The sequence below is a fragment of the Candidatus Zixiibacteriota bacterium genome, from assembly GCA_034003725.1.
In the GTDB taxonomy this organism is placed as follows: Bacteria; Zixibacteria; MSB-5A5; order GN15; family FEB-12; genus WJMS01.
This window is the reverse complement of record JAVEYB010000013.1, coordinates 57,672-107,179: the sequence shown is the minus strand read 5'-3', so window position 1 is coordinate 107,179 and position 49,508 is coordinate 57,672. Positions and strand designations below refer to the sequence as shown.

The window sequence follows — 49,508 nt, the reverse complement described above, 5'->3', positions numbered from 1 at the left end:
TACGAGAGATCGATCTCACAACGGGAGCATCGGTGACACTCCTCCAACCGGTGCAGAAACAGAAACTGTAACCAATGTCCTGACACAATATGTAACACATGTCTTGACACCGTACATCGAAGACGGAGCTGCCCTACAGCGCGGACATCGGATGCGGGTGGATCCCACCCCGGAGGGGTGGGCTACTCGGTTGGCGTTGGTGACGGACATATAGTATTGCGAGATTCGTCGGCGCACGAGGACGTACGCTACAAAAAGGGGTTGAAGAGGCGTCACATGTCGATCGCCGACGGCGATATAGCATGTGACGCAACAAGTGGCGGATGAGGGGCGCCGCGGCCCGCGGCTTACGGGATCTCGGAGGTGTCGCCGAAGCGGCTTTCGTCGAGGAGGCGGCAGCCTTCCATGAGGATGGACTCGTTCGACAATGTGTTGTTTCGTTCGGGCAGGCTTTCGGGTGACACGGGTTCGATCTGCCAGGTGCCGTTGGTCCATGCGATACCCTCGTACACCGCTTCGGCGCCCGCTTTGCCGTTGCAATCGGCGTGGATGATCTGTCCGTGCTCGAGGTACATGACAAGATCGGTACCGTCGGCCGAGGAAATCACGAGCTTGGCGGTCTTTCTCGACGGCCCCATGGCCTGCAGCAGGTCGATGAGGTTCATGTCCTTGAGCGTGCCGTGGGAGCCGCCGTTGCCGTTTTGACGGTTGCGGTTGGCGTCCTGCTCCAGCCGATCGCGAATCTTTTTCATCTTCACGACCAGCAGGTCCAGGCTCTCATCGAGCACGATCAAATCCTCGATCCCGCGCTCGAACAGCGAGGTGAGTGACGGCGCGATAGTGGCTTTGGCGAGAATGAAGGTCGGCAACTCGTCGACTTCGACTCCCATGTTGGTGAGATCGTCGATCATGGAAATGACCTGCGACGGTCCCTTGGAGGCCATAAGGATCATCATATTCGGACGGCTGCGGCCGAACATCTCGACAAACTCGCGGTATTTGGTCTGGCTGACCGTGCGGAAGCCTTCGACCTGCAGCTGCCGCTCGACGCGGCCGATATCGGTTTTGTCCTCGCCGAAAATCATCACCTGTCCGAACTTGACCTCTTTCTGCGTCTTGAGCACCTCACGCTGGATCATGTCGACGAACGCGTTGACGACTTCGGCGAGGAACAGCTTGCCGGTGAGTTCGTCGAACTTGCGGCGGATGGCCTCGAATTTGTCCAGCGAGAGTTTCTCGTTCACCTTCACGTTGTCGCAGAAGATATCGACGATGGTCACGATGTTGCCGCCGAGCACTTCGATCGGCAGTCGCTTGGTGTATTTCGAACGGAGGTTGATGTACATCGAGCGAAGAATCTCGATCACCACCGGGGAGTAACCGAGCGAGTCGAGCAGCTTGACGGTCAGTTCGATCTGCTGGCGCGGGTCCGACGGGACGTCGGCAGGATTGTAGTAATACTTGGCGAGATCGTGGATGTAGCCGGCGGTCGTGATCAGCAGCCGTTCTTTGTTCGGCAGACCGAGCTGGCGGCACAGCCGTTCGACATGCTTGCCGACGACGTGGCTGTGGTTGCTGTCTTCCTTCTGGCGCGAGGCGAACAGCGAGGTATACAGTTCGAGATTTTTGACGAGCAGGTCGGACTCGGTCCCGGAGGCGTCGCGGTCGATCAGCAGTTTGGCGGCGGACTCGAAGTAGCGGACATTGGTTTTCGGCGACAGTTTGCGAAGGCGGTCGATGAGGTCGATGTAGTCGCCGGGGACGGTGTCCTTGATAAAGACGGTGCTGTATTCCTCGGCGCCGATCAAATCGATGGCGTCATCGGCCGAGTCGGTACGGGCCACGCGGTAGGCCTGCTGTTCGAGCAGCGCCTGTATCCGTTCGCCTTCGTTCTGGTCGTCGGTGACCAGCAGCACCTGACCTCGCGCGGGGCGGCGCTGGTCGCCGAGGGTGGTCGAGGACGGTTCGGCGAGGATGGTATCGGCGATCGGCAGCGAGCCGGATTCGGTGAGCTGGTTTTTGTTTTCGCGGGGCTGGGCCATGTAGTGGCGGGCGATGGCCGCCTTCAGCGAGAGTTCGGCGCCCACGAACAGCTTGATGATTTTTCCCTGGGCGACAAACTTGAGCTCGTTCATGAGCCGTTCGTCCTTGGGATCTTCGCAGGCGACTTTCAGGAGGTTGTGCTCGGGATTGTAGTCGAAGGGCAGGACGCGCCGGGCCAGGGCGACATCGGCGGGGATCATGCGCAGCACGTCGGTCGGCACGACCATCTCGGCCAGCACGACGCCATCGCAGTCAAACTTGGTGGAAAGCGCCTTGACCAGGCCGGATTCGGTGATGTGGCCCGCCCGCATGAGATGAGAGCCGATTTTGCCTCCGTGCTCGCGCTGGTAGGCCAGCGCCTCGCGGACCTGCTCTTCGCTCACCAGGCCCTCGAATACGAGTATTTCGTCGAGACGGAGGTTTGTCTGCTGATCGCTCATCGAATCCGCTCCCATCGGCTCCCGGAACCGCCGGTCACGGCCGTCCGGATGCAGGTCACCGGGCTCCGATCAATGAATCGGACAAGCCGGCTCCTGTTGAGAAAGTAAGCCATCGGTCAATCGCGCTATCCCTGCTCGTTGTCGTCCACGATGCCGGCCGGACCGGCATGCTCCGGCCCGGGCCGTATGTAGGTATATATCGGACAATCCGCCTGCCGCTTGATTGGCAGTTTGCGGATGCGAGCGGTGTTCAGGATTTGAACAGGGCCGGGCAGGGCAGCAAAGGTGTTGATCGGGTAGATTCGATCGATTACATTGAGGTGGGGACGGATCATCGATGCAATTCTCCTTCTTTACCGGGAAATGTAGAGAGGCGTTTTATGAATGCAGACGAGCAGTGGTTCGACAGTGACGAATTCTGGGAAGCGCTGGCGCCGGCCCTGTTTACGCCGGTACGCTGGGAGGCGGTCCCGAATGATATCAACGGCATCGAGTCGCTCACCGGGCTTACGCGTGGCGCCGTGGTGCTTGATCTTTGTTGCGGACCGGGGCGTCACACGCTGGAGCTGGCGCGTCGCGGGTACAGGGTAACCGGAGTCGACCGGACCAAATCGTACCTGCAGAAGGTCAGCGAGAAGGCTCGGTCTGAGAGTCTCGATATCGAGCTCGTGCAGAGCGACATGCGGTCATTTCGCCGCGATAACTCCTTTGACCTGGTCCTGAGTTTCTATACGTCGTTCGGGTATTTCGAAGATCCCGAGGATGACAGCGTGGTGCTGCGCAATATGCACGCATCGCTCAAGGACGGCGGATGCATGGTAATCGAGACTCTGGGCAAGGAGCGGTTGGCGAAGGTGTTCATGGAGCGGAACTGGCAGCGGCTTGACGACGGGAGCCTGCTGCTCGAAGAGCGGACGGTGACCCGCGACTGGAGCTGGATCGAAAACACGTGGATCCTCATCAAGGGCGGCAGGATGCGCGAATTTAAAGTGAATCACCGGTTGTTTTCGGCGGCGGAGTTGAAGCGGCTGATGCAGGATTGCGGGTTTTCGCGGACGGCGTGTTATGGGTCGCCCGATGGCGCGGCGTACAATCAGAACTCTATCCGGATGGTGGTGATCGGCTGGAAATGAGCTCGCCCCTTCCCGATTGCCAAGTGCGCCCGCGTGCCGTACATTAGCGGCATGCTCGACAAGCGAAGAGACATCACGGTCAAACTCACCGCCGAAGTTGCCTGTGCGGGTTGAGCGTCAAAACTGGCGCCAAAGTTTTTGGCGGACGCACTGAAGAGCCTGTCGCAGTCAACCCACCCCGATTTGCTGGTCGGTTTTAATACGGCCGATGACGCAGGGGTATTTCGAATCAGCGAGACGCAGGCGCTGGTCCAGACGGTCGACTTCTTCCCCCCGATTGTCGACGACCCGTATGCGTTTGGTCAGATTGCGGCGGCGAACGCCCTGTCGGACGTGTATGCGATGGGCGGCAGGCCGATTACCGCCCTGAATATCGTGGGCTTTCCGAAAGGGAAGCTCGAGCCGTGGGTGCTGACGGAGATTCTTCGCGGCGGCGCGGACAAGGTGGCCGAATCGGGGGCGGTGGTGGTGGGCGGTCATTCGATCAACGACCAGGAGTTAAAATACGGGGTATCGGTGACCGGGCTGATCGATCCGAACAGGGTCTTCACCAACGCCGGGGCGCGTGCGGGGGACGTTCTGTTTTTGACCAAGCGTCTCGGAACGGGGCTTATCACCACCGGGATCAAGCGGAATCTGGTGGGTGAGGACCTGGCGCAGGCGGCGATCAACGAAATGGCAAAGTTGAACCGGGTCGGCTCGGAACTGATGGTGTCGCACGGGGCTCACGCGGCGACAGATGTCACAGGGTACGGACTGATGGGTCATTCGCTGGAAATGGCTGAAGCGTCCGGGGTGACCCTGCGGTTGTTTGGCGCGAGCCTGCCACAGTTACCCTCGGTGCTGGAGCTGGCGGCGGCGGGGATGATCCCGGGCGGGGCCAACGCCAATCGGGAATTCCTGAACGGGAAGTACCGGGTGGAAGGCGAGATCGATCCAAATGTGATTCATCTCGTGTTTGATCCGCAGACATCGGGGGGGTTACTGATCGCCGTTCCGGAGGCGGTTGCGGGGAAATTCAGTGCAGCTCTTCGCGACTCTGACCTCCCGGCCGAGGCTATCGGCCGAGTGGAGAGCCGTTCCGAGGTCTCGATAGTCCTGACGTAGCGCGAAGGGACAAAATACTAAAAGCCGCAGGGCCGACCGGGGAATCCCCGGCCGGCCCTATGTGAATGGTCCGAATCCGTTTTGGCTCAGAAGTTTGTCGCGACGAATTCCCAGTTGATCAGATTCCAGTAGGCCTCGAGGTATTTCGGCCGGTCGTTGCGGTAATCGATATAGTAGGCGTGTTCCCAGACGTCGCAGGTCAGCAGCGGCTTTTTGCCTTCGGTCATGGGATTACCGGCGTTGGACGTGCTGACGATTTCGAGGGCGCCGATCTCGTTACGGACGAGCCAGGCCCAGCCGGAGCCGAAGGTCCCGACGGCCCGTGCGGTGAATTTCTCTTTGAAATCGCCGACGCTGCGAAACTCGGCGTCGATCGCGGAGGCCAGTTTGCCGGAGGGTTCGCCGCCTTTTCCGTTGATGCAGTGCCAGTAAAACGTGTGGTTCCAGACCTGCGCGGCGTTGTTGAAAACTCCGCCGGTCGACTTTTTGATGATATCCTCCAGCGGAGCATCTTCGAACTCCGTCCCGCGGATCAATTCGTTGAGCTTGGTGACGTAAGCCTGGTGATGCTTGCCGTAGTGAAAATCGATGGTTTCCTGCGAAATGTGCGGCGCCAGTGAATCGGGCGCGAACGGCAGGTCCGGTAATTGGTGTACCATGATCACGTCCTTTCGACTCTATTCGATCTGAAACGCTTCAACCGTTGGAGTTGATATATAGACGGTACGTCCGGCGCACGATTGTGTCAACGCTATTCGGACACAATGAAGGTTTTTTTGTCCAATATGGAGTGCGATGGGCCGGAGTCTACGCAGCGCACCGTGCGGGCAACGTTTTGTGCGAGTCGCACTTGTTGCGCCGGCGCACATTGTGCATCGTGGAAGGTAAACCTCCACAATCGACGCACAAATCCGGATTTCGGACACAGGATTGGCACCTTCGCAGCGTTTCGTTCGTTATAAGAGATACACGGCGACGGTGCGGTTGTTGTTGACTTCGGCGACGGAAGAGCGGAAGTTGGCGGCAGGACACGTGCTGGGAGAGAGATTCAAATGGAAATTGGATTTATTTACTCCAGGGAAGACCCGCAACAGCGAGAGGCGCGCGAGTTTGTCGACAAGTATTGTCGCGAACGCGGTATTCTGGCCCGTGTGATCGACAGGGTGAAGCCAGTCAAGTCACCGACGTTGATCATCAACGGCCATACACTGACGGACCAGCGGAGCAAGCCGCGCGAGCGCAATCCGCGTATGTTCCCGTCGATTGAAGACATCGCTCACGCGCTGGAACGGCACACCTGGTCACTGTAGGATGCATGTGAAATCCGGGGCGTAGCAGAGAATGAAAACGGCCGAGGGGGTGGTGTGCCCTCCCGGCCGGCTCAATCCAATCAGCGGCTGGTCAGCCGCTTATTTTTTTCTCAAGGAAATCGATCACCTCGGCGGTTTTCATCCGCACCTGATCCATCGAATCACGATCCCTGAGTGTCATGGTATCGTCATCGAGCGTCTGGCCGTCAACGGTGACGCAGAACGGGCAGCCGGCCTCGTCCATGCGGGCGTACCGTCGACCGACCGCCCCGGATTCATCGTAGAAGACCTTGAACGTGCGTTTTAGTTCCTGATAGACCTTCTGCGCGTACTCCGGCATTCCTTCTTTTTTGACGAGCGGAAAGACGGCGACTTTGATGGGTGCGATGCGCGGTGAGATGCGCAAAAAGACGCGGGTCTCCCCTTTGACCTCGACTTCGTCGTACGCGTCGCACAGCACCATCAGCAGCTGGCGGTCGACGCCGGCGGCGGTTTCGATGACGTACGGCACGAATTTTTCGGTGTAGCGCTCATCGAAATAGCGCAGGTCTTTTTTGGAGGCCTCCATGTGGCGGCTGAGGTCGAAGTCGGTGCGGTTGTGGATGCCCTCGAGTTCCTGCCAGCCGAAGGGGAATTCGTACTCGATATCGAAGGCTTTTTTGGCATAGTGGGCCAGTTCGCCGGGTCCGTGTTCATGCCAGCGCAGCTTGCTTTCGGTGATGCCGAGGTCCCGGTAGTATTTCCAGCGTTCCGCACGCCAGGTTTCGAACCACGTTTCGTCGTCGTCGGGATGGACGAAAAACTGCATTTCCATCTGTTCAAACTCACGGGTGCGGAAGATGAAATTGCCGGGCGTAATCTCGTTGCGGAAGGCTTTGCCGATTTGTGCGATTCCGAACGGTATTTTCTGGCGTGACGAGTTTTTGACATTGAGGAAGTTGACGTAGACGCCCTGGGCGGTTTCCGGGCGGAGGTAGATGATGGACGAACTGTCTTCGACCGGACCCATGTGGGTGCGAAACATGAGGTTAAACTGGCGGGGTTCGGTCAGCTCGCCGCCGCATTCGAGCGGCGATTTCGAGGGTTTCATGGGACAGCGGCTCTCGGCCAGCTTGTCGGCGCGGAACCGGGCCTTGCAGGTTTTGCAGTCGACCATTGGGTCGTTGAAGCCGGAGACATGTCCGGAGGTTTCCCAGACTTTGGGGTGCATGAGGATCGAGGCGTCGAGGCCCTCGATATCGTCACGGCGGTTGGTCATCGTATCCCACCAGAAGTTTTTGATATTGCGCTTGAGTTCAGCGCCGAGCGGGCCGTAGTCCCAGCATGACGTGAGGCCGCCGTAGATTTCGGAGGAGGGGAAGATGAAGCCGCGCCGCTTGCACAGCGAGACCAGCTTGTCCATCAATTCGTCGTTTTTCTGATTCGCCATCGGTGTCATTTGTCCGTTACATGGGTCTTTTTCAACTTGTCCAGGAATTCCAGCGACTTGAGGTTTGCCGGCAGGTCAGCCTGGTACCGCACGAATTTTGCCAGCGCCTCCAGTATAACCGCCGCCTCGGCGAACGTCACGCGGTGCGCGGCGGCTTCGGCCAGCGACGCCGTCTGCAGAGCCTTCAGGTGGTGGAAGCCGGCATAAGAGAGCCTAATATAATACTCGCCGGGCCGTTGGCAAGGAGGGGATACAATCCCTCCCCGCTCGGCCGAAAAGGCCACGTCGGCGCCCTCCGGCACGAATTCCTCTGCCGGCGCCCCCGAGGCGACACAATACGCGAGCGAGGGGTGGTACCCGAGCTGGGAAAGCAGGCGCAGAAAAAAGCAGATAAACAGCGACGGCAGGGAGTGCTTGTCCACCGTATCGGTCAGCCGGAGGTAGGAAACGACATACCGGTAGAGTCCGGGCTGGTCCTCGCGTTCGGGCACAAGCAGGTACAGCAGTTCGCACGCGGCGGAGGCGTAGGCCAGCCGCCCGAGCGTGCCGTCGCGTTCAAGGGAAAACAGTTCAACCATCTCGGAATCCGAGATATAGCCGCCGGATTGTTTCTCCGAGAGGTAGAAGGTGAGATCGAGGCGGGCGAACGGGGTGAGGCGTCCGCGTTTTGATTTCATGGAGCGGCCGCCGCGGTCGGTCAGTTTGAGTTTACCGAACTGCTCGGAGAAGAAGACAACCATCCGCGACGATTCGGACCAGTTGAACGACTTGAGGATAATCGCCTCGGATTTCTCCAGCGGCATGGCGGACTACCGGCTTCGGAAGCGGTAAATCGTTTCTCCCGGAAAGACCATGTGGTACCGGGTGCGCGCGATCGATTCGATATAGCGGGGATCATCGCGGAGCAGGTTGCGGACCCGCTCGGCGTCGATCAAGTTGACCAACTCCTTACGGTTGGCTTCAATCAGGGAGCGTTTTTCCAGTTCGAGCCGGACAATCCGCGGGAAGGAATAGGTACCGACCATCCCGGAATAGACAAAGAGCAGGGCGGCGAAATAGAGCCCCCACCGGACGTATTTCTTTCGGGTGCGGGCATCGGTCCCGGAGATTTTTTTGATGAAGGCGCCGGCGGGCGCGAGCAGGGTGGGTTTGGTTTTTTTGCGACGGGTCATGGGGTGTAGGTACGAAATGGCGGGGTGGTGAATCAACAAAAATCGGGGGGGAGTGTCTGGAGGGCGGTAAGCGGCGTGGACTTTCGGCCAAGGTGGATTCCGCTGCCGCGGCAGGCCCTGCGGACTCGGGACCTGCCCTACGTTGAAGATAGATACGCCGCCGCGGCGGGGTATGACAGAACTTCGTTCTGTCTCCCCCATTCCACGCTATCCGCACCCTCCCTCCCCTCTCATCTAAATCCGGTTGACGGCGTATAAGGTCTCGTATATATTGACCGGACCTGAATGGAGGGGCTAACATATTGCCTGCCAAGCCGATAATACTAGTGTGTCGTTAGTGTTGTCGCTTAGCTTACAGGAACGTTATCATGCGTGCATTGATCACCGGAATTACGGGCCAGGACGGCTCCTACCTCGCCGAGTTGTTGCTTGAAAAAGGCTACGACGTCGTCGGCATGGTTCGCCGGGCCTCGACCGAGTCGTTTGAACGAATCAATCATATCAAAGACCGCCTGACGCTCGTGCAGGCCGATCTGCTCGACCAGCTTTCGATCGTCAACCTGATCGAAGAGCATCGGCCGGACGAGGTCTACAATCTCGCCGCGCAGTCGTTTGTCCCGACCAGCTGGCTGCAGCCGGTACTGACGGGTGAATTCGATGCCCTCGGGGTGACGAAGATGCTCGAGGCGGTTCGGCTGGTCGACAAGAAGGTTCGGTTTTACCAGGCCAGTTCATCGGAGATGTTCGGGAAAGTTCGCGAGGTGCCGCAGTCGGAACGGACGCCGTTTTATCCGCGCTCGCCGTACGGGGTGGCCAAGGTCTACGGTCACTGGATCACGGTGAACTACCGCGAGAGCTACAACATGCACGCGTCATCGGGGATTCTTTTCAACCACGAATCGCCTCGGCGGGGTCTGGAATTCGTCACGCGCAAGATCAGCTACTATGTCGCCATGATCAAGCACGGCTACACGGACAAGCTGCCGCTGGGCAATCTCGATGCGAAACGCGACTGGGGATTCGCGGGCGACTATGTCCGCGCCATGTGGCTGATGCTTCAGCAGGACACACCGGACGATTACGTGATATCGACGGGACAGACGCATTCAGTGGAGGAATTCTGCCGCCTCGCGTTTGAACGGGTGGGTCTCGACTACAAAAAGCATGTGATTATCGACCGGCGCTTCGTACGCCCAGCCGAGGTGGATTTGCTGCTCGGAGACAGCTCACACGCGAAAAAGAAGCTCGGCTGGGAGCCATCGGTGTCGTTCGAGCAGCTGGTACACATGATGGTGGACTCCGATGTTGCGCTGCTGAAGGACAATCCGCCGCGGCTATGAAGGGACGCTCGGCCTTTATCACCGGAATCGCCGGTTTTGCCGGGTCGTATCTGGCCGAAGAACTGCTCGGTAACGGCTGGAGGGTCGCCGGCGCTGTCTACAAAAACGAACCGCTTACCAATCTTTCGGCTATCCGAAAGCAGGTCACACTTTACCGGCTTGACATCCTCAATGCCGACCGCTGCCGAGAAGTGATAGGCAAGGTTGAACCGGAGTATGTGTTCCACCTTGCGGCGCTTGCGTCGGTGGGACAGTCGTTTTCGAAGGAGCGGGCGACCTACCGGATCAATTTTGAGGGTACGCTGAACCTCCTGCAGGCGGCGCGGGAACACGGAGGCGTCAAGCGGTTGTTATTTGTCAGTTCGTCGGACTGCTACGGTCCGGTTCGGCCGCGCAACAAGACGCTGACCGAAAAGCAGCCCTTTAACCCGGTATCGCCGTATGGTATTTCGAAAGTGGGCGCCGAGCACCTGGTGCAGTACTATCATCGCCAGTACGGATTGCCGGTGATAATCGCCCGGGCGTTCAACCACAGCGGTCCGCGACAGGCGGAAAGCTTTGTGATTCCCGCATTTGCCCGCCAGATTGCGCTTATCGAAGCCGCGCGGCAGGAGCCGGTGATCAAGGTTGGCGATCTATCGGCGCGGCGCGACATTGCCGACGTGCGGGACATAGTCCGGGGATACCGGTTGCTGGCCGAAAAGGGGCGGCCGGGCGAGGCTTACCACCTGTGCTCGGGGCGGGCGGTTTCGGTGAAGAGGATTTTGGAGCTTCTGCTGAAGAAGGCGACTAAAAGTATCTCTGTCGAGGTCGACCCGGCCCGACTTCGCAAGACCGAAATACCGGTCATGCGGGGCAGTTACGACAAAGCCCGTAAACAGGTTGGCTTCGAACCCCGATACAGACTAGAACAAACACTACAAGATACCCTTGAATTCTGGAGAGCCAGCGTGTAAACTGTCAGCCGACACGATACACTGGAGAAAGGTTATATGGCCACCAAAAAAGGGACACCGTCCTCGCCCGCCGAGGCGCTCATTGCACGAATCAAAAAGCGCGAGACGGTCGCGGGCGTAATCGGTCTGGGATATGTCGGTTTACCTCTCTCGATTTCGCTCGCCGAAGCCGGGTTTACCGTGATCGGTTTCGATATCAGCGAAGACAAGGTCAAGCTGCTGAATACGGGCAAGTCTGATATCGACGACATAAGCGACGGCGAAGTTGCGGCGGTCGTCAAAGCCGGGAAGTTTTCGGCAACATCGGATCCCAGGAAGCTGGCGAAGTGTCAGACGATATCGATTTGCGTTCCCACGCCGCTGTCGAAGACGAAGGATCCCGATGTCAGTTACATTCTGGCGGCCATGGACTGGGTGAAGGATAACGTGTCGCCCGGCACGCTGGTGGTGCTTGAATCGACAACGTACCCCGGCACGACCGAGGACCTTATTTTGCCGCTGTTGAATCACAGCGGGCGCAAACCGGGCAAGGATTTCTTTCTGGCGTTTTCACCGGAACGAGTCGATCCGGGCAATCCGAAGTTCAACACGAAAAATACGCCGAGGGTGGTCGGCGGCGTGACTCCCGCCTGCACCAAGGTGGCCAAAACGTTTTACGAGCAGACGCTCAACAACGTGTACGCAGTGTCATCGACGAAGGCCGCCGAGATGGTGAAGCTTCTGGAGAACACGTTCCGCTCGGTGAATATCGGTCTGGTAAACGAAGTGGCGCTGATGTGCGACCGGCTCGGGATCGACGTGTGGGAGATTATCGATGCGGCGGCGACCAAGCCGTTCGGGTTTATGCCGTTTTATCCCGGTCCCGGGCTGGGCGGTCACTGTATCCCGATCGACCCGCATTACCTGTCGTGGAAGCTCAAGTCGCTGAACTATTATGCGCGGTTTATCGAGCTGGCGGGCGAGGTCAACTCGCACATGCCGGAATATGTGGTCGAGCGGATCACCAACCTGATGAACCAGAAGTTCGCGAAGTCGATCAACAAGTCGACTATCCTGGTGCTCGGGATCGCCTACAAACGCGATATCAAGGACATTCGCGAGTCGCCGGCGCTCGATGTCATCAAGCTGCTCGAGGACAAAGGCGCGAAGGTTCTTTGGAATGATCCTCACGTGCCGCAGTTCCGGTGGCGCGACGGTACGGTCAAGTCAAGCAAGCTGACGCCCGAGTTGCTCAAGAAGGCCGACCTGACCGTAATTCTGACTGATCACTCGCGGTACGATTACCAGATGATTGTCGACAATGCCAAAGCGGTGTTCGACAGCCGTAACGCCACGAAGAAGGTGACGAAGAACCGGCAGAAGATCGAGGTTTTGTAAGTCAGCGGCGACAGCTCTTGACGCTGCAAGCGAAAACCGGCCCAAATTGGGCCGGTTTTTTTGTGCATTAATTGTGGAGCCCTCCCCCCGCGGTGCCGATATCCACAATAATTCGGGGTATTTGAGCCATGACGTCAGTTTCATCACAACCGGCGACGGTGGTCGACCAGCTTCGCCAGAACCTTCGCGACCTGCTCAAGGTCATGAAGGTGGTCTGGATGTATCCGCCCGACAACCCTCTTCCCTATTCGATGAAGCAGTCATACGCAGAGAAGCTGACCGATCTGGCGTCCGAGCTGGGGCCGATTTCTATCGATATCGAACGCGATCGGCTTCGCTGGAAGGGCGATGTTGTGTTCGCCGACCGGGGCAAGGAGGAATCGCTCGCGGGGATGTTTTTCGACGCCGGGCTGACCAGGCTGACGTTCGATCGCGAGCTGCCATGGGACAGCGTCAAAGGCTTTCTTGAGGTGATTCGACGGTATCAGAATCGCGAAGCGGGCGCCACCGACCTTGCCGGCCTTCTGTGGGAAGGGAATCTCGCCGGACTGACGTTCGAGACGGTGGACGACGTATCGCTTCAGCAATACGACGGCAGTTTCAAGATCCAGGAATTCGATGAGGACGTCGATAGCGATCAGCTTGATGATACCGGTCGTCACAACCTGTACGAGTTGCTGTTCGTGGGCGTGGACTACGAAATGGGGACGGAGGACGGCCCCGAGCCGTCCGGGATCACGCGGAGTTCGCTGGCGGACACGTCGGGAATCGAAATAGTCGAAGGCGCGAAGAACCTGTTTTTCCCGGATGACTCGGAAAACGACCGGGCGGGGACCGCGACCGCCGCGAAGGCAATGGGCTACGACGATTTGTCGGTTACCCCGATGCCACGGGTGGACGCCCGAAGCCTGCTGCAGCAGGAGTCCCGACTCACCGAGGAGGAAAACGAAGAGATACGGCAGATGCTCGAGGAGGACGCGGCGTTTGACATTTACGAGTCGACGCACGAGCTGCTGAAAGAGCTGCTCCACCAGGAGGCCGACTTTGCTTCATTCGGTGAGACGGTGACGATTTGCGAGAAGCTGCTCAAGACGTTCGTGGTGGACGGCCGGTTTGCGCAGGCGACCGATATGCTGGGGTATTTCCGGGCGTTGGAGGCGCAGCTTCGGGCCGGCAAACCCCAGTGGAGCGACCGCCTCAAGGAGGCGATCATCACGGCCGGCAGCCGTGAACGGCTGGGGGCTCTCGCCGATGCGCTCAACGCACACGGTCACATCACGGCCGAGGTGCTGATCACGTACCTCAGCAATTTCGGCTGGGAGGCGCTGGGGCCGATCGCCGAGCTGCTTCCGAAGCTGGAGCATCGCGCGCATCGGCGCGCCCTGATCGAATACTTGAGCGCGCGCGGGAAAGAGAATATAGGATTTGTCACGCGGGGGCTGACCGACAAGCGCTGGAATGTAGTCCGCAATTCCGTGACCATCCTTACGCGGATCGGCACCGCGGAAGCATTGAAGCATCTTGCCAGAGTAGTGACGCATGAAGATTCACGGGTTCGCCTTGAGCTGGTATCGGCGCTCGCGGACAGCCCGGCGGAGGAAGCCCTGGCGCTGTTGAAGCAGGCGGCGTTTGACGAGGACGAGCAGATACGGCGTCAGGTGATCAGTTCGATTGTGGCGCGCCGAGGCGCGGCGGCATTTAACGCGGTGGCGGATATCATAAGCGACGATCGGTTCGCCAAACTCGAGCGTGACGATCAGCAGGCGCTGCTCAATGCCTATTCCCTGCTGGGCGGCGACCATGCTCTCGACTACCTGTCCGGCCACGTCACGCGGGCCAATCCGCTTCGCGATTCGACGCTGACCTTCTTCCGAGAGGCGGCGTTTGAGGCCCTGACCTACAACCGCAGCGACCGCGCCGACAAGCTCCTGCAGAAGCTGGCGGCGAGCTGGCGTCCGGATCTGAAAAAGCGGGCGCAGGAAGCGTTGAAGACTCGGCGCGACCGCCTGAGGGGGGAACACCATGGTTGAGCCGCGCGTGGAGATCGCCGGGGCCCGCCTCGGCGGCGCAACCGAGCTTCGCCTGGTAACGGCGTTTTTCGTGCTGATCAAGACCGCCCGCCTGGTGGATTCCGACAACGCGACGTTTCGGGCCAAGCTCGATGACTTTTGCCGATGCCTCGGAGAGGTGCTCTCGGAATCGGGCGAGGCGGCGTTCAAGGTCCACAACGACCGCTATTTCGTTAATGACGCGGTGGTAAGGCTCTCCGACGACAACCGGGCGGGGGCGGATGCGCTGACGGCCGATTGGGCGAAGGTGGGTATCGGCGGCGTTCGTTTCAGCGGCGACATCGCGCCCGAGCAGATCAGTCGCTTCGTCGTGCACGTCGCGGGAATGCGCCCCGACCAGCACAATCTCGAGCAGATGGCCGAGCAGCTCAGAAACCTCGGCATCGAAAATATCGAGCTGCTCGGGTTGCGCGAGGAGGTTGCCGGCGATGACGAGGCGGATACGCCGGAGGTCGTGCGGCAGCGTGTGCGCAAGTCGGCGCGGGCGGCGTTTTTCCGGTCCATATCGACCGTCCAGGAGATCATGCACCAGGCGGCCGAGGCCGAGGACATCAATGTCGCCAAGACCAAGCGTGTCATTCACTCTCTGATCGACCAGATCATCCTCGATGAATCATCGATGATCGAGTTGACGGCGCTGAAAAACTACGACGACTACACCTACGCGCACTCCAACAACGTGTGCGTGTATTCGCTGACGCTGGGCGTACGTATCGGCATGGACCGGTCGCGGCTGTCGCAGCTCGGTTTTGCCGCGCTGTTTCATGATGTCGGCAAGGTCCGCCTGCCGAAAGATCTGATCCGGAAGCCCGATGCGTACGACGACAACGACTGGATCCAGATGCAGCTTCACCCGCAGCTGGGCGCCAAGACGCTGCTCCGAAACCTCGAGTTTTCGATGTTTACGGCGCGGGCCGCCCGGGGCGCGTTCGAGCACCATATCAATTCGGACTTCACCGGCTACCCGCAGCTTCGCTACAGCCGGCGACCGACAACGCTCTTTTCCAGGATCATCGCGATCACGGATACGTTCGACGCCCTGACGTCGGGTCGCGTGTACATGAAACGCAAGATCTCACCCGACGAAGTCATCAAGAAGATGCGTTTCCAGATGGCGGTGAAATTCGACAGAGTGTTGCTCAAGGTGTTCACGGATATCGTGGGGATTTACCCTGCGGGTTCGCTGGTTCTGCTTTCCACGGACGAGATTGCGTTGATCCTGACGCACAACGACACCGATCGTACCCGTCCATTCGTAAAGATTGTGGGGGATCGCTCCGGCCTGTTGCCCGAGCCGGTCTGGGCCGACCTCTCCGCCGATGAACACCGCGAACGGCGCATTGTCCGCATGATCGATCCCGAAAAGCACGGTCTCGACCTCCAGCAGTTCATTTTGCAGGATTAATCAGAAACTCAGCGAGACGGTCGCCTGCGCCCCGTCGGTGCCGCTCGGGACCACGTCAAAACTGACGCGGTCGTCGCTGCGGTGTTCCGGCGATCCGGACAAATGGGCGTCGACGTAGGCGTCAAACATCGAAAAGAAACTGCAGATGACGGCGAACCAGGTGAATTTGTTACGCTGGCCTCGTTTGTCTTCGTAGATGTCGTACAGCCGGTTTCGTTCCGCCGTATCGGTCGCGGCCGACCAGCGATCGCGCGCATCGGACGCCTGCGAACCGTAGTCGAAAGCGGAATACACGAACCAGGTCTGGAAGCCGGCGAATATCGCGGCCTTGATATATCGGCGGTTCCCCAGTTGTCCCCAGCCGGGGGCGACCATTGATTTGAAGAGTGCGACGGTCGGCTGCTGGATCAGCCGTTTTTCGTAGTTGGTGGAATCGGTGACCCGGCCCTGTCTGTGGGAGTCAGCCTCGGGCACGAAGAGAATCGTATCCGGGGGCCGAGGCGGAGGGCTGGTGTCACGGACGAGTGTGCTGTCCGGGGCGAGGAGGCTGTCCGCTGTCGGAGGAGGACTGTCGAATCCCGCGCGGGCGGTTGCCGCCAGCAGGATCAGGCACACACCGGCTTTCCATTTCATGGCAGTATCAGCAGAAGACTTTCAGGGCCTTCTCCCTGACCTCGATCGGGAGTTCCGAGTCCGCCGGCTCAATCAAGTCGCCGTCGATGTACAGCCGCCGGCCCTTGAGGGGGGCGAGTTTGATGATCCTGCCCCGGTACAGCTGCACCTTTTCACCGTACAGGTACTTGTGCTTCGCCACCAGCCTGGTAAACGTGGAAAACTCGCCCATCGCGCCGCCCTGGTCGAAAATCACTTCCGCCAGACCGTCATCGGCGACCGAGGTCGGAGACAGCGGGATGCCCCCGGAGTAGGTCAGGAGGTTCACGTTGAGGATGAGCGGGGTTACTTCGAAAAGGAAGCGGTCGATTTTGATATTCATGCGGACCGGTTTGACGCTGGCGGCAGCGGTTCCGCCGAGTTTGGACCATCCCAGGCCGAACCGAGGCGGGCGGCGTCCTTCGAGATGTTCGGCGAGGCTGGCGACGAAACCGATGCCGAGCGAGCCGAAAAAGCTGTAGTCGCCCGCTTTCCCGATGTCGATTTTGCGGTAGTTGCCGCCGATGATGATTTTTGAGGGGGTCTGGTCCGGGCCAAGCAGACTCCGCGCGATATTGTTGATGTGACCCATCGGCAGGACGCCGACCGGCATGTCGGCCTCGACGGCCAGCCGTGCGGCGAGGTTAAAGGTGCCGTCGCCGCCGCACGCGATGATCGAGGTCACCGGGCCCCGGCGGGAGATGGCTGGAGGAACGGAGCGCCGCCCCTGGGCCACCCCGAGGGTGGCACGGGCGTGCGCCGCGGCCTGTTGCACCGACTCCGACCTGATCACCGTATACTGGCCTTCGGCCGCCCGAATCGCCGTGATAAGCTGGTCCACGGACTCCTGCCGAAACTGCCCGGCAGCCGGATTGAGCAGCAGGCAATAGTGGGCTTTTTGTGTTCGCTGGTGCCTTCGTCGCCGTATCATCATGTCGTCTTCGTGGGGATCGTACCCCGTCGATTAGTTGTACAAACAGCGTAATATCTCGGTCGCCGCCGGTTCAAACAAGTCTAAAGGCGATTGCGTTACGTCGGGCCCGATTCCCCCGATTCGAGCTTGCCGAGGCCGCCAACCATACAGGCATCGACCGGACCGCCCGATAATCAATATACTATTTGTACTCAATTCATCGCAAACGTACCTTATAGCCATGACCACCGAGACATTGGACGCCCGACCGGTCCGTTCCGCCGGATTTCTTGCCATCCCGTTTGCGCTGCTGGTCATCATTTACCTGCCGACGCTGGCCGATCTGATCGGCGACTGGTGGCATGACAGCAATTATTCGCACGGCTTTTTGATCCCCGTGGTCTCCGCTTATCTGCTTTGGAAAAAGCGCGACGAACTCAATGCTATCGCTGCATCGGTCGACTATCTCGGGCTCGCAATCGTCGCATTCGGGATGCTGCTGTTTGTTTTCGCGAACGGCGGGGCGGAGTATTTCACGCTGCGCGTTTCGTTTGTCGTATCACTTTTCGGGCTTGTCTATTTCTTGTTCGGACGGCGCGTAATCGGCAAGACGTGGTTCGAACTGGTATTTTTGATATTCATGGTGCCCATACCGTACGTGGTTTATTTCGCGGCGACGTTTCCGATGCAACTGCTGGCGTCGAAGATCACCGCCGGCGTGCTGAATTTTATCGGCATGGGCGCCGTGCGGCAGGGCAATATCATTCATATTCAGGGGTACTCGCTCGAGGTGGCCGAGGCCTGTTCGGGGATGCGGTCGGTCATGGCTTTGTTGGCGCTGGGTGCACTGTACGCGTATACGACTCAGCGCCGGTTCGCCGGCAAGCTGATCCTGTTTCTTTCCACGATTCCGATCGCGGTCGTGGCGAATGTTTTCCGTGTGTTTGTGACCTCGCTTCTGGCCTACACCGTCACCGAAAACGTGACCCACGAACCGTTGCACTCCATCATGGGTCTGTCCGTATTCGTCGTGGCGTTCATTCTCATGTTTATCGTGGGACAGATTCTTCGGAAGGTGTTTCCATGAGAAAGCCCGTGCTGCTCGCGGCCGTTCTTCTGCTGATTGGCGGGGCATTCGGCAATTTTCTTCGTTACGCGGAGAATCCGCCGCATCGCTCGGCAGAGTTCGGCTCAATTCCGTACGAGGAGAACGGTTATCGGGGCGAGGAGTATCGCTTTTCTGAATACAACTATGAGATACTTCAGGCGGACACCACGACGCTTCGGCTCTATCAGGGTCCCGATCAGGAGCCGTACTGGCTGTTTATCGCGTATTTCGAGTCGCAGAAGTACGGCAGCCAGATTCATTCGCCCAAGCATTGTCTTCCGGGCGGCGGCTGGCAGATTCTCCACCACGACCCGTACGCGCTGTTGTTGCCCGACGGGTCACGCAAGGAGATCAATCGGCTGGTGATTGCGGATCGCGGCCGCCGGCAGTTGATGCTCTACTGGTTCGAGACGCGGGGAGGCGCGATCCGAAGTGAATTCGGTTTGAAATGGGACCTGGTCATGAACTCCCTGTTTTTCCGGCCGACCGACGCCGCCATCGTGCGGCTGACCATGCCGATTGACGAGGAGGGCGGCGGCCTGGACGGCGCTCTCTCGCGTGCGGAGTCCTATTTCCGCGCCTTCTACCCCGCCATCGAGCGAGCGCTGCCGTTCTCCAGTTAATACTTGAGCCGCTCATCGCGAACGGCTATCATGGATTATGTTCCCGCAGGTGATCAAACTGATCCGCCCGTGGCAATGGACCAAAAACGGGTTGTTGTTTGCCGCGCTCGTGTTTGCGGGGGAGATTCGGAACGTCGCCAAATTCGAAATCTCCGTCGTTGCCGCACTGTTGTTCTGCCTGCTGTCATCGGCGTTGTACGCGATCAACGACGTAATCGATCGCGAGACGGACGGGAGACACCCGGTGAAGCGAAACCGCCCGGTTGCGTCCGGGGCGGTGTCCGTGCGACTGGCGCTTTTGCTGGCGGTCGGGCTGCTGGCGGTCGGGCTGGGCGGGGCATGGATGGTCAACCGCGCGTTTTTCGTGAGCGCCCTCGCTTTCGTGGGTCTCAACCTGCTGTATACGCTCGCGCTCAAGCGGATTGTGATTATCGACGTCATCACAGTGGCGATCAGTTTTGTGATCCGCGCGGCGGCCGGGGCGGCAGCGATCGACGTTCCCGCGTCTGACTGGATGCTGATGAACACGCTGCTTTTGGCGCTGTTTCTGACGTTCGGCAAACGCCGACACGAACTGGTTCTGCTGGAGCAGGGAGCCCAGCAGCATCGCAAGAGTCTCGCGGGGTACTCCGCCTACCTGCTGGACCAGATGATCGCCGTCACGACACCCTCGGTGCTGGTGGTGTACATGCTCTACACGTTTTCATCGGAAGTGTCCGAGAAGCTCGGAACGGACAAGCTTTACCTGACGATTCCGTTCGTGGTGTACGGGATATTCCGCTACCTCTTCCTGATTCATGAAAAAGACAAGGGCGGCTCCCCGGTGCGGGTGCTGTTGACGGATGTACCGATTCTGGTTACGGTGGTGCTATGGCTGGTTACTACGATTCTGATCCTGTACTGAGTACGATACGCACGCTTCGGCTTGTTCCGCTGTTGCTTGCGCTGCCGGTGGCGTTGTGGATAGCAGGGTGTTCATCCGAAGACAAAGAACAGCCACGCGGTCTGGCCGCGGGGCAATTCGACGCCGACTCGCATCTTCCGGGCAGTCTGCCGGGAATTTCGCTGGCCAAGATGAGCGTCTGCAAGACCGAAGCCGATCTCGAGCAGTACATGGGGGCGCGGTCGAACGACTATTACACGTACCGGCTGGTGGGACTGGCGGCGGCTCTGTACGATGCGGATTCGGCGCGGCTCTCGGTGGAAGTCGCCCAATTTGCGAGCCCGCTCGACGCCTATGGGTTTTATGCGCTCACCCGTCCCGACAGCGCGTACCTGACGAAGCTCGGGGCCGAAGGATACATGGAAGGCAACAGCTTCTATTTCGTGAACGGTCACTACGTCGTCACAGTGTCCGCGATTGCCGACAACGGCGGCGGATCGGACCTGGTGCAGCGACTGGGCGTGAGTATCGGCGCGGAGATCGGTCTCGACGACCGGTTGCCGACAGAATTCGCGGTGTTTCCGGAGGAAGGCCGGACGCTCGCCACGTATCGTTATGTGCCGTTCGACTACATGGGCGTGAGTGAGCTCGACTCGGTACTCACCTGTCGTTACCGGGTGGACACCGCTGATTGTACCGTCTTCTGCACCGGCGATCGAAGCGGCAGGAAGTTTCTGGCATTATCGGCGTACGCGGATTCGCTTGGCGGAAGTTTGACGCCGGTACCGGCAGTCGGGTTCGACGAGAATTACGGCGGCGTGTTCGTTGATCCGGTTGCGGGACCGGTGACCGCCGGTTTAGTTGCCGGGCGACTGGTTGGGGCGGTCGGCGGCGACCCGGCTTCGCACGCAGCGCTTCTCGCGACGTGGGTGGAGACGCTGCGCGCGCAATAACGGGGGATGCAAGACGAAAAGACCACGAAGCGATAGTGAGCGTGGCTGTCGGTTCTGCAGGGTTCTAGTTTCCTGAGAAAGCTTTGTTGATTGATTCGGCGACGAAGCCGGGTTTGACCCGATCAGCAGAGTTGCCGCCGATGAAGATCTGCGTCAGTATCTTGCCGGTGACGTCGTACACGGTGATATCGACCTTCTTGACGACGTCATCTCTTCCCCAGTCGAACCCTTCCTCGCGGACGGCCGATTCGACATGGCCGCTTTCCGGCCAGTCGCCGGAGAGTTCATCCAGTACTCGTTCGGCATCGGTTCGGGCGCTTTCGGCCCTGGAAAGGCGGGTGCCGTACAGGGTCACGACAATCCGGCCGGTCGGGGGCATGTTCTCATAGAAGGGAAAGGCATAGTCGCGCGCGAGCACGTGCTTGATTTCGTCGACATAATCCCGGCAGTACTCGGGCAAGCCGTATTTCGTACGGACGTCGTCGAGACCGGTAATATCCGCCGCTGCGGGTTGCTGGTTTTGGCCGCTCCATTCGATCGACCAGTTGTTGACTGCCCGCACGGCGCCGTCGACCGATCCGACTTTGACGGCCGGTTTGGAGCACGCGAGCGTCAAAAGCAGTATCGCGCCGAGTGCTATCGCACAGGTATGTGAGCGTAAGGAATAATGCAGCATGGCAGGGTCGTTTCCGATCGTATGACTGGTCTCATTCCTTGAACAAATCATCAAAGCGACGCTTACGGTCCAGCTTCTCTTCGGCCGGCGTTGTGGTTACGCCGCCGGGGCGTTTGACGACATTGCGCATCTGGAAGAAGTCACAGAAATTCGATTTTTCCTTGTCGACGATGTTGCGGTCGACGTTTTCGCGGCACTGGTAGCGGCGAGTGGGGTCGAAATGCCGGCATCCCCGGCAGCAGCGCAGATCGGCAAGGCAATTATCGCACTGATCGTTGCGTGCGACTTTATTGAGGATGCCGGTCGGTTTGCCGCAGTTCCAGCAGAGAAGTCCATCGGTGGCCATACTCACGCTCCGTAACAGAGTTGCTCTCTCTCAAGGTACGAGAATTTCGGCGATCGACAAGCGATTTTGGCGCCTGCGGCGCGAGACTCAGGCGAGGGCGTACCGTACCGGCTGTATTCAGCTCAGTTCGAGCGCGTCTTTATCTCTTTGATAATCTCGTCGGCAAACTCGGTGGTCGTGCATGCCCCTCCGAGATCGGTTGTCAGGTGCTGTCCGATCGCCAGCGAGAGGACCATCGAACGCCAGATGCGGTCGGCCGCGGCGTGTTCACCGAGATGGCGAAGCATGAGCAGTGACGAGAAAATCAATGCGGTGGGGTTGGCGATATTTTTGCCTGCGATATCGGGCGCGGATCCATGCACGGCCTCGAACACGGCGTACTCGGCCCCGATATTGGCGCCGGGGACCACACCCAGTCCGCCGACCAGCCCGGCGGCGAGATCGGAGACGATATCGCCGAACAGATTGCCGAGGAGCAGCATGTCGAATTTGGTGGGATCAATCACGAGGTTCATGCACAGCGCATCGACAATCTTGTCCTCGGCCTTGATATCGGGATAGTCTTTGGCCACCTCTTCGAATATGCGCAGGAAAAGACCATCGCTGATTTTCATGATGTTGGCTTTGTGGACGAGCGTGATTTTTTTGCGCTTGTTGGCGCGTGCATATTCGAACGCCCATCGCGAGATGTTGTACGAGGCTTTTTCGGTCACGACTTTCATGGCGCTGACCACACCCGGCGACACGACCGATTCGATGCCGGTGTAGAGGTCTTCGGTATTCTCACGCACGATGACGAGGTCGACTTTGTCGAAACGGCTTTTGACGCCGCCGATCGACTTGACCGGGCGGAGGTTTACGTAGAGGTCGAGTTTCTGGCGAAGCGTCACGTTGGCGGAGCGGAAGCCTTTGCCGACCAGAGTCGTCAGCGGTCCCTTGAGCGCAACCTTGTTGGCGCGGATCGAATCAAGAAGGGCATCGGGTACCGACTCGCCGTTTTTCTCGATCGACGTCAATCCGGCGTCCTGGCGATCCCATTCGATATCCACCCCGGCGGCCTCGATAACCCGTACCGCCGCTTCTGTTACCTCCGGGCCGATACCATCGCCCGGAATCAACGTGACCCTGTGTTTAGCCATATCCTCTCTCGATGTGGTTGGTGTAGAGTGTCCAAGTATAGCCGACATGCTTACGCCTGTCAACGGCGCAAAGTACTTGACTTCGTCGATGCTTCTGTCTATCTTGCCGGTGAGATTCGGTCAGTCTCCAGATCCCCGACCTTCGTTATCCTTCACTCCCGTATGCGGTATTGTGTCGATGAACGCCTGTTGTCGGCGGCATCGGTGCACACGCAGACTGCACGCTTAAACAGTGAAATGCAGCAGATAGTTCTTGGGGGGCTGGCGTCCGTACGTCGTCCGACGTAGGGACCAGACGCGCAGGAGGGGGTAAAGGCGGCCCCGGATCGTACACGGTCGGGGCCGCCGAACTGACGCGGTCAGCCCTTTTTCGCCAGCGGGCGGATGTCGACGTACGATACCCAGGCGTTGGGGTTTTGTTTGGCCACGTGCAGCACGGTGGCGGCGACTTCGGATACGGTCAGCTTTGTCGCGGCGTTGCCTGCCGGACGCTTCGGGCCGCCGCGCGAACCGAAACCGGTGTCGGTCGACGCGGGCGCAACCGTGCACACGCGGATGTTGTCATTGCGCACTTCACCTCCGACAGATTCCGACAGGACGTTCAGCGCGGCTTTCGATGCCGCGTAGACGGCCATGTTCGGGACCGCCTGCTTGCCCGCCATTGACGAGATGTTGATGATCTGCCCGCCGCCCTGTTTTTGCATGCGCGGAATGACCTCCCGGAAACACAAGAAGACAGACTTCAGATTGGTTGCGACTATCCGGTCGAAGTCTTTTTCGTCCATATCGACTATCGGTCCGGTGAAGCCGACTCCGGCGTTGTTGATGAAGATGTCGAGGCTGCCGAACCGTCGATAAGCGGCTGCTGCAACTTTGCGCATGCCGGACGCCTTTGAGATATCGGCGGTGACGATTGCGACCTGTTTTTTGGGCAGGCCGAGCGAATCCGCCACTGCCTGGAGTTCGGTTTTTTTGCGCGCGACCAGAACGATTCTGGTATTCTCGCCGGCAAACAGTTCGGCGATCCCTTTACCGATTCCTCGCGATGCGCCGGTGATGACGACGACTTTGCCGGATAAAGACTGCATGGCTGTCCTCTCAACCTCGTGCGTTTTGTGGGTGGCGTACGTCCTCACGCGCAGCCAGACCTGACATGTCGACGCAGGGCGATTCTGCCTTCGGATCCGCCCGAGTCGGCGATTCAACTAGAGTAGCTTATAACGCTTTGGTTTGCGGATCGTTCCGGAAGGGCTGGATGTCAGCACCGGTCGCTCGGAAAGCATCGGTAGAACATAGGTGAATTTCAGACGCGACCGGAGCTGACCTACGAGGACGTATCTTCGATAGAAGAAGGCGGGCCGTTTCCGGCCCGCCCTGATGTCTTCCCCTGGCTGAAGGGCCCACAGTGTAGGCCCCTGTCCCACGGCGTGAGCCCTATCCACGTTCCTTCTTGTATCTTGCCAACACGCCTAACACGTAGTCGATATCGTACGGCGTGTGGTCGGCGGCCACCTGGAAACGAATCGACTGATCGCCTTTCGGCACCACCGGGAAGTTCAGCCCGGTCGCCAGGACGCCGTGTTCGCGCAGGAACGCCACCATGTCTCTGGTCCGGTCGGTGTCGCGCACCATGAGCGGCGTAACCGGGTGGGGGCTGGGGAACGTTTCGTAACCGAGCGTGGTCAGCCCCTTCTCGAACTTCTCGGTCATGGCTTTGAGATGTTTGAGCAACTCGCGTCCTTTCGGGCTGTCGAGCAGATCGAGCGCAGCGATCGACGCCGCGGCTTCGGACGGCGTGATCGGGTTGGTGTAGATGTAGAAGGGGTTTTTCTCGCGAAGGTACTGGACGATCTCCTTTTTCGTCACGATATAGCCGCCGTTCACGCCGAGCGCCTTGCCGAGGGTCGCGACGAGAATATCGACCTGACCGCACTTGGTGTACTCTTCGGTGCCGCGACCGGTCTCGCCCAGCGCGCCAACCCCGTGGGAGTCATCGACAATCAGGACGATATCTTTGGGGAACCGGTCGTTGTACTTTTTAACCAGCGCATGAATCTTGTCAAGCGGCGCGTAGACGCCGCGCATGCTGAAGATGCCGTCGGTGACGACAATAACGTGCTCGCAGGCGCCGGCGGCCTGTTTCAGCCGATCTTCCAGTTCGCCCATATTGACATGCTTGTAGATGAGCTTGTCTTTCGGGCGGGCCAGTTTCATGGCGTTGATGATGCAGTTGTGATTGAGCTCGTCGGAGATGATGATCGTCTCCGGGGTAGTCAGGGTGGCGATCACGCCCATCACCGAGGTATACGCGGCGCTGGTGATCATGCACGCTTCGCGACCATGGAAAGCGGCCAGCCGTTTTTCGAGTTCGACATGCGGCTCGAACGTGCCGGAGATGAACCGGACCGCGCCCGGGCCGACACCGTATCGTGCGGCGGCATCCTCCTCGGCGCCGATCACCTGCTCGCGGATGGACATGCCGAGATAGGAGTTGGCGTTCATGCGCACGAACTCCTTGTCGCCGAACCCGACCAGTTTCAGCCGCGGACCTTTTTCGCCGGTCGGGCGAACGACCTCGCGCACTACAAACTCGGCGCCTTTCGCCGTCCCCGACGATTGCAGTTCATCGAGCCCGGCCTGCAGGTCACGAACGAAATTCGAAAGCGGCATGTTTTATCGTCCTCTCGCTATATTCGCTTTGCCGTCGAGCGCGGCCTTGTGGGTCAGCTTCTCGAGCATGTCGGAGGTCATCGCGGACAAATCGTACTGCGGTTTCCATCCCCACTCGGTACGGGCGGCGGAGTCATCCATGTAGTTCGGCCACGAATCGGCAATCGCCTGCCGCACCGAATCGACTTCGTAGTCGATCTCGAACTCCGTCCGATGCGTGCGGATTTCCGCCGCCAGCTCGTCGGGCGTGAAATTCATCCCGGTCACGTTGAAGGCGTTGCGATGCCGCAACCGTTCCGGGTCGGCCTCCATCAGCTCGATCATCGCCCGAAGCGCATCGGGCATATACATCATGTCCAGCCGCGTGTCCGGACGAAGGTAACAGGTGTATTTGTTGTGTTTGATCGCCTCGTAGAAGATCGAGACCGCATAGTCGGTCGTACCGCCGCCGGGCTCGGTTTCATAGGAGATCAGGCCGGGAAAGCGCAGTCCCCGGCTGTCGAGGTTGAAGCGCTTGTGGTAGTAGTCGCAGATCAGTTCGCCGGTCAGCTTGGTGACGCCGTAGATCGTGCTCGGCCGCTGGATCGTATCCTGCGGGGTGTTGTCTTTCGGCGTGGTTTCGCCGAACGCGCCGATCGAGCTGGGGAAAAAGAGCGCGCAATGATACTGCCGGGCGGCCTCGAGAATGTTGTACAGGCCGTTGACATTGATCTGCCATGCCACGTTGGGGCGCGACTCACCCACCGCCGACAGCACCGCGGCAAGATGATAAATGGTGCCGACATCGTATATCTGCATCACCCGCGTGATGTGGTGCGGATCGAGCACGTCGAGAAATTCAAACGGGCCGCTGTCGCGCAGTTCGATGTCGGTGGGCATGCGGATGTCGGTGGCGATGACGGTGCTTTCGCCGTAGCGTTCGCGAAGAGCCCCGACCAGCTCGGATCCGATTTGTCCGACCGCGCCGGTGACGAGAATCTGTTTCATGGGCGATACTCCTCAGTACCGCAAAAGGTTGACTATTTCGTCGGAGTATACGAAAGCGGGGCCGAAAATCAATTGATTTCGGGGTTTTGGGGCACGGGGAGGCGGCGCATGTTTGACGCGCTATACAGCTTTGTCATTCCCCGCCACGACGGGGAATCTATCTTCAATTGTAGGGTGGAACCCAGGACCGGAGGTCGAAGCGGTTCCGCCAGTCGGCGTGGCGGGCAATGGCAGGACCGCGTCAAGCTTCGCGTTCGGGTACTGCCCTACAAAGTCTCGCTCTCAGCGTAGCTCCCAGATCAAGTAGCCGTCGTAATCATAAACGCTGAGGATAATGACTTCGGTGTGAGAGGCCATGTATTCGCATTGCTCCGACGTCAGATCACTACCATCTGGAGGACGCATCTCTTTGGGGAGGGAGGTCAGAAACAAACACGGTTGCCAGTCACCAGTGATGTTGAGCTGCATCCAATCGCGCGTATGCTTCCGCGCGTCTTCGTCAGACAAACTCCAATACACCCGATCTTGATCGAAGTACACAGGAGATTGGATCTTCGGAACCCACTTGTCTCCGCGACTGAGGAGTTTCGCCTGCCCAACCGCGATTCGGTCTGGTGCTGATTGAAGGAATGTTCTCACATGCTTCTCCATGTACGGCACCGTAGATCGGCCGTCAGCCAGCCACGACTCCTCGAACCTGTACATGTGATCTGGTTCGTAGTCGTCTGGCAAATACGTAAACACCTTCCCTTGATTGGGACTTATGAGCTGGAGAAGGGCCAAGTCGAGCTTTCCGTACCAGAACATCTCACTCACGCACTTAAACACGTACTGATTGGCGCGTTGATCGAGATCGAATCGACGGTAAGGGCCGGTGTACTTGTCTTTGATGGCTTCTCCTCCCCGGAGTGTACCCACCCGGGACGCCTGCCCGCCGTGGTGGGGGTGGGCTACTCATCTGCATGTTGCGGTGATCGTTGGCGCACGAGGACGTACGCCAACCACAGCCGCAATCAGTCCACCGTCTGTATGACGTTGTTCTCGCGCTCGGTGAGGCGGGTCAGGATGTTGGTCGTGCGAAGAATCAGGTAGATGATCGCCAGAATCGCGCCGATTCCGAGTGCGACCAGCAGTATCGTAAGCCACTTGTGGTTTCGCATATGCATACCCTCCGTCGAAGTTCATCTAGTCCGTATCGACCGGCTCAGCGGTCCGTTTCACCCGGCAGCGGAGATTGACCGGATGGCCTCAAGCAGCTGCTGCTTGTTGGCCATGGAAATCTGTCGACCCTGAATCGGCAGGTCGGCAAGCGTCCGGGCGTATTGCCGGAGTTTGACCACCGGCAAGGCCTCCAGGTCGGCCATGGAAAAACCGCCTGCTGCCGGGTGAGCCGAGGGCGCCGTTTTGGGCAGTTCGGCGGGCGCTTGCTCAGCCCGGGGGCTCGGGTTCGCTTCTGGGACGGGCCGTGCCGCCGGGGACGGTCTGGTTGGTTTGATCGCCCGGGCTGGTTTGGGGGCCGCGACCGGTCGAGGAACCGAGTCAGCAGGCTTTCTTTTGAGCACGGGGATTTCCGTTCCACCCGGTCTGTCGTCGAGAAGGCCGGTCAGTTCTTCGGTGGGACGGCCAAACACGCGGGCGATAATCAGGTGGCCGAGTTTGCGCGCGGCCTGCGCCCCCGCATCAACCGCCGCCTGCACCGCGCCGAGATCTCCTTCAATCCGGATCACGACCAACGCGTCGTCATTGGAACTGATCGATGAAATCCGGACATCGGCCGCCTTACTGGCGGCATCGGCGGCCTCGAGCGCACCGACCAAACCACGGGTTTCGATCAATCCCAGAGCGTCGCGGAGCATACTTAAGTCTAAGGCATTGAGGGCCATTTGTAAATACAAAAGCGAGTGGTGGCACGGGACGGTCGGCTGCCGAAGGCGTGCTGACGGAGCAGGCCGTGTGACGACATACCCGCGGTCCGGTTACAACGGTATCGATTGTTGCGACCGGGAGGGTGGACGATTCTACGGTTGGTCGCGGAGGACGGTGTGTACGGTGGCGAGCACGTATGCGGGCAAATTAAGGCCGGGGTCGCGGCTGGCAAGGACGGCGACCCCGGCTGGATGGTAGGGGTATACTAACAATCGCGTGTGCGATCCTTTGAGTTCTCATATACCACCCGCACTCCCCTCGAATGCGGGTGGCAATCCACCAAAGAAAAGAGGACCTACCAAGCACTAACAGCGCTTAGGAGTAAAATGACAGTTCCATCTTAAGCAACGGCTGTGCCGAATGTGAACAGCGCCGCGGTGTCGGTATTAGTGTGCTGTGTGACAAGGGGTTACGCCGTCGTGTGAATTGCCTCGCGGCGGTTGATGCAATCGTGCTTCGTACAGACGTACGAACTCCGGCGCAGAAAAAACGGTAAGCGCCTGATAAACAGGCGCTTACCGTAACCAGGGAGGAACCGTGTGATTCGTACGGTCTCACGAACCACCGTCCGAATCAACTCAGTTGCTTTTATACTGGCGCAACCGACAATCCTTGTCGTCACGCCTCAGGCATGGCCGGCCGGGTGAGTCGCAGCGTGGCGACATCACCCGAGACCGGATGCTGACCCCTCGAGTGTGCCCCCGGGTCGGCCCATGCCCAACATCATGCCTCTCGCCGCTCAATTCGGCAGCGGCGAATCAAACGAAATGTTATAGCGCTTCAGCTTCGTTCGTACGGTGGCCTCGTGGATACCGAGCAGTCGCGCAGCCTCGCTCTTGTTGCCGCCTGCGGCGGCGAGTGCGTCGCGAAGCAACTCGCGTTCGAATTGCTCAACCCGATCGAACAGGGTCTCCGTTTCGGCGCTCGCGATAGCGTCGCCGCCGAACAGCGAGTGACTCAATTCGACCAGATCTCCCTCGGCCACCATCTCGGCCATCATCTCGAGGCGCTGTATGCGCTGATCCAGTTCGCGAATATTGCCCGGCCAGTCGTACCGGATGAACTGGTGGAGCAATTCGGCCGGCACCGGCTCGCCCTCGGCGAGCAAACCGCGCCTGCGCATGAAGTGCCCGGCCAGCAGGCCGATATCTTCCTTGCGCTCGCGAAGCGGCGGCAGCGTAAACGTCACGCCGCTGATGCGATAGTACAGGTCGCGGCGGAAGGCGCCGGATTCCACCATCGCCTCGAGATCATGATTGGTCGCAGCCACCAGCTTGACGTCGAACGGCACTTCGCTGGTACCGCCGAGCGGCATGAGCGTGCGCCGCTCCAGCACACCGAGCAGCTTGGCCTGCAAGCTGAGCGGCATGTCGCCGATTTCATCGAGGAACAGCACGCCGCCGTCCGCCTGCAGAAACAGCCCATCCTTGTGGCGTTCGGCGCCGGTAAACGCGCCCTTGCGGTAGCCGAACAACTCGGACTCGAGCAGCGTATCCGGCACGGCGGCGCAGTTGATCGGCTTGAACGGGCCGTTCGGCCGCACGAGCGAATGGAAATAACGCGCCATGCGGTCCTTGCCGACCCCCGTCTCGCCGCACAGTAGCAGCGGCAGATCGCTTCGGCCGTACATGGCGAGCTGCGCCTTGAATTTGAGGATCTCCTTGTTGCAGGTGACGTAGTCGGGCGTGTCGACAGGTCGTGACGCCGATGGTGTCACCACGGCGGGAGCGGGACGATCCATCGCACCGATCAGGCGACCGACTTCCTCGTGCCGGAACCGGTTGCGCGTACGGGCGAAAAATTCCTCCGCCCGGAACAGGTAGGTCAGGCGCTGCCGCTGTTCGAATACTTCGGCGCACCCGGCGGCTACAAACGCATCGGCTTTCTCCCATCGCACGCCGGAGCGGTCCAGCGTTTCGATCGCGTCTGCGAACAACGCGCGCGATTCGTTGGGTTTGCCGCGCGATGCCGCTATCTGGGCCTTGATCTTCAGCAGCGCACCGGTTTCCACCAGGTCGCCGGCCTTGTGCATGATCGCCGTAGCGGCGGCAGCGTGGCGCTCCGCGGTACGGAAGTCATTGCGGCGGATCGCCAGTTCGGCGAGATGCCGCAGCGCCCGGCCCAGCATCGGCGACTCGACATTCGCGCCGCGCGCCATCCCCACCGCCTGTGCGAGCACGTCGCCGGATTCGTCGTAGCGGCCGGCGCGGTAATACAGTTCGCCGAGATAGGTCAGGTAGCAGATCTCGTCGCGGCGGCTGTTCTGGGCGATTATGATCGGGTAGGCGTGTTCGAGCGCCTGCTCGGCCGCCGCGAACTCCGACTGCTGGATATACACGTGGGCCAGAGACAGTTCGGCCCGCGCGCTCTCCAGGTCGTCGTGCAGTTCGCGCGACAGATCGATATTGATCTGCAGGTGTTTGATCGCATCGGCGAAATCGCCGGTGAAGGCGCAGATTCGACCGATATTGCCCATCATAAACGCAAGCTTCTTCTTATCGTTGAGCCTGCGGGCGATCTCGACAGCATCCATGAGCACAGTCAGCGAGTTGCGGTAATCGTTCTGCCGGAAGAACAGGCCGGCGAGCTGGTTGAGCGCGCGGCTCTGACCTTCGGGGCTGTCGTTGCGGCGGAACACCGATTCGGCGTCGCGAAACGCGCGTTCGGCTTCCCGGAACTCGCCCAAGTCGCGAAGCACCGCGCCGAGCGTCATGAAGACGTCGGCGAGCAGCAGGCGGTCGGAATCCTGTTCGGCGGCGGCCTGGGCCAGGCGGGCGTGTTTCAACGCCGCGCTCAGATCGGCCAGTCCCGCGTAGGCTTTGGCGGCGAGGCGATACACCCGCGCGGCCTCGGCCCCGATCGGTTCGACCTGGGTGCGAAGCGACTCGAACTGCGCGATGGCGCCGGCAAAATCGCGTCGGCCCAGCAGCGACTCAAGGGCGTGAGCCACCGACCGGGCAAACTCTCTGCCGTTGTCATCTGTGGTATTCATAGTCGTCACCCTTTATCGCTGCAGCTCGGTGCGGTTGTAGTATGGCGTGCGCGTGATGTAGTCCGCCTTGCGAATCGGCTCGTCGACCATGCGGCTCGTGCGGCTCGATTCACGAATCAAAGGCTTCACGATAAATTCGTTGATGAGGATATCCAGCGGCAGGATGCCGGTGGTGGCCAATGCGGCCGCGCGCGGACCACCGTAGAGGCCGTCGCCGGGGTCAATGGTGGCTTCATCGCCACCCCACGGGTGCGAATCGCCGTCATCCGGATAGCCGAACGGCCGGTCCTTGGCCATCGACTGGTCGACGACAAGACAAATCGCCACCAGCAGGACAGCCAGCAGTGTGAGCAGGTTTTTCATGATAGACTCCCTGGTTAAAAGAGTATGTTGAGAAACGGAACATTCGTATCTGTAGTCACCGGACACACGACGGCCGGGCGGGCGAGGGTGAGGGGGATGAAGTCCTAACACTTCAATAACATAATAGCGGGGCGGCGGGTTCCTGTCAAGGCGTTTCATGCGAGGGGCTTAGGGGGGGCGACTGACCCCTTGACGAAACCGCGCCCATTAGCGTCTTTATTATTGATTGTCAGTCAGCAACAAATCGCGGCCGGATCCGGCCGCACAAATCGGGGAGGCGTGCTATGCGCAGTTTGAAGTTCTTAGCTGTCTCAGTTTTGATGTTGTCCTCTGCTGCTATCACTCTGGCCAGCGGGCAATCCTACACCACCTTCCACGTGCAGTTCGGGATCGGTTCAGTTGCCGATACGGGAGGAGTGGCCCATGGAACGCTTGCTGTGTGGCCTGCCTTCGATGGTGATGACTTCCAAATCGAAATCGACAGCATCGTTGGACTTGAATACGACGGACCTCGACACTACTCATGGCCGGGACAAGTTGGCGACACGTTCGCCGTCGACTTTACCTATCGGGTCCCGGATGGGGAACTCAGTTCTATTAGCGTCGTCGTAACTCGTGGGGACCACAAGACTTCCCGTAGTCGGTGGTACGACTTGAGGGGCGATCGCGCGCTTATCTACTACGGGGACCCCAGTAAACCCAATGTCTACCCCCTGAACTACCAGCAGGCGCCGCGGAAGATCGTCACGGTGGAGGATATCTATGGGCCACCCCCAGATCAACAGGAGATTAGAATTCTCCCTCCCGATACTGTCCCTCAGCCCAGGAGCCGGTGGAAAGGATATGACGTCGCACCGGTCGTGACTCGGATTGAGGACACCGCCGGCCTGGCGCAGTGGGGTTTCTGCGTTGAGGACGAGCTCGATTCGGGATGGGTTCTTTTGGGCAAGACGGACTCAATAATCGCCAAAATGCCCAGGGAGTTGTGGGACCAGCACTTGAGCCCCAATCGACCGCCTGAGAGCGAACGGGAGAAGATGGAACGTCTCGAGCGAACTCCACTGGACTATACGGATGAAGAGTGGCTGACCGTGGATGACACTCTTTTCATGAGACGGCGCGGAGAGAACAAGTTCGAGCCAATCGCACTGGCTTCCACGGGCGAGCTGCTCGGCGACCACAAGCCAAAGGGTCGCGCCCCGGACTCTCCCGAAGTTCTCGTTTTGGACTTGCGAGAACCCGATGATATGGAGTTCATTCGTTATCTGACTGATTCCATCGCTCCCACTCAGGTGAACGGTTACTACAAAGTGACCATCGAGTTCAGACAGATGAGAGAAATCATCGATCGAGGGATCAAGGGTTACAGTTTTGATTCGTGGCAGTGGGCTCACCCAAGAGAAGGTGGCGCCTCGACGTCGGATAGCTCCGGTCAGACTTCTGCGGATGAAACAGACGGAGAGCCGCCAGGAGACAAATCGCTCACCCTGTTTTACGACGGCTTCGATTCTGGTTTCTTCGACACAACCTGGACCAGTTGGGCGGAAGATGGGTTCTACTGGTGGGGACCCGTCTCTGGCAGTTATGAGACCTGTGAAACGTACTCATCAACCGGGAGCGTTTGGCCCGCAGGCGGAGTGGGGATGGGCTCCTGTGACTATATTGTCGACGCCTACACGACGTGGATGGAGATGGATAGTGCGGTTTCGTTGCAGTCAACACAGAACAACACTATAACGTTCCGTCTGTACTCCGACCTCGATCCCAGTCTGCAGGGTGGCTTCTATTGTTACATATCGGAAACAGGAGCGACTTCGGATTGGACCTTGAAGGCAACGGTTACTTCCGCCGAGAACTGGCGAGTATTCACGATCTACGTTGCAGATGATTGGGACCGCGTGTATGTTGCGTTCCGTTTTGTGAAGTCGAACGCCGTGTCCGCAAGACGAGGTGTCTTCGTAGACGATGTCAGGGTTGAAGGTGATGCTCTGACGTATCCCGATTTAACATTCTATCAGCCCATTAGCTGGGATCATCCTCTTGTGTTCGCGAACGAATGGGGCAGCACTCAGACTACTACTCTGTACGCAGGCGAGACAACATATCTCAGTTTCGCAATAAGAAATCAGGGCCAGTATGCGGCTGGCCAGTTTAATATCAGAGTCTACGATATCTATGAATCCTCCCAGTATCTGATTTCTACAATTCCCTGTTTTTCGGCGATCAATGCAGGAGAGGAGATGGAATTTCCCAACAATGAAATCGTGGTATCTCCGTCTGGTAGTCACACTATAGTCGTACGAGCCAATCAGGACCACGACCTCGAAGAGAGCGATTACACCAACAATGCTCAATCGCGGGTGCTTCAGTGGCTCGACCCGCCGCCACCCGAGCCAAACCTGCAGTGGTATGTGCCGAACTATTGGTCCGGTGCCATCGCCTATCCGACTCCCGTGTACTCAGGCCAAACCAGTCACGTGAGCTATGCCCTCCGCAATAACGGCGTTGAGGCCTCCGGGAGTTTTGTATGCCGGATCTATATGAACGGAATCTCTGTCCACTCCAAAACCATTCCCGGAATGTCCCCCGGGGAGCAACTGATCGTCCCCACTGTACCCGTTTCGTTTCCCGAGGGAGTCGTCACTCTGGAACTTCACATTGATGATGATGGCCAGGTTGACGAGAGCACTGAACTGGACAACAATTGGATCACTCCGCCAATCCTTGTTCGGCCGCCATCCATTGAGGTATACGGACATGTGGAATATCAACACCTGGCGAACGGTGGTTCATCAGCCACCTACTCACCGGCAAGACACATTCGGGTGGAACTGTGGGATGAAAACGTTGACGGACCAGACCAATGGTTAGATTCCGCGACAACTGATCAGTGGGGGAGTTTTGCTTTCCAACAGGTGTCCAATGTGGATCAAGATGGTACTCGACTTGATGTCTATGTTAAGGCGTGGGCTATGAACGACGCGGCAGTTGCATGGAAGGGATCTGCGAAGTCGGTGGAGGGAAGCCCGAGATATGGGTCAGGGGCACTGGCGGAACAAGTGATTCCACATCTGACTCCGGAGGCTTTCGACTATGCGAGCTTCGATAGCTACGTTCAAAACGACGTGAGGAGCGGCGATGTCAGTTTTCAGGGGCCTGGGTCAGCTACGCCGCCTATCTGGATATATTGGCCGCATTCAAATGAGTTCTTCCTGGTGGATGCGGTTCTGGATAGTTGGCTCAAGTGGTCCGAATTGCGACCCAACGACTTCATTGACACCGTAAATATCTGGGCTGGCCCCGACAGAGATTATTCCAACTACCTCTGGAGATACGGTGACACTATCTATGACCTGATTACGATAGCGGCTGATGTCACCAACCCTGATCCACCGGGGCTGGACATTTTCGACCGTGCCACGATTCTACACGAACATGGTCATAAGATTGCCAAGGTGCTCGACATTCTTCAACAAGGCAGCGGCACGCATAGTTTTTGGCTAAAGGTATCCGATGGTCTCGCAGCCAGTGAAGGATGGGCGCACTTCTGGGCGGCATACTGCCTGGGCAAAGCGCGAACGTCTAACGCATGGAATGACTTCCAAGATACTTCTTGGATTGATGTTGAGACAGGTGTATTTGGAGTGAGCGGTACATCGGGGCCCTTCACACCCGACAGTTCGGCAAACACTCGCGGCACGGACTGTGAGGCGTCGGTTGCGGGTGTTTTCCGGGACATATACGACAACCAGACGGGGATTGAGGAATTCAGTTCCCGGAACGAATGGAATGTGCTGCCCCTGCCGCATTCAGCCGATGGTGTCGGAGATTCACTGTCCCTTGGTATTCAGCCGATCCTGACAGCATTACTGGACAAGGCTGGTCCTGGGGCAAGACCACAAACCTTAATGGATTTCTGGGATTCCTGGTTCAAGTATGGACAGTCTCAGGGTCACACCCAGGCAATGGTCGATATCTGGTACGAGCACGGCATGGAGATCAAGTACGGGTGCTGCACCGGCATGACCGGCAACACCAACGGTGACCCCGATGATATCGTCGACCTGTCCGATATAACGGCTCTGGTGGATTGGCTGTTTCTGGGACAGCCGATTGGCTGTGTATTCGAGGCAAATGTGACGGGAGACCCCGATGGTAGTGTGGATCTGGCAGATGCGATATGTCTTGTCAATTACCTGATCAACGGAGGTCCGCCCCCGGCTCCGTGCCGAGGCACCGACAAGTAATCGACACTGACGCGGCTTCAACAGAAACGGGGCACTCCTATGATGGGGATGCCCCGTATACCTTTCATGCCAATGACTTACCTGCCAACCATGCCGCGAGCGGCCAGATTTGCCCGTCTATCGCATAGCGGGTCAATAAGTTACAAGAATATCATGAATCCCTCAAAAAATCCTTGAACTTCTCCCTCCTTCTGCCGTTATATTAACTAACAAGTTAGTTTAACTGAATGGTTGGTTATATATGAGTGACCAGAAAAGCCGACTGAAGCCCCCCGATCCCGCCGATACGGAACCGTCTCGACGACGGATTCTCGATGCCGCTCTCGAGGAGTTCGCCGAACACGGTCTCGCCGGCGGACGGGTCGACCGGATCGCCGAACGCGCCTCGGTCAACAAGGCCATGATCTATTACCATTTCAATTCCAAGGAAAACCTGTACCGCGAGACGATCGCCGATATCTATCGCCGCGCGCTGGATGAAATCAAGAATCGCGCCAGCGTGCAGTCGTCGTTCGATGACCTTCTTCGCGACGCCAGTCGAATCTACTTCAAGATTGCCGGCAACCACGCGGCGCTGCCGCGCATCCTACTTCGCGAGCTCGCCGAACCAGAGAGCGAGATTCTCACGATGATCTCGTCGATCATTCGCGAGTCCGGCGCGCCGCAGAAACTGCTGGAGCGTTTTCAGGAGAAGATGCGCGACGGCACGATACGAACGCTCGATGTCCGCCACACACTGGCGTCGTTTCTCGCCCTGAATATCGGATCGATTTTGATGGCCCCGATGATCACCAAGGTGCTGCAGATACCGGATACGGAAACGTTTCTGCAGGAACGACAGGAGGCGGTCGTCGACGTATTCCTTCACGGCGTAAAGGTGACCCGATGAGATATCTTGTCTACTTTGCATTGTGCGTCCTGATACCGTCCGGAGTTCTTTCGGCGCGGGAGTTGAGCCTGACCGAGGCCTTTCGACTGGCGCGCGAGCACTCGCTGGCGGTGAAGCAGGCGCAGGCGAACGCCGACGCCGCGGTGTCACTTCACGGCGCCGCGCAACGCGACCGGCTGCCGGTGCTCGATCTACAGGCGATGGCGTCGTATGTCGACTACGTGCCGACACTGGATATCGCGTTGCCGCTCGGGCAGTCGTTTTCGCGGGAGCTCGGGACCAACGAGAACTACCAGACAGACGTCCGCCTGACTTTTCCGCTGTACACCGGGGGCCGGATTTCGGGCGGCATAGACCGCGCCTCGGCAATCGCGCGTGTCAATCAGGCGCTCGCTGCGGCGAGTGTCGATCAGGTGTACTTGCAGACACGGGTGGAATACTACCAATTGTATCGTTTCGACCGTCTGCATGCGGCTGCGGACGCGTCACGGCAGCGCGCGACAATCACGGCGGAGGACGTGCAGTCGATGTACGACGCCGGTGTCGCCGACTCGACCGACCTTCTGGAAGCGCGATTGAATTTCACGGAGGCCGATCTGGCACGCACGCAGGCAGCCGGCGCCCGCCGCAGCGCCGAGATCAGGCTGCTCACGCTGCTGGGGCTGGATTATGAGGAGTCGCTCGTGCTGACGGAGCCGATCGACCAGCCCTCGGCCCTGCCGCCGACGGAGCCGGTATCTGAGACGAAGCCGGAACTTCGTGCGGCCCGCGAATCGGTTGCGGTGGGCGACGCGGAAGTGCGCATGCAGCGGGGCGGTTACCTGCCGTCACTTGCCGCGTTCGGCGGGTGGTCGTACGGCAAACCGAATCTCGACCGGTTCAACGACACGTGGAACGACTACTTCACGGTCGGCGCGCGGCTGACCTGGTCGTTCAATACCGGCAACAAGACGGGTCGACAGGTGCGGGCCGCGGAATATGCACGTGAGGCCACCCACCGCCACTACGACGAGGTCAGCGAGACGTTGAATCGCGAGGCGCAGCTTCGCCGCCAGCAGCTGCAGCTTGCGTATGACGGTTATCTGACCGCACGCACGCGTTTTGAGATTGCCACCGACAACTACCGGCTCGCCCGCACGCGGCATCGGGACGGCGATCTCGCGAGCAACCGCCTGCTGGAAATAGAACAGACGCTTGCGGCCGCCGAGTCATCGCTGGCCGCGGCGGTCGCCGATTACCATATCGCCCGAAGCGCCTGGCTGTATGCGATCGGGTCTGAGCTTTTGAAGGAAGGAAACTGACATGTCGTACAGGTATCACGGACTCGCATGCATTCTGGCGGTTTCGCTTGCAGCCATCCTGACCGGCTGTGCCGACACCGACAACACGGGTGCGGGCTCGGGACTGATCGAGGCCGACGAGGTGATCGTATCGGCGGAAACCGCCGGACGCCTGCTGGCGCGACATTTCGATGAAGGCTCGGTGGTGCGGGGCGGCGACACGCTGGCGGTGATCGACACGACGCGTCTGGTCCTCCAGATCGAGGCCGCCCGTGCCGGTCGAGCCGCAGCCGAGGCGCGTCTCAACACCGCCCGCGTGCAATTGGCACAGGCAAAACAGACCGAGTCGTTCGCCGAAACGGAGTTCAATCGGGTGAGCCGACTGCTCTCATCGGGTACGGCGACCCAGCGGCAGTTCGATCAGGTCCAGCATGAGTACAACACTTCGGTAAACGCGCGTAAAACGATCGACGCACAGATACGGGCGATCGAGGCGGAACTGGAGCAGGTCGACGCGCAGATTGCGACAATCGAGCGCGAGTACCGCGACTGTTTCCCGGTGGCGCCCTCGCCCGGCACGGTCACCGAGGCATATGTCGACGCCGGGGAATTGCTGGCGCCCGGCAAGGCGATCGCCCGAATCGCGCGCCTCGATACAGTGTGGGTGAAAGTCTATCTGCCGGCGGGGAAGTTCGCCCACGTCACGATCGGCCAGACCGCCACCATCAATACCGAGTCCGGCGGGCAGACGTATGAAGGCCGGGTCGTGTGGACGGCGGACGAAGCGGAGTTCACGCCGAAGAACGTCCAGACCGAGGAGTCGCGCGCGGATCTCGTTTATGCGGTGAAGGTGTTGGCGCCCAATCCCGACGGAACGCTCAAAGTCGGCATGCCGGTATTCGTTACGATGGAGCTGCCGTGAGTTTTCTGGACGCACAAAATGTGAGCCGGACATACGGCGACATCCGCGCGCTCGATCGGTTTTCGTTGTCGGTCGAGAAAGGCGAGGTTGTGGCGTTGCTTGGTCCCGACGGCGCCGGCAAAACCACGTTCATGCGGATCGTGTGCGATCTGATCGACCCCGACCCCTCGCCGGATATGACGATCTTCGTCGATGGGATAGACGTTCTCCGCGACTTCGCCTCGGCCAAACCGCTGGTGGGCTACATGCCGCAGACTTTTTCGCTCTATCCCGACCTGAGTGTCGAAGAGAACATGACCTTTTACGCGGGCATATACGGGTTCACGGGTGACGATTACCGCCGCCGTCGTGACCGCATGTATGCATTTTCCAACCTCGGGCCGTTTGCGAAAAGGCGGGCCGGGGCGCTCTCGGGCGGCATGAAGCAGAAGCTCGCGCTCTCCTGCGCGCTGCTGCACGATCCGCGGCTGCTCATTCTCGATGAACCGACCACCGGTGTCGATCCGCTCTCCCGTCGCCAGTTCTGGGAGATGCTCCTGGACCTTCGCGCTTCCGGTGTGACTATCCTTGTTGCGACACCGTACATGGACGAGGTCGAACGGACCGATCGCGCGGTGTGTATTTTCGGCGGGCGCAAGCTCACCGAAGCGTCGCCTGGGGAGCTGGCACGCCAGTTCGAGGGACGTATCTACAGTCTGGCGGCCAATCCCGCGCGCGACCTTATCGAAGCGCTCAATGCCGCTCCGGGGCTGGCTGCACGACGATTCGGCGCGGGGATACACCTCTACACGGACAAACACACCGATATCCGCGCTTTTGATTCGGTTTTGCAGGCGACCGGCATCGACCCGGCGACGGTCGAGCCCGTGCAGCCGTCGGTCGAAGATCGATTCATTCAATTGATGGAACGGGAGGCGTTGTCGTGACCCCGGTTGTGGAGTTGGATAATCTCACCCGTCGGTTCGGCGGTTTTACGGCGGTCGATGGTGTCAGCCTGACCGTGTACGAGGGTGAGATATTCGGATTTCTCGGCGCCAACGGTGCGGGAAAGACGACCGCAATCCGCATGCTGTGCGGCCTGCTGCTGCCGAGTGCGGGAAACGGGCGGGTGGCGGGATTCGACGTGCTTACGCAGTCGGAGCGGATCAAGAAGTCAATCGGCTACATGTCACAGAAGTTCTCCCTCTATCCCGATCTTACGGGCCGTGAAAACATGCAGTTCTACGGCGCGGCGTACGGACTTTGCCCCCGGCTGATTAAAGAGCGTATCGCCGAACTGAGTGACGGACTGGAACTGGGCGCTTTTATCGACCGACGGTGCGGATCGCTGCCGGTCGGTTGGCGACAGCGGCTGGCATTGTCGGTGTCGTTGCTGCATCGGCCCCGGATACTCTTTCTCGACGAGCCGACCGGTGGCGTCGACCCGGTGTTTCGCCGGCGTTTCTGGGATATCCTCTACCGCCTTGCCGCCGAGCGGGTCACGATTTTCGTAACCACGCACTATATGGATGAGGCGGAGTACTGCGGTCGCATTTCAATCATGCACCGGGGGCGAATCGTGGTCGAAGGCGAACCGGCATCGCTGATCCGAAGCAGGGGCGCAGCCGGTCTCGAAGACTTGTTCGTGGATTTGATCAGGGAGCACGACTCGAATGCCGGGTAACGCTCGACATATCGCGCGCAAGGAGATGTACCACATACTGCGCGATCCGCGCTCCCTGGTGATCGTATTCGCCATGCCGGTCATGATGACCTTTTTGTACGGGTATGCGATCAATCTCGATATCGAGCACATTACACTCGCCGTGATCGACTACGACCGAACGCCGAGTTCGCGCACGTTAATCGATGGTTTTTACAACTCAACCTATTTCGAGCGACCCGAATACGACATCGATATGTCGCACCCGGAGCGCTCGCTGCGCGCACGGCATGCGACAGGGATACTGACGATCCGCCGCGGTTTCGCCGAGGCGCTTGCGCGCGGCGATGATTTTTCGCTCGGCTTGATGATCGACGGCTCCGACAATCTTCTCAGCGCCGCAGTCCAGGCCTATGCGAACGGCGTGCTGATTGCGTTTCTCAAAGACCGCCTGCCACCCGACCAGGAGTTGCCGGGCATCACGGTGTCACAGCAGATCCTGTACAATCCCGACCTGAAGTCGTCGCGCTACTTCGTGCCGGCGCTTGTCGCGGTCATTCTCCTGATGATCTCGGCGCTGTTGACGTCGGTGACCATCGCCCGGGAAAAGGAAACGGGAACGATGGAACAGCTATTGGTGGCGCCGGTGTCGGCGCGCGATATTCTTGTCGGGAAGATTCTCCCGTACGTGCTGATCGCGTTCATCGACGGCATGCTGGTGCTGCTTTTCGCCAAAATCATGTTCAGCGTGCCGTTTGTCGGCTCGCTCTGGGTACTGCTGCTGTTTACGATCGTATACGTCTCGGCGTCGCTGTCTATCGGTATTCTGATTTCGTCGCTCGTGTCGACGCAGCAGGTGGCCATGATGTTTGCGCTGGTGACCACGATGCTTCCCTCGATCATGCTCTCCGGGTTCATATTCCCGATCAAGAACATGCCGATCGTATTGCAGGCGCTGAGTCATATCGTGCCCGCACGATACTATATTGAGGCTACGCGCGCACTGTTGCTCAAGGGCACGTCGGTCGTGCTGCTTCTGCCGCAGCTGGCGGCGTTGCTGGTCCTGACGGGCATCCTTTTGGTGATAGCCGGAAAGAAATTCAAAGCGAGGATAGGCTGAGGTGATACGCGCGTATCTGGGATTAGTCAGGAAAGAATTCCTGCAGGTGCTCCGGGACCGGAACATGCTGCGGATCATCTTTGCGGTTCCGATTATCCAGCTGTTGCTGCTCGGATACACGGTGACAACCGACGTCAAGTACATAGCGCTTGACGTGTATGATTTCAACCAGAGCCGGTATTCGCGGGAGCTTGTGGTCGCCGCCGGCGCCGGTGACTACTTCACGATCAGCGACGATCTCCAGCCGATGCTGAGCCACCCGGTCTATGACCTGCACACGCGATTTCAGCGCGGCGACGCCGAGATGGCGCTTCTGATTCCGGAGGATTTCTCACAGAAGATCAGCGCGCGCGAATCCGTGACGGTGGGGCTGGTCGTGGACGGCTCGAATGCATCCTCGGCCGCAACCGCTCTCGGCTACATGAACCAGATCGTCCGCGAGTATTCGGCCGACGTGACCGGCGTACGGATCCCGGTCGAGATCCGGCCGACCGTTCTGTACAACCCGGAAGCGGAGTCGGTCTATTTCATGGTCCCCGGTATTGTGGCCACGCTGCTCACGATGATCACGATCATGCTGACATCGATGGCCATCGTGCGCGAGAAGGAAATGGGAACGCTGGAACAGCTGCTCGTGACACCGATCAGCGGCACCGTTCTTCTTTTCGGCAAACTCAGCGCATTCGCCGTGTTGGGGATTATCGAGATTTCATTTGCACTGGTGGTGGGGGTGCTGTGGTTCGGCATTCCATTCGTCGGTTCTCCAGTATTGTTGTTTGCGCTGGCGTCGCTGTACATGGTCGCGACCCTCGGTATCGGGCTGCTGTTTTCAACGGTCACCTCGACACAACAGCAGGCGATGTTTTTCGCGTGGTTTTTCTCCATATTCGCGATCCTGACCTCGGGCTTCTTCACACCTATTTCGAACATGCCGGAGTGGATCCGCCCGGTGACCTACCTCAATCCCATGCGATACTTCGTGGCAATCGTCCGGGGCATCATGATGCGCGGGGCCGGATGTGCCGAGCTCATGAGCGAAGTATATCCCATGGCGGTCTTCGCGATTACAGTGTTTGCGATTGCCGCGCTGCGGTTCCGCAAGCGGGTAAGCTAGACATAGAGCGCCCGAATACTCCGAACGAAAGAACCATTTGACCGCCGCCGCCGTTACAGGTATCGTTGTCCATTGAAGGAGAGATCGCTGACGCAGGAAGGGCGTTGTCTATGGCACTCAAAATCGGTAACAAGGCGCCGGCATTTTCACTGCAAAATCAGGACGGCCAGAAAGCGAAGCTGTCCGACTTTGCCGGATCGTGGCTGGTGCTGTATTTCTACCCGAAAGATAATACGTCGGGCTGCACGCTCGAAGCCGTCGATTTCACTTCCGCCCTCGCAAGTTTCAAGAAGCTGGGAGCCACGGTCGTGGGGGTCTCCCCCGACTCGGTGAAGAGCCACCAGAACTTCTGCGCAAAACACAAGCTGGGAATCACGCTTCTGTCCGATCCCGATCACACCGCACTCGAAAAGTACGGCGTGTGGAAAGAGAAAAGCATGTACGGCAAAAAGTACATGGGCGTCGAGCGCACAACGGTGCTGATCGATCCGGAGTCGAAAGTCCGCGCCATGTGGGAGAAGGTCAAGGTCAACGGGCACGTTGACGACGTAAAAGCCACTCTCGCGTCGCTGGTAAAGGCATAAACGTGGCTCACCCGATGAAGATTCTTGTTTCCGGCTCGTCGGGCCTGATCGGCACGGCGCTCACCGCTGCGCTTCGGGCTGACGGTCACACGGTTCACACGCTCGTTCGCGAACGGACGAATGACCCGCAGTCGGTCTATTGGAGGCCCTCGACCGGGGAGATCGATCGGGCCGGGCTCGAGGGATTCGACGCGGTCGTGCACCTTGCCGGTGAGAATATCGCCGGCGGACGATGGAACGACGAGCGCAAGGCGCGCATTCTCAACAGCCGGGTCGACGGTACCTCGCTGCTGGCGGAATCGCTGGCCTCCTGCACCCATAAGCCGGAGGCGCTCGTGTGCGCGTCCGCTGTTGGATTCTACGGCGACCGGGGAGATACCGAACTGACTGAAAAGATGCCGCGCGGCAAGGGATTTCTGGCCGACGTGTCCGAAGCGTGGGAGAATGCCGCCGACCCCGCCCGCTCGGCTGGAATTCGCACCGTTCACCTTCGCATGGGCGTGGTGCTCGCTGCCGAGGGTGGCGCACTGGAGAAGATGCTCACGCCGTTCAAGACGGGAATGGCCGGGAAGCTGGCCGACGGCAGTCAGTACATGTCGTGGGTGTCGCGAGACGACGTCGTGCGGGGTATTCAGTTCGCATTGTCCGAGCGGTCGCTCGATGGTCCGGTCAACATGGTCTCCCCGACACCCGTCACCAACGAGGAATTCACCAACGTCCTTGGCGCGGTATTAAACCGACCGACCGTAATGGCTATCCCCGCCTTTGCGCTGAAGATGCTCGCGGGTGAGATGGCGGAGGAGTTGCTCCTGGCCAGTATTCGTGTCATCCCGAAAAAGCTGCTCGATCACGGCTTCACGTTCCGTCACACCGATCTCGAGACCGCGCTGCGCCAGGCGCTGGGACTATAGAGCCGGGCGCTCCCCGGGGTTCTCCGGTTTCATTTCGGTTTCCGGATCGAGATGCACCAGCACGTCGGTCACCTCGTCCATGTCCTCGAGCAGCCGGAGCCGGACCTCACGCGCTATTTCATGCCCTTGATAGACCGAGATCCTGCCGTCGACCACGACATGCATTTCCACCAGCAGATTCGGACCGGAGTGACGTGCTTTGAGGTCATGCACCTGCATTACTCCCGGCACCTGTGCGGCCCGATATTGGAGCTCGCTGAGAATCCGTTCCTCGGGCGCCGTGTCGGACAACTCGCGCAGGGCACCCCACAGCAGTGTCGCGCATACTTTCAGCAGAAACAGCGAAACGATGATGGCGGCCAGCGCGTCGGCAAGATGCCAGTCCGGGTTCAGCCGCGCCGCCAGCACCCCCACCAGCACGGCAACGGAGCTGAAGGCGTCGGAACGGTGATGCCAGGCGTTGCCGATCACGACAGTCGAGCGAATCCGCCGTCCAACCAGCACCGTGTACCAGTACAACGCCTCTTTGGCGGCGATACTGGCGGCGGCCACGACGATTGTCAGCGCGGTCGGCGATGACACGCGATGCTCGTACACGGAGACGATGGCGTTGTAGGCAATCCAGACGGCGGCGACCAACAGCGTCAGACCCACACCGAGGCTGGCGATCGTTTCGATACGCCCGTGTCCGTAGGGATGATCTTCATCGGCTTCCTTGCGGCCCCAGCGCAGCCCCAGCAGTACGACCACGTCGCTGAACAAGTCGGATGCGGAGTGGACGGCGTCGGCAATCAGCGCCTGGCTGCGGCCGGCGATACCGCCCCACAGCTTCAGCCCGATCAGTACGATGTTCACCACCATACCGACCCAGGTCACCTGCAGACCCGCCTTCAGGTCTCGGTCCGTCTGGAGACCGTCGATTATCGGCATGTCTCGTATCCCGTACTCAGGCGCACAGTTCTCCTGTGGTTTTTCTATCCTTTGACGACGCCGAGCGGGCGCAGTCGAGCGACCCGGCGCGCGATTCCCGAATGGTGTGAGATATCAATGACGCTGTCAATATTCTTGTAGGCGCCCGGCGCCTCTTCCGCCACGCATCGCCTGCTTTTCGCACGGAGGTAGATACCGCGATTCTCCAGATCGGCAAATACCTTGTCGGCCGGATGTTCCTTGATCGCACGCGACCGCGACAACCGCCGCCCCGCCCCGTGACACGATGAACCGAACGTCTCTTGCATCGCCTGCTCGGTGCCGACCAGCAGGTAGCTGGCCGTGCCCATGTCGCCGGGGATGAGCACCGGTTGCCCGTAGGCGCGATAGCGTTCGGGGATTTCGGGGTGACTCGGTCCGAATGCGCGTGTCGCCCCTTTGCGATGAACGTACAGCAGGCGTTTCTTCCCGTCGACTTCATGCTGTTCGAGCTTGGCGATATTGTGCGCGATGTCGTAGATCAGATGCAGCCCGAGACGGCTCGACGGCCTGCCGAACACCGTCTCGAACGATTCGCGCACCCAGTGCATGATGAGCTGCCGGTTGGCCCACGCGAAATTCGCCCCGCACTTCATGGCCGCAAAGTACTGACGGGCTTCGGGCGACGACGCAGGCGCCGAGGTCAGCTCGTGATCGACCAGCGGGATGTTATATTTCTTCTGGGCACGACGCATCGTCTCCAGGTAATCGGTGCATATCTGGTGACCGCAGCCTCGCGACCCGGTGTGAATCATCACCGTGATCTGGTCTTTCTCGACGATTCCGAACGCCGATGCGACTTCCGGATCGTAGATTTCATCAACCCGCTGCACTTCGAGAAAGTGGTTGCCGGCGCCGAGCGTGCCGAGCTGCGGGCCGCCGCGCTTTTTGGCGTTCGCACTGACGGTTGATGGATCGGCGCCGTCGAACGCGCCGTGTTCCTCCATGTAGTCAAGATCCTCCTGCCATCCATAGCCGTTGTTGACGGCCCAGCGCGCGCCGTGACGAAGGACATCGTCGATCTGCGTCGGTGAAAGCCGCACGCGGCCCTCGGAGCCGACCCCCGACGGCACGTTGGCAAACATCGCGTCGACCAGCGCCTCGATCCGCGGACGAACGTCTTTCACCGTCAAATCCGTACGCACCAGCCGCACGCCGCAATTGATGTCATAGCCGACCCCGCCGGGCGAGATGACGCCGCGCTCGGCGTCAAATGCCGCCACTCCGCCGATCGCGAATCCGTACCCGTGGTGTATGTCCGGCATCGCGATCGACCGCCCGACGATGCCGGGAAGTGTCGCCACATTCGCGACCTGGTCGGGAGAATCATCGCCGACAATCGAACGCCACATCGTCTCATCGGCGTACACCAACCCCGGCACGGACATGCGAAGTCCATGCCGCGCCATGGCCTGACTCGCATACGAACTGTCTATCTCGATGCGGTAGGCATCCACTCGTTTTGTCGGGCCGGTCCAGGTCATACTCAAACCTTCCTCATCTATCGTCACCTATATGTCAAACAGCACCTGCACCACGGCAGGGTCACCGTCGACCGGGTCCCGAATCTCCATCAGGTGATACGACACGCCCTTCACCTGCGTCCCGGTTCCGTGACGAATCTCGTCGAACGGCTCGATGCCGATGTCGGCGCGAAGATGCGTATCGCCCAGTGCGGTTATCCGGATGTCGCCGACAACGACCGATCGCGACTCGTGACGGACGATCAGTTCAGAGAGAAAGCCGACCAGCAGGCCCTCGCGGTCGATGGACTCGATATCCACGGGTTCGCGGCTTGTTGGTCGAATCTCCGCCGAATCGGTAATGACGGCAAACATCGCCTCGGCCGCGCAGGCGAACGCCTCTGCAAGTGTCTCGCCGTACGCCCTGACGATGATATCGGCCGTATGGTCGATGTATTCGAAGTGCCGCGAAGTACCCATTCGTGTGTGCGTGGACCGTAATGCTGCCGACCGTCCTCTGTTCGTAAGGTATCACGCGAGTATCGGCCTGTCAGCAGTTTTTGGAGACCGTCGCGTCCGGGCAAAAAACGCGGTCGGAGGACACCGCTGCCGGCCGTGCGTAACCTGTTACATCACAAGCGGAACTACGACCCGTACGGATACATGCCCGTCTTGATCGTCGCCAGCTGATCGAGCAGCGCGTTGTGTTTCTCTTCATCGACCAGAAGATACTCAACGAGGTATTCCTGCACGATCATTTTGCGACCTTTGAGGTAGGTCTTCGCTTCCTGAGCCAGCGCGATCGTCTGTTTCTCGGTCTCGATGTGTTTTTCGATTTCGGTCCAAACATCCGCCAGCTCATCGGGCGTCATCGTGTATGTCCCTTTGAGGGTATCGATGATCATCTTCTGCGTCCTGGCGTGCATCTCGGAGTCGCGTTTGATTACCTCCATGATGTGCTTGATGATCGGGTTTTTGCTCTTGTTGGCGATGTCGGTCGTGACTTTGATCGCGTTTTTCTCCACCTGCTGCCAGCGCTCCATGTTGGCGACCAGCTTGTCCTGCATCTCTTTTGTCGACATCTCGAATCCTCCGCGCGTGGCTCACCCTCGGCGCACACGCTCTCTATGGTTGTGCATATCTGATGCTCGTGATTCGTCCGAACCCGCGCAGTTCAAACGTCCCCTCAAGTGTCCAGGATACAAAGCAGGATAGATACTGTCTACCGGTATCTCACCGGGCGCGTTTGAAGTGCCAAACGGATTACTGATGCATCGTGCGAAATCGGACAACAGGAGGAATCACAACAGGCAGGTCTTGGCCGCAAGTTCCTCGTTCAAGACGCGATTGTTTTCGGTATAGTCAACCGGGCAGTCGACGAGGTGAATACCGCCTTCCGCATGACACCGTTCCAGAAGCGGCTTGAGTTGGTCCGCCGATTGCACCACGTGTCCACGCACACCGTACGCATCGGCATACTTGATAAAATTGGGGTTGGAGAAATCAAGTCCGTAGTCGCGGAACCCCATGCCGATCTGCTTCCACTTGATCATGCCGTACGAGCTGTCGGTGAGAATGAGAATGACAAGATTGAGCTTCAGCCGTATCGCCGTCTCGATTTCCTGACTGTTCATCAGAAATCCGCCGTCGCCGACTACAGCCATCACCCGCCGCTCGGGATACAGCAGGCAGGCGGTCATGGCCGACGGCAGCCCGGCGCCCATCGACGCCAGCGCGTTGTCGAGAATGATTGACTTGGGACGGTAGGCCTTGTAGTTCCGGGCGAACCAGATTTTGTACATCCCGTTATCCAGCGCGATGATGCCGTCATCCGGCATCACCTCGCGGACGTCTTTAACGATGGTCTGCGGCTTGATGGGAAAGCTCTCGTCGTCCGCATATTCAAGTATATGTTCGTCGAGTCGGTTTTTGACGCGAAGGTAGTATGCGAAATCCCAGTGCTTCTGTTTTGTCACACGCTCGGTCAGGCGGCGCATGGTGCTGCCGATATCACCGGGGCAGATCAACTGCGGGAAATAAACCTCGTCGAACTCCGCGGAGCGGAAATTGATATGGATAACTTTCGTTCCGCCGGGTTTCATGAAGAACGGCGGCTTCTCGACCACGTCGTGACCGACATTGATAATCAGGTCCGCCCGGGCGATCGAGCAATGAATGTAGTCGTTGTCGGAAAGCGCCGCCGTACCGAGAAACAGCGGATGGCGCTCGTCAACCACGCCCTTGCCCATCTGCGTATTGAAGAACGGAATGCCGGTCTTGTCGATAAACCGCCCGATCGCTTCCATCCCCGCCTTGCGATTGGCTCCCGCGCCGATCAACAGCAGCGGCCGCTCCG

Annotated in this window: 46 protein-coding genes (1 of these 46 only partly in view); 22 read left to right on the top strand and 24 right to left on the bottom strand. The window is 59.2% G+C overall.

From position 1 onward, the window contains the following. Window positions 1-347: 347 nt before the first annotated feature. Together RBT76_13490 and RBT76_13485 are read right to left on the bottom strand one after the other, a co-directional pair. Window positions 348-2,483 (bottom strand): DUF4388 domain-containing protein, encoded by a 2,136-nt coding sequence (locus RBT76_13490; protein ID MDX9858799.1) that lies wholly within the window; start codon window positions 2,481-2,483, stop codon window positions 348-350. Window positions 2,484-2,608: 125 nt separating this feature from the next. Further along, window positions 2,609-2,818 (bottom strand): hypothetical protein, encoded by a 210-nt coding sequence (locus RBT76_13485; GenBank protein MDX9858798.1) that lies wholly within the window; start codon window positions 2,816-2,818, stop codon window positions 2,609-2,611. A 45-nt stretch (window positions 2,819-2,863) separates the two neighbouring features. Here RBT76_13485 and RBT76_13480 point away from each other — a divergent pair, with 45 nt between their 5' ends. Further along, entirely contained in the window at window positions 2,864-3,616 is a 753-nt protein-coding gene (locus RBT76_13480) for a class I SAM-dependent methyltransferase (GenBank protein ID MDX9858797.1), read from the top strand. A 51-nt stretch (window positions 3,617-3,667) separates the two neighbouring features. Then, complete coding sequence (gene selD / locus RBT76_13475) at window positions 3,668-4,723, top strand: selenide, water dikinase SelD (GenBank protein MDX9858796.1); 1,056 nt, start codon at window positions 3,668-3,670, stop codon at window positions 4,721-4,723. An 86-nt stretch (window positions 4,724-4,809) separates the two neighbouring features. On the opposite strand, the gene RBT76_13470 is transcribed toward selD, so the two are convergent. Then, window positions 4,810-5,382: a Fe-Mn family superoxide dismutase gene (locus RBT76_13470; GenBank protein ID MDX9858795.1), complete on the bottom strand. Its 573-nt coding sequence runs from the start codon at window positions 5,380-5,382 to the stop codon at window positions 4,810-4,812. A 393-nt stretch (window positions 5,383-5,775) separates the two neighbouring features. Here RBT76_13470 and RBT76_13465 point away from each other — a divergent pair, with 393 nt between their 5' ends. Further along, a complete protein-coding gene (locus RBT76_13465) occupies window positions 5,776-6,033 on the top strand; it encodes a hypothetical protein (GenBank protein MDX9858794.1) in 258 nt (85 codons plus the stop codon). Window positions 6,034-6,124: 91 nt separating this feature from the next. On the opposite strand, the gene RBT76_13460 is transcribed toward RBT76_13465, so the two are convergent. The 3 genes from RBT76_13460 to RBT76_13450 are packed head-to-tail and all read right to left on the bottom strand — an operon-like array spanning window position 6,125 to window position 8,634. Further along, window positions 6,125-7,462 (bottom strand): glycine--tRNA ligase, encoded by a 1,338-nt coding sequence (locus RBT76_13460; protein ID MDX9858793.1) that lies wholly within the window; start codon window positions 7,460-7,462, stop codon window positions 6,125-6,127. A 5-nt stretch (window positions 7,463-7,467) separates the two neighbouring features. Beyond that, entirely contained in the window at window positions 7,468-8,265 is a 798-nt protein-coding gene (recO, locus tag RBT76_13455) for a DNA repair protein RecO (GenBank protein MDX9858792.1), read from the bottom strand. A 6-nt stretch (window positions 8,266-8,271) separates the two neighbouring features. Then, window positions 8,272-8,634 (bottom strand): septum formation initiator family protein, encoded by a 363-nt coding sequence (locus tag RBT76_13450; protein ID MDX9858791.1) that lies wholly within the window; start codon window positions 8,632-8,634, stop codon window positions 8,272-8,274. 368 nt (window positions 8,635-9,002) lie between these two features. Between RBT76_13450 and gmd the strand changes: the two genes are divergently transcribed. The 5 genes from gmd (at window position 9,003) to RBT76_13425 (ending at window position 15,781) form a co-directional block, all read left to right on the top strand. Next, the gene (gmd, locus tag RBT76_13445; protein ID MDX9858790.1) at window positions 9,003-9,974 is read left to right on the top strand and encodes a GDP-mannose 4,6-dehydratase; all 972 of its coding nucleotides are present in this window, start codon (window positions 9,003-9,005) and stop codon (window positions 9,972-9,974) included. Then, the gene (locus RBT76_13440; protein MDX9858789.1) at window positions 9,971-10,930 is read left to right on the top strand and encodes a GDP-mannose 4,6-dehydratase; all 960 of its coding nucleotides are present in this window, start codon (window positions 9,971-9,973) and stop codon (window positions 10,928-10,930) included. Before gmd ends, RBT76_13440 begins: the two co-directional genes overlap by 4 nt. Before the next feature lie 36 nt (window positions 10,931-10,966). After that, on the top strand, window positions 10,967-12,307 hold the full coding sequence (locus RBT76_13435) for a nucleotide sugar dehydrogenase (protein ID MDX9858788.1): 1,341 nt from the start codon (window positions 10,967-10,969) through the stop codon (window positions 12,305-12,307). A 128-nt stretch (window positions 12,308-12,435) separates the two neighbouring features. Next, on the top strand, window positions 12,436-14,337 hold the full coding sequence (locus RBT76_13430) for a HEAT repeat domain-containing protein (GenBank protein MDX9858787.1): 1,902 nt from the start codon (window positions 12,436-12,438) through the stop codon (window positions 14,335-14,337). Beyond that, entirely contained in the window at window positions 14,330-15,781 is a 1,452-nt protein-coding gene (locus tag RBT76_13425) for an HD domain-containing protein (GenBank protein ID MDX9858786.1), read from the top strand. Before RBT76_13430 ends, RBT76_13425 begins: the two co-directional genes overlap by 8 nt. On the opposite strand, the gene RBT76_13420 is transcribed toward RBT76_13425, so the two are convergent. Together RBT76_13420 and RBT76_13415 are read right to left on the bottom strand one after the other, a co-directional pair. Next, a complete protein-coding gene (locus RBT76_13420; protein ID MDX9858785.1) occupies window positions 15,782-16,414 on the bottom strand; it encodes a DUF5683 domain-containing protein in 633 nt (210 codons plus the stop codon). Window positions 16,415-16,421: 7 nt separating this feature from the next. Further along, window positions 16,422-17,366, bottom strand: a complete 945-nt coding sequence (locus RBT76_13415) for a diacylglycerol kinase family protein (GenBank protein ID MDX9858784.1) — start codon at window positions 17,364-17,366, stop codon at window positions 16,422-16,424. Between the two features lie 220 nt (window positions 17,367-17,586). Between RBT76_13415 and RBT76_13410 the strand changes: the two genes are divergently transcribed. From RBT76_13410 to RBT76_13395, 4 genes are read left to right on the top strand one after another with little or no spacing between them, the layout of a single operon-like run. Then, window positions 17,587-18,432, top strand: a complete 846-nt coding sequence (locus RBT76_13410) for an exosortase/archaeosortase family protein (protein ID MDX9858783.1) — start codon at window positions 17,587-17,589, stop codon at window positions 18,430-18,432. Then, the gene (locus RBT76_13405) at window positions 18,429-19,076 is read left to right on the top strand and encodes an EpsI family protein (protein MDX9858782.1); all 648 of its coding nucleotides are present in this window, start codon (window positions 18,429-18,431) and stop codon (window positions 19,074-19,076) included. Before RBT76_13410 ends, RBT76_13405 begins: the two co-directional genes overlap by 4 nt. 49 nt (window positions 19,077-19,125) lie before the next feature. Beyond that, window positions 19,126-19,980 carry a decaprenyl-phosphate phosphoribosyltransferase gene (locus tag RBT76_13400; protein MDX9858781.1) on the top strand — a complete coding sequence of 285 codons (855 nt, stop codon included), beginning with the start codon at window positions 19,126-19,128 and terminating at the stop codon, window positions 19,978-19,980. Beyond that, on the top strand, window positions 19,947-20,912 hold the full coding sequence (locus RBT76_13395) for a hypothetical protein (protein ID MDX9858780.1): 966 nt from the start codon (window positions 19,947-19,949) through the stop codon (window positions 20,910-20,912). The genes RBT76_13400 and RBT76_13395 overlap by 34 nt, the downstream gene beginning before the upstream one ends. A gap of 64 nt (window positions 20,913-20,976) precedes the next feature. On the opposite strand, the gene RBT76_13390 is transcribed toward RBT76_13395, so the two are convergent. The 11 genes from RBT76_13390 to RBT76_13340 all read right to left on the bottom strand — a co-directional run bounded on the left by RBT76_13390 (window position 20,977) and on the right by RBT76_13340 (window position 32,011). After that, window positions 20,977-21,588, bottom strand: coding sequence for a hypothetical protein (locus tag RBT76_13390; protein MDX9858779.1), 612 nt, complete (start codon window positions 21,586-21,588; stop codon window positions 20,977-20,979). Between the two features lie 31 nt (window positions 21,589-21,619). After that, window positions 21,620-21,934 (bottom strand): hypothetical protein, encoded by a 315-nt coding sequence (locus RBT76_13385; GenBank protein MDX9858778.1) that lies wholly within the window; start codon window positions 21,932-21,934, stop codon window positions 21,620-21,622. 122 nt (window positions 21,935-22,056) lie between these two features. Next, window positions 22,057-23,073 (bottom strand): isocitrate/isopropylmalate dehydrogenase family protein, encoded by a 1,017-nt coding sequence (locus tag RBT76_13380; protein ID MDX9858777.1) that lies wholly within the window; start codon window positions 23,071-23,073, stop codon window positions 22,057-22,059. Between the two features lie 359 nt (window positions 23,074-23,432). Further along, window positions 23,433-24,161, bottom strand: coding sequence for an SDR family oxidoreductase (locus RBT76_13375; GenBank protein MDX9858776.1), 729 nt, complete (start codon window positions 24,159-24,161; stop codon window positions 23,433-23,435). A 346-nt stretch (window positions 24,162-24,507) separates the two neighbouring features. Further along, complete coding sequence (locus tag RBT76_13370; GenBank protein MDX9858775.1) at window positions 24,508-25,743, bottom strand: aminotransferase class I/II-fold pyridoxal phosphate-dependent enzyme; 1,236 nt, start codon at window positions 25,741-25,743, stop codon at window positions 24,508-24,510. 3 nt (window positions 25,744-25,746) lie between these two features. Then, window positions 25,747-26,730: an L-threonine 3-dehydrogenase gene (locus tag RBT76_13365; protein ID MDX9858774.1), complete on the bottom strand. Its 984-nt coding sequence runs from the start codon at window positions 26,728-26,730 to the stop codon at window positions 25,747-25,749. Window positions 26,731-27,012: 282 nt separating this feature from the next. After that, on the bottom strand, window positions 27,013-27,648 hold the full coding sequence (locus RBT76_13360; protein ID MDX9858773.1) for a hypothetical protein: 636 nt from the start codon (window positions 27,646-27,648) through the stop codon (window positions 27,013-27,015). 95 nt (window positions 27,649-27,743) lie between these two features. Continuing rightward, complete coding sequence (locus RBT76_13355; protein MDX9858772.1) at window positions 27,744-27,890, bottom strand: hypothetical protein; 147 nt, start codon at window positions 27,888-27,890, stop codon at window positions 27,744-27,746. Window positions 27,891-27,947: 57 nt separating this feature from the next. Further along, window positions 27,948-28,586 carry a BMC domain-containing protein gene (locus tag RBT76_13350; protein MDX9858771.1) on the bottom strand — a complete coding sequence of 213 codons (639 nt, stop codon included), beginning with the start codon at window positions 28,584-28,586 and terminating at the stop codon, window positions 27,948-27,950. Between the two features lie 809 nt (window positions 28,587-29,395). Then, window positions 29,396-31,648: a sigma 54-interacting transcriptional regulator gene (locus tag RBT76_13345; GenBank protein MDX9858770.1), complete on the bottom strand. Its 2,253-nt coding sequence runs from the start codon at window positions 31,646-31,648 to the stop codon at window positions 29,396-29,398. 12 nt (window positions 31,649-31,660) lie between these two features. Then, entirely contained in the window at window positions 31,661-32,011 is a 351-nt protein-coding gene (locus RBT76_13340; GenBank protein MDX9858769.1) for a hypothetical protein, read from the bottom strand. A gap of 284 nt (window positions 32,012-32,295) precedes the next feature. Between RBT76_13340 and RBT76_13335 the strand changes: the two genes are divergently transcribed. The 10 genes from RBT76_13335 to RBT76_13290 all read left to right on the top strand — a co-directional run bounded on the left by RBT76_13335 (window position 32,296) and on the right by RBT76_13290 (window position 44,720). Then, on the top strand, window positions 32,296-36,258 hold the full coding sequence (locus RBT76_13335) for a CARDB domain-containing protein (GenBank protein ID MDX9858768.1): 3,963 nt from the start codon (window positions 32,296-32,298) through the stop codon (window positions 36,256-36,258). Window positions 36,259-36,499: 241 nt separating this feature from the next. After that, a complete protein-coding gene (locus RBT76_13330) occupies window positions 36,500-37,147 on the top strand; it encodes a TetR/AcrR family transcriptional regulator (GenBank protein MDX9858767.1) in 648 nt (215 codons plus the stop codon). Further along, window positions 37,144-38,448 (top strand): TolC family protein, encoded by a 1,305-nt coding sequence (locus RBT76_13325; protein MDX9858766.1) that lies wholly within the window; start codon window positions 37,144-37,146, stop codon window positions 38,446-38,448. Before RBT76_13330 ends, RBT76_13325 begins: the two co-directional genes overlap by 4 nt. 1 nt (window position 38,449) lies before the next feature. After that, window positions 38,450-39,349, top strand: a complete 900-nt coding sequence (locus RBT76_13320) for an efflux RND transporter periplasmic adaptor subunit (GenBank protein MDX9858765.1) — start codon at window positions 38,450-38,452, stop codon at window positions 39,347-39,349. Next, on the top strand, window positions 39,346-40,275 hold the full coding sequence (locus RBT76_13315) for an ABC transporter ATP-binding protein (GenBank protein ID MDX9858764.1): 930 nt from the start codon (window positions 39,346-39,348) through the stop codon (window positions 40,273-40,275). Before RBT76_13320 ends, RBT76_13315 begins: the two co-directional genes overlap by 4 nt. Beyond that, the gene (locus RBT76_13310; GenBank protein MDX9858763.1) at window positions 40,272-41,012 is read left to right on the top strand and encodes an ABC transporter ATP-binding protein; all 741 of its coding nucleotides are present in this window, start codon (window positions 40,272-40,274) and stop codon (window positions 41,010-41,012) included. Before RBT76_13315 ends, RBT76_13310 begins: the two co-directional genes overlap by 4 nt. Continuing rightward, a complete protein-coding gene (locus RBT76_13305) occupies window positions 41,002-42,111 on the top strand; it encodes an ABC transporter permease (protein ID MDX9858762.1) in 1,110 nt (369 codons plus the stop codon). Before RBT76_13310 ends, RBT76_13305 begins: the two co-directional genes overlap by 11 nt. Window position 42,112: 1 nt before the next feature. Next, the gene (locus RBT76_13300) at window positions 42,113-43,225 is read left to right on the top strand and encodes an ABC transporter permease (GenBank protein ID MDX9858761.1); all 1,113 of its coding nucleotides are present in this window, start codon (window positions 42,113-42,115) and stop codon (window positions 43,223-43,225) included. Window positions 43,226-43,335: 110 nt separating this feature from the next. Then, window positions 43,336-43,809, top strand: coding sequence for a thioredoxin-dependent thiol peroxidase (gene bcp, locus RBT76_13295; protein ID MDX9858760.1), 474 nt, complete (start codon window positions 43,336-43,338; stop codon window positions 43,807-43,809). A gap of 14 nt (window positions 43,810-43,823) precedes the next feature. Beyond that, complete coding sequence (locus tag RBT76_13290; GenBank protein ID MDX9858759.1) at window positions 43,824-44,720, top strand: TIGR01777 family oxidoreductase; 897 nt, start codon at window positions 43,824-43,826, stop codon at window positions 44,718-44,720. Here the strand turns inward: RBT76_13290 and RBT76_13285 are convergent. The 5 genes from RBT76_13285 to RBT76_13265 all read right to left on the bottom strand — a co-directional run. Continuing rightward, the gene (locus RBT76_13285) at window positions 44,715-45,650 is read right to left on the bottom strand and encodes a cation diffusion facilitator family transporter (protein MDX9858758.1); all 936 of its coding nucleotides are present in this window, start codon (window positions 45,648-45,650) and stop codon (window positions 44,715-44,717) included. The two genes, RBT76_13290 and RBT76_13285, sit on opposite strands and share 6 nt — an antisense overlap. 44 nt (window positions 45,651-45,694) lie before the next feature. Beyond that, complete coding sequence (locus tag RBT76_13280; GenBank protein ID MDX9858757.1) at window positions 45,695-47,173, bottom strand: RtcB family protein; 1,479 nt, start codon at window positions 47,171-47,173, stop codon at window positions 45,695-45,697. A 27-nt stretch (window positions 47,174-47,200) separates the two neighbouring features. Continuing rightward, the gene (locus tag RBT76_13275; GenBank protein ID MDX9858756.1) at window positions 47,201-47,632 is read right to left on the bottom strand and encodes an archease; all 432 of its coding nucleotides are present in this window, start codon (window positions 47,630-47,632) and stop codon (window positions 47,201-47,203) included. Window positions 47,633-47,796: 164 nt separating this feature from the next. After that, entirely contained in the window at window positions 47,797-48,234 is a 438-nt protein-coding gene (locus RBT76_13270; protein MDX9858755.1) for a hypothetical protein, read from the bottom strand. A gap of 219 nt (window positions 48,235-48,453) precedes the next feature. Further along, on the bottom strand, window positions 48,454-49,508 hold the 3' portion of the coding sequence (locus RBT76_13265) for an acetolactate synthase large subunit (protein ID MDX9858754.1). 586 nt of this gene lie beyond the right edge of the window; only the last 1,055 of its 1,641 coding nucleotides appear in the window; its start codon lies beyond the right edge, outside the window; it ends in the stop codon at window positions 48,454-48,456.

Excerpts from the sequence above, each read along its gene's own strand:
- RBT76_13415 (MDX9858784.1), bottom strand. The coding sequence starts at position 17,366 with ATGATGATACGGCGACGAAGGCACCAGCGAACACAAAAAGCCCACTAT.
- RBT76_13370 (MDX9858775.1), bottom strand. The coding sequence starts at position 25,743 with ATGCCGCTTTCGAATTTCGTTCGTGACCTGCAGGCCGGGCTCGATGAA.
- RBT76_13330 (MDX9858767.1), top strand. The coding sequence starts at position 36,500 with ATGAGTGACCAGAAAAGCCGACTGAAGCCCCCCGATCCCGCCGATACG.
- RBT76_13435 (MDX9858788.1), top strand. The coding sequence starts at position 10,967 with ATGGCCACCAAAAAAGGGACACCGTCCTCGCCCGCCGAGGCGCTCATT.
- RBT76_13335 (MDX9858768.1), top strand. The coding sequence starts at position 32,296 with ATGCGCAGTTTGAAGTTCTTAGCTGTCTCAGTTTTGATGTTGTCCTCT.
- bcp (MDX9858760.1), top strand. The coding sequence starts at position 43,336 with ATGGCACTCAAAATCGGTAACAAGGCGCCGGCATTTTCACTGCAAAAT.
- RBT76_13375 (MDX9858776.1), bottom strand. The coding sequence starts at position 24,161 with ATGCAGTCTTTATCCGGCAAAGTCGTCGTCATCACCGGCGCATCGCGA.
- RBT76_13425 (MDX9858786.1), top strand. The coding sequence starts at position 14,330 with ATGGTTGAGCCGCGCGTGGAGATCGCCGGGGCCCGCCTCGGCGGCGCA.
- RBT76_13270 (MDX9858755.1), bottom strand. The coding sequence starts at position 48,234 with ATGTCGACAAAAGAGATGCAGGACAAGCTGGTCGCCAACATGGAGCGC.
- RBT76_13380 (MDX9858777.1), bottom strand. The coding sequence starts at position 23,073 with ATGGCTAAACACAGGGTCACGTTGATTCCGGGCGATGGTATCGGCCCG.
- RBT76_13355 (MDX9858772.1), bottom strand. The coding sequence starts at position 27,890 with ATGCGAAACCACAAGTGGCTTACGATACTGCTGGTCGCACTCGGAATC.
- RBT76_13280 (MDX9858757.1), bottom strand. The coding sequence starts at position 47,173 with ATGACCTGGACCGGCCCGACAAAACGAGTGGATGCCTACCGCATCGAG.
- RBT76_13465 (MDX9858794.1), top strand. The coding sequence starts at position 5,776 with ATGGAAATTGGATTTATTTACTCCAGGGAAGACCCGCAACAGCGAGAG.
- RBT76_13440 (MDX9858789.1), top strand. The coding sequence starts at position 9,971 with ATGAAGGGACGCTCGGCCTTTATCACCGGAATCGCCGGTTTTGCCGGG.
- RBT76_13405 (MDX9858782.1), top strand. The coding sequence starts at position 18,429 with ATGAGAAAGCCCGTGCTGCTCGCGGCCGTTCTTCTGCTGATTGGCGGG.
- RBT76_13285 (MDX9858758.1), bottom strand. The coding sequence starts at position 45,650 with ATGCCGATAATCGACGGTCTCCAGACGGACCGAGACCTGAAGGCGGGT.
- RBT76_13470 (MDX9858795.1), bottom strand. The coding sequence starts at position 5,382 with ATGGTACACCAATTACCGGACCTGCCGTTCGCGCCCGATTCACTGGCG.
- RBT76_13290 (MDX9858759.1), top strand. The coding sequence starts at position 43,824 with ATGAAGATTCTTGTTTCCGGCTCGTCGGGCCTGATCGGCACGGCGCTC.
- RBT76_13420 (MDX9858785.1), bottom strand. The coding sequence starts at position 16,414 with ATGAAATGGAAAGCCGGTGTGTGCCTGATCCTGCTGGCGGCAACCGCC.
- RBT76_13325 (MDX9858766.1), top strand. The coding sequence starts at position 37,144 with ATGAGATATCTTGTCTACTTTGCATTGTGCGTCCTGATACCGTCCGGA.
- RBT76_13450 (MDX9858791.1), bottom strand. The coding sequence starts at position 8,634 with ATGACCCGTCGCAAAAAAACCAAACCCACCCTGCTCGCGCCCGCCGGC.
- RBT76_13320 (MDX9858765.1), top strand. The coding sequence starts at position 38,450 with ATGTCGTACAGGTATCACGGACTCGCATGCATTCTGGCGGTTTCGCTT.
- RBT76_13490 (MDX9858799.1), bottom strand. The coding sequence starts at position 2,483 with ATGAGCGATCAGCAGACAAACCTCCGTCTCGACGAAATACTCGTATTC.
- RBT76_13385 (MDX9858778.1), bottom strand. The coding sequence starts at position 21,934 with ATGGCCACCGATGGACTTCTCTGCTGGAACTGCGGCAAACCGACCGGC.
- RBT76_13340 (MDX9858769.1), bottom strand. The coding sequence starts at position 32,011 with ATGAAAAACCTGCTCACACTGCTGGCTGTCCTGCTGGTGGCGATTTGT.
- RBT76_13275 (MDX9858756.1), bottom strand. The coding sequence starts at position 47,632 with ATGGGTACTTCGCGGCACTTCGAATACATCGACCATACGGCCGATATC.
- RBT76_13485 (MDX9858798.1), bottom strand. The coding sequence starts at position 2,818 with ATGATCCGTCCCCACCTCAATGTAATCGATCGAATCTACCCGATCAAC.
- RBT76_13305 (MDX9858762.1), top strand. The coding sequence starts at position 41,002 with ATGCCGGGTAACGCTCGACATATCGCGCGCAAGGAGATGTACCACATA.
- recO (MDX9858792.1), bottom strand. The coding sequence starts at position 8,265 with ATGCCGCTGGAGAAATCCGAGGCGATTATCCTCAAGTCGTTCAACTGG.
- RBT76_13365 (MDX9858774.1), bottom strand. The coding sequence starts at position 26,730 with ATGAAACAGATTCTCGTCACCGGCGCGGTCGGACAAATCGGATCCGAG.
- RBT76_13460 (MDX9858793.1), bottom strand. The coding sequence starts at position 7,462 with ATGGCGAATCAGAAAAACGACGAATTGATGGACAAGCTGGTCTCGCTG.
- RBT76_13390 (MDX9858779.1), bottom strand. The coding sequence starts at position 21,588 with ATGCTGCATTATTCCTTACGCTCACATACCTGTGCGATAGCACTCGGC.
- gmd (MDX9858790.1), top strand. The coding sequence starts at position 9,003 with ATGCGTGCATTGATCACCGGAATTACGGGCCAGGACGGCTCCTACCTC.
- RBT76_13430 (MDX9858787.1), top strand. The coding sequence starts at position 12,436 with ATGACGTCAGTTTCATCACAACCGGCGACGGTGGTCGACCAGCTTCGC.
- RBT76_13480 (MDX9858797.1), top strand. The coding sequence starts at position 2,864 with ATGAATGCAGACGAGCAGTGGTTCGACAGTGACGAATTCTGGGAAGCG.
- RBT76_13350 (MDX9858771.1), bottom strand. The coding sequence starts at position 28,586 with ATGCTCCGCGACGCTCTGGGATTGATCGAAACCCGTGGTTTGGTCGGT.
- RBT76_13410 (MDX9858783.1), top strand. The coding sequence starts at position 17,587 with ATGACCACCGAGACATTGGACGCCCGACCGGTCCGTTCCGCCGGATTT.
- RBT76_13345 (MDX9858770.1), bottom strand. The coding sequence starts at position 31,648 with ATGAATACCACAGATGACAACGGCAGAGAGTTTGCCCGGTCGGTGGCT.
- RBT76_13395 (MDX9858780.1), top strand. The coding sequence starts at position 19,947 with ATGGCTGGTTACTACGATTCTGATCCTGTACTGAGTACGATACGCACG.